This window comes from Empedobacter sedimenti, assembly GCF_030005555.1.
GTDB classification, from domain to species: Bacteria; Bacteroidota; Bacteroidia; order Flavobacteriales; family Weeksellaceae; genus Empedobacter; species Empedobacter sedimenti.
In genome coordinates this window covers 1-57,671 of sequence record NZ_JASCQG010000016.1, presented here as the reverse complement: position 1 = coordinate 57,671, position 57,671 = coordinate 1, and the positions used below count along the sequence as shown (strand labels likewise).

The following is a 57,671-nucleotide window of genomic DNA, read 5'->3' as shown; positions in this document are numbered from 1 at the left end:
CGTTAACCGTTCATTAACCAAGTAAAATTGAAACTTGGAAGAGATTTGTTAAAAATCTGAACGATGAAAATAGTAATGACATTTTTTCTATTACTTCCAAATCTAATTATCGCACAAATTATTTCTGGAAAAATTATAGATGAACAAAATCAACCCATCAAAAACAGTTCTATTGAAGTTGAAATTCCTTCACACGATCCAATTATAACTGAATCGAATGTAAATGGCGAATTTAATTTTGAGCTTCATCAAGCCCAATCATTTACACTTTATATTAAAGAATTTGGTTACCAAGAATTTGAAAAGACATATCAAGCTAATTCAGAGAATTCTTTGATTATCACACTTCAAAAAGATGAAACAATTAACTTAAAAGATGTTGTTGTTTCTAGTCAAAAACCTTTGTTGAAGCGAAAAATTGATCGAATAGAATTTAATGTTGAAAATACGCCTTTGCAAAATTTGAGTGCTTGGGATATCGTGAAAAACACGCCAAATGTTCTTCTAAAAAATGAACAGTTAAGTGTGAGAGGAAATACGCAGATTTTGGTCACAATTAATGATAAAAAAACATTAATGTCTCAAGATGATTTAAAACAATTGTTGGAAAACACAGATGGTGCCACAGTTTCTTCGGTTGAAGTCATTACCAATCCGCCTGCAAAATATGAAGCTTCTGGAAGCGCAATTATTAACATTAAAATGAAAAAAAATGTACTTTCTGGTTACAAAGGGCAAATTGCGACACGCTATCATCAATCGATTTATAGCAAAGGAATGATAGGAACTTCGCAATCTTACAACACAGAAAAATGGCAATTGACAGGAAGTTATTATTTTGTGAATGGAAAATATGTTCGCAAGAATTTTGATGTAACAACTTATGAAAAAGATCAAACACGCTGGGAAAGTGATATGATTCGTCGAACTGTTGCGAAACAACAACACATTTACAATTTTGCTTATCAGTATTCAATTGATAGTTTGCAAAATTTTCAGTTTGGAATAAATGGATCGAGAAATCCTGCGTCAATTGGAAATTATAACGTTCCAACAAATATTTACAATACAACGAATAATCAACTTGAATCATTTTACAAAACACAAAATCATCGTCGCGAGGCTTCAAATAATTTTAATACATATTTGGTTTATGACAAAAAATTTGGGAAAAATAATTTGACATGGAGCAATAATTTTAGTCATCGATATTACAAAGAAAACCAAGATGTTTTGACGAAATTGAATTTCAAAGATAAACCTTATGAAGAAAATCGTTTTTTGAGTGCAGCACTTCAAAAATTGAATCTATTTTCTACTCAAATTGATTATAGTTTGACCGAAGAAAATTTTGGTTTGGAAGCGGGAGCGAAATATAGTTTTGTGAAAAATAATAATGATTTAGATTTCTTTGAATCGATCCAAAATCAAATCGAATATCAACCCGAAAAAAGTAATATTTTTGATTACAAAGAACAGATTTTTGCTTTATATATTTCTGGAAATTACAAATGGAAAAAATGGGAAGCAAAAGCTGGTTTGAGATCTGAAACTGCTCTTATAAACACGATTTCTGATAATCCAATTAGCCAAAATAAACGAACAAACACCGATCTTTTTCCAACTTTATACGTCATGTATAATTTTGAAAATGCTGGACAAATTGGGTTGAATTATGGAAAAAGAATTGATCGACCTAACTATAATTTCTTGAATCCTTCAAAATCATATTATAATCTGTTTTCTTATTTTCAGGGTGATGCCAATGCGATTTCTACGATTATTCACAACTTGAGTTTATCGTACACTTTAAAAGATTGGAATTTCGAAGCCTATTATCGTTACGAAAAAAATCCAGCGATGGAAATTTCTATTCAAAATCCTGAAACTTTTGAAACGGTTTATCATTTTACTAACATCAAAAATGGAGAAGCTTTTGGAGCAAATCTTTCGAAAAATTTCAATCTAAAATCGTGGTGGAAACTGAATTTATTTGCGATGGGAGAATATAATCAAAACTATTATTTTGGTCCAGATAATCTGCAATACAAAAACGATGTCTTTTTTTATCACCTTTCATTGAGCACGCAATTGGATTTAGACAAAGCAAAAACATTTAATATTTCGGCTGGATATCAATACAATTCAAAGGCAATTCAAGGTTCGTTCAATATTAGTTCTTCTCAAAATACATATTTGATTTTAAACAAAAAAATATGGGATAAACGTTTCGAAATTGGATTGACTTTCAATGATATTTTTAAAACCGATCGCAATACGATTTCTACGAAATATGCAAATCAAAATCAATATTTCAAAGATTATCGCGATACGCAATATTTTATGTTGAATTTGAAATACAACTTCGGAAATCAGAAAGTAAAAGACGCAAAGCAAGCGAAAAAAACCGATGAACAAAATAGAATTTAGTGTTCCAAAAATATAAGTTTTATTAAATTTGAGGAAAAGCAATAAAATGAATTCAGTAAAAATCATCAGAACCGATTCATCTAACAAAGATTTTCAAGAATTGGTATCAGAATTAGATAAAGATTTAGCGATAAGAGATGGAGAATTTCATTCTTTCTTTTCACAATTCAATAAAATAGATAAAATAAATCACGTTGTTATTGCCTATTTAAACGAAACTCCTGTTGGTTGTGGCGCTATAAAACATTATTCTGATACAACAATGGAAGTGAAAAGAATGTATGTAAATCCTGATTTTAGAGGAAATAGAATTGCAGCTAAAGTGTTGAATGAGTTAGAAAATTGGGCAATCGAGCTAGGTTATAAACGATGTATTTTGGAAACTGGATTGAAACAACCCGAAGCTATTGCTTTGTATGAACGATGTGATTACACACGAATCGAAAATTATGATCAATACAAAGATGTAGAAGAAAGTGTTTGTTATGAGAAAATATTGAAATAAAAAGCCTCTAAAATAGAGGCTTTCAAATAAATATATTTTAATAAATTATCCTTTATAAATAACCGTTCCTCCAGCTTGCGCTTTCGGGAAGATTGTAAGATCGGCAATTTGCACATGTTCTGGTTGTTGCAACAAATACTCTATTGCATTTGCAATATCCTCACCTACCAATGGCTCGAAACCTTTATAAACATTATCCGAAAGTTCTTGATTTCCTTTGAAACGAACCAAAGAGAATTCTGTTTCTACCGCTCCTGGCGCAATATTGGAAACTTTAATTCCGTAAGGTAACAAATCATAACGCATTCCTTTGCTCAAAGACTCTACCGCCGCTTTCGACGCACAATATGTTCCTCCATTTGGATAAACTTCTTTTCCCGCAATCGAAGAAAGGTTGATGATATGCGCATTTGATGATTGTTTAAGAATTGGAATAATTGCTTTCGAAACGTAAATTAATCCTTTTACATTGATATCAATCATCGCTTCCAAATCTTCCAAATCAGCTGTATCAAAAGGTGCTAATCCGTGTGCATTTCCTGCATTATTGATTAAAACATCAATATTTTTCCACTCATTTTCTAAACTTTCTACTGCATTAAAAACAGCTTCCTTGTCTCTTACATCAAATTGAATGGTTTTAACTTCCGTAATTTGACTCAATTCTGCCTGAATTTCATCTAATCGATCTTGACGACGTCCACACAAAATTAAACGATAATTTGGTGCTAATTTCTTTGCTGTCGCCATTCCTATGCCAGATGTTGCTCCGGTTATGAAGACTGTTCTTTTCATTTTCTTAAATAATTAAAAGTGCTTTTTTAAGACCGTCCAAGATACAAGCTAAAAAGAAATTAAAAAATGATTTATCCTGTTTTCGTTCGATATTTTCTACTTTCTCTTCTTTCATTTTTCCGCGAGAATCATTCTTTACCGCCGCATTTCCAACCGCTGATAATAATTTTCGTTTTGAACCATCGTCACGCAAAACATTCACTTTTAGATCTTGATAATCTATTCCAAAATTTCCTCCAGCAACTTTATCATTTCCATCAAAATTGAATTTTATTTGATTGAAAAATCCATCAACAGAAACCTTAAGATATGGTTTTACAAAAGGATCAAGATTTTTTGCAGGAAGTTTTGAAATTGAACCATTAATATTAAATTTTTCTGAACGATTCATTGGATTAAATGTCCAATTTGCACGCAAATCTCCATTCATAAATTCTGAACGCCAATCAACTTTGACATCTGGTAATGATTTTTTGCGATAACCCGAATTAATGTTTTTAACTGTTGCATTTATAGACGAAAAAGTCAATTTTCCTGTCCCAATACTTTTCTCGGTTTCTTCTTCATATTCTAATTTAGAGTTAACCAATTGTAATTGTTTCACACCCAAATCAAATTTCATTTCGCGTAATTTTTGCGAAAATAATGTTTTACGTTTTGTATCTTCTGGTGGCAACAAACTTCTATAAATATTAGCATAAAGCTGATTGAGTTTCATGTTATTCGCTTTCAAAAAGAAATCTTTGGAAGGTGATATTCCCCACTGAATTCCATTTCCTTGTAATTGATTAACAGAAACAGTGTACAAATCGGCTTGTTTTTTAAGCGAAGCTGTATATGCTTTTCGCGAAAGTTTTGGTGTTAATTTTAATTGATTCAACGTCAAATTTCCATTCTGAAATTGCAAAGCTCCAGTATTCATTTTATACGTTTTCCCTAAATCGAAATCAATTCCTGAGGATTTTAACAACACAGATTTATACGAAAAAGGAATCGCTTCTTGAATTGTTTTTGGATCAACATTAATATGATTAAATGCTAACTGAATTTGCTTCAATGTTAAATTCGGCGTTTTTTGTTGATAAGGAATCACATCCAAATGTCCATTTACCAACGAAATTTTATCAACTTTTATTATATCATTGAATTCTTTAGAGGTTTTTCCTTCACGTTGTGCAACTCGTCTTGGTTGACCAAAAATTGTAAATTTTGGATTCTTCAAAATCACATCATTTATGTGTAATTGTTTTCCGTAAACATTAACCAAACCAAGAACAGTTAAATTAACATTATTGAAATCAAATTTTTGTGATGCAATAAAACGTGAATGTTTGATTTGAATAGTATCTATCCCAAGGTTAAAATCTATCAAAAACTTTTTAGCAGCTTTATCTACTCGTTTTGCTATAACTTTTTTATTCTTTTGATCAATAATTTTCACATTTACTTCATCTAATTTGATTGAATTGGTATGAAAATAGAACTGATTATCTTTTAATCCCCAACTATTGTTATTCAACGTTAAAATAGGCGCTTCGACATCAAGTAACATGTTTGACTTCGTGAAATTTTGATTAAATTGATCCTTTGAAATTAATGGTTTCATTTTAAAATCTTTCAGAATCAATTTCTTTTCTGTTAAATCAAAATTAGCTGCAGTTAACGTGTGCATTTCGTTTAAACGATAATACATTGAATCTAACTTAATACGAAAAGTTTTGTAATCAATCGGAATGTCATTTGTACGCGTCAAATCGTTCATTTTAATTCCTTCGATATTCAGCACAACATTATTTATTGCATATTTTACTGTTGTTGCATTGGAGAAAAGAGAACGAATTTTACCATTTTCTATTTGTAACTTTTTGATATTAATTAACTCCGCTGCATCCGTTTTGATCGTTACTTTCTTCGCTAATTGTTTATCAACTTTGTTCTCTGGTTTTGCTGCAATTATGGTAATTTTTGGTTTTTTAAATCGAATTAAATCCGTTTTGAAATACAATTTATCTTCCGACGTAAATCCCCAATCCATCTTAGAAAGTGAAAGTAATGGAGTTTCTATATCTAACAAATCACTTTCAGAATCGTTAGGAACATACAATTTACCATTCATCTTAAGTGGTTTCATCGAGAAATTATCCAACTCAAAATCAGTTTCATTAAAACGAACTTTTCTTGCTCTAATAATTTGTTTGTCTTTTACTACAAAAAACATCGAATCTAATTTGATGTCAAAAGCAGAATATTTAAACGGAATCTTTTTATCCGCAGTTCGCTCATTGAAACGAACGCCATCAAAATCAATCGAAAAATTAGACACATTTGCGATATGTCTTTTCCCAGATTGAGAGTATAAATTAAACTCGCCGTTGTTGATATTTACGTTAGAAACATCAATATTTTGCCCAACTTTTGATTGCGCTGTATCTTTTTTGACAGAGTCCTTTTTCTCTTTTAGATAATAATTTACAGAAGGATTGTTAATGTTAATAGAAAGTGCCGCAACTTCTTTTTTGGTAATCAATTTGAAAAAATTAATTCCTACAACATCTATTTCTTTGACTGTTCCTGTTGCGTCAATAGAGTCTTTTATCATCAAAGAATCTTTAGGTGAAACTTCGACGTTTTTTAATGAAAGTGATGAATTAAAAATGGAAAAACTTAAGTCTTCGTAAGTAAAATTATAAGCCGTATCGTTTTTTTCTGCAATAATTTTTGGAAGTCGATTATTCAGAAAGTAAGTAATATAAAAACTTAAAACAAAAAGTATCGCAATAATAGTTATTAGTGCGATACTTACTCTTTTTATCCAACGATTCTTAAACATTGATATAGTTTGGTTAACAGAGTTTGAACAATTATTATACCAAACTTAATAAAATGTTAAAATTACTCGTTTATATCATAAATTTCTTTGATGTTTTCTAAGATATTATCAAAGTTTAAATTCAAATCTATCAGTTTTCCTGTAAACAAATCAAATACCCAACCATGTACTTCTAGCCCATTTTTCATAGCACGCTGCACGAAAGGATTTTTCACAACATTTACACATTGCTCTTGCACATTTAGCTCTACCAAACGGTTGTAGCGCATTCCCTCGTTTTCGATTGCATTTAATTCTTCAGAATGTAAACGATAAACATCGCGAATACTGCGTAACCAAGGATTCATGATTCCTAAATCTTTTGGAATCATTGCAGATTTAATACCACCACAATTATAATGTCCACAAACCACAATATGTTTCACTTTTAAGTGCTCCACCGCGTAATCTAAAACAGAAGTGGTATTCATATCCAAACTAATAACCATATTAGCAATGTTGCGATGCACAAAAACCTCTCCCGGCTCAGCTCCCAACAATTCTTCTGCTGTAACACGACTGTCTGAACAGCCAATGTAAAGAACTTCCGGATTTTGTCCAGCAGAAAGCTTATCAAAATATTGTTCGTCTTGTCCTAAACGTTTATTTACCCACTCTTGGTTGTGTTCAAAAACTTTTTCTAAATTCATAATTTTCTAAATTACATCTTGTACTTCTGGATGTTTACCAACATAAACACTTACATAGCTACAAAATGGTCTAATTTTTAATTGATTTTTTCTTGCGTAATCTACAGCTTCTAACACTAATTTTTCTGCCAAACCTTGCCCTCTCAATTCTGGATTAACACCTGTATGATTAATCAACATTTGTTCATCCTTCAACATAAAAGTTAATTCGCCAACTTCTTTATTATTATCGTCAAGAAGCATAAAAACGCCATTTTTTTCATCTAAATTCAATTCAATTTTCATAGAATATTATTTTAAATTCAAATTAATCTTTTTGGATGAGATTTGGTCAAAAAGAATTGTTAAAAGTCTCGATATACGAGACAAATTTACGAGTCAAAAATTTCTTAGTCAAAGAAAATTTAATCAAATAATAACAAAACATCTATATCAGCTTTCTAACTGATTATCAACAACAAGGCTTTCTGTATAATAATTAATGTATAGGTATGAGTTTTTTACTTGATTATTTATTACATTTGTTAGATATTTTAAGGAAATTACTCTTCATATGAAATTTATTGTATCGAGCAACACGTTATTAAAAAATGTTAACTTAATAGGTGGAGTTATTAACTCTAATAACACTTTACCAATCCTTGATAATTTTTTATTCGAATTAGATGGAAGTCAATTAAGAATTACAGGTTCTGATTTAGAAACTACAATTTCAACAACTTTAGAGGTTGAGTCTAACGACAGTGGAAAAATTGCAATTCCATCAAAAATCTTAACAGATACGTTGAAAACTTTCCCAGCACAGCCACTTACTTTTATTCAAAAAGAAGGAAATACGTTGGAAATTGTTTCAGAACAAGGAAATTATCAGTTAGCATTCGAAGACGCAAATGAATATCCTCAAACGCCAGATATCGAAGACGCAAGTTCTACAACATTAGGTGCTAGTATTTTATCAGAGGCAATTATCAAAACTATTTTTGCTACAGGAAACGACGAATTACGTCCTATTATGACGGGAGTTTTCTTTCAAGCAAATGCAGATATTTTCCGTTTTGTTGCAACAGATGCACACCGTTTGGTAAAATATACACGCAACGGTTTAGACAATTTACAAGCTGCTGAGTATATCATGCCTAAAAAACCACTTAACTTATTGAAAAATATTTTAGGAGGAAATAATGACGATGTAACAATCGAATATAACAATACAAATACGCGTTTTTCTTTCCAAAACATCGTGTTAACTTGTCGCTTAATTGATGGTAAATATCCTAATTATGAAGCGGTAATTCCAAAAGAAAATCCAAACGTATTAACGATTAACAGAAACTTATTCTTAACATCTTTGAAACGTGTGGCAATTTTCTCTAACAAAACAACAAACCAAGTTAGATTGAAGTTAGTTGGAAATTCTTTAACAATTTCTGCAGAAGATATCGATTTTGCAAATAAAGCAGAAGAAAGACTTCCTTGTGATTACAATGGAACAGACTTACAAATCGGTTTCAATTCTCGTTTCTTAATCGAAATGTTGAACAATTTACAATCAGAAGAAATAACATTAGAAATGTCTGAACCAAATCGTGCAGGAATCATCAAACCAGTTGATGGACTAGAAGATGGTGAAGAAATCTTAATGTTAGTAATGCCAGTTATGCTAAACGCATAATTAAAAAGAATACATAAAATTCATTTATACAATACAATGAAAATTTCATACAATTGGCTAAAAACCTACATTGATACAGATATCACACTTGATGAAGTGTCTGCTACACTTACAAGTACAGGTCTTGAAGTAGAAGGTGTAGAGCAAGTAGGTGGAGCTAAAAATTATTTGGAAACCGTATTAGTTGGTAAAGTTTTATCAGCTGTGCCTCATCCAAATGCAGATAAATTAAAAGTTACTAAAATAGATTTAGGAGACGGAAAAGAAACGCAAATTGTTTGTGGTGCTCCTAATGTTGCGGAAGGTCAAAATGTACCTGTGGCAACTGTCGGAACGGTTTTACCTTCTCCTGATGGTGAATTTAAAATCAAAAAGGCAAAAATTCGTGGTGAAGAATCTTTCGGAATGATTTGTTCTGAAGTAGAATTAGGAATCGGAACAGATCATTCTGGTATTTTAGTTTTACCAGAAGATTTAAAACCTGGAGCTTCTACATTTGATCTTTTCGGAAAAAATGATGAAGTTGATCACGAAATCGAAATTGGTTTAACGCCAAATCGTGCAGATGCAATGTCACATTTTGGTGTAGCGCGTGATTTACACGCTGCGCTTAAAACTCGTGATATCGCCTCAACTTTCAAAACATATGATGTATCAAATTATCCTACGACAGATTTCGGAAAAAGTCCTATTTCTATTGAGGTTAAAGATACAGAAGCAGCGCCTCGTTATGCAGGTGTTTACTTGAAAAATGTAAAAGTTGCTGAGTCGCCAAATTGGTTAAAAAATCGTTTGAAAGTTATCGGATTATCGCCAATTAATAATGTGGTTGATATTACTAATTATATTTTACACGATTTAGGTCAGCCTTTACATGCTTTTGACGCTGACAAAATCGAAGGAAATAAAGTTATCGTTCAGAAATTAGCAGAAGGAACAAAATTCACAACTTTAGATGGCGTTGAGCGTACATTAAAAGGACATGAATTGATGATTTGCAACGAGAATAATCCAATGTGTATTGCAGGAGTTTTCGGAGGAAAAGATTCTGGAGTTTCAGACGCGACAACAAACATTTTCTTAGAATCAGCCTATTTTGAGCCTGTAACAATTCGTAAAGGTGCAAAAGCACATGCGTTAAATACGGATGCTTCTTTCCGTTTTGAGCGTGGAATTGATCCTAACACAACAATCGATGCGTTGAAAAAAGCAGTGATAATGTTAGTTGAAATTACTGGAGCTGAAATTGCATCTAATATTGATGATATTTACCCAAATCCTATCAAAGATTTTAACGTAAAATTACGTTTACATAAAGTGGTTGAATTATTAGGAGTTGAAATTCCTGAAGATAAAATCAAATCGATTTTAGAGAATTTAGAAATTAAAATTTTGTCAGAAAATGATGGAATTTTAGATTTAGAAGTTCCTGCTTATCGTGTAGATGTACAACGTGATGTGGATTTGATCGAAGATATTTTGAGAATTTATGGATACGATAATATCGAAATTCCTTCAAAATTCTCGTTTTCTTATGTTCCAAATCAAAAAGTTAGTCCAGATAAAATCGAAGATTTTATTGCGCGTCAATTGATTTCTTTCGGATTCAATGAAGCGATGAATAACTCGTTAACAAAAAGAGAATACGAAGAAGTTTTCTTTTATCCAGAAGGAGAAAGTGTTGCCATGTTAAATCCGCTTTCGGCTGATTTAGCTGTAATGCGTCGTACTTTATTGAATGGTTTATTAGAAAATGTTGCATTTAATATCAACCGTCGTAATTCGGATGTTAAATTATTCGAATTTGGGAAAGTTTACCGCAAAATTGATGGTATTTACGAAGAAAATAAATGTTTAGGAATCGTTCTTTCAGGAAACTTTAATAGCGAATCTTGGACAGGAAATTTACGTAAAGCTTCGTTTGCTGATTTGAAAGGTTTGGTTAAACAAATTTTTGTTCGATTAGATATTCAAATTACAGATGAATTACCAGCGAAAGATGATAATTTCTTAGATGGTATTGAATTTGTTGCTGGTCAAAAATCATTAGGAAAACTTGGAATTATCAACAAAAAATTAGCGAAAAAATTAGGCGTTAATCAAGATGTTTTCTTTGCTCAATTAAATTGGGATGCAATGGTTACTTTGGCAAACAAACACGATTTGAAATACAAAGAAATCTCTAAATTCCCAGGTTCTCGCAGAGATTTAGCTTTGTTACTTGATTCTTCTGTGAAGTATGAAGAATTGTACAAAGCTACTACTGAAGTGAAAACGAATTTATTGAAAGCCGTTAATTTATTCGATGTTTACGAAGGAGATAAATTACCTGCTGGTAAAAAATCGTATGCTTTAAGTTTTATGATTCAAGATGAAAATAAAACATTAAGCGATCAAGAAATTGATGGTTTAATGAATAAATTAATCAAATTGTATCAAGAAAAATTTAGTGCTGAATTAAGATAAAATAATCCGAAAAATTATGAAGATATCAACTATTTTTTGTGCAACACTTATCGCAATGTTTATTGCAACTTCTTGTTCTACTACGACATCTGCTGTTAAACTAAAACCAAAGTCAGAAGTATCTATTTCTAATCAAAATTGGTTTTTAGTAAATGACAATGATGTTGTAAAAGGATTGTATGATAAGGATGTAAATTTAAAAATAGACGAAGCTAATTCTACTGTAACTGGTTTTTCTGGTTGTAATAATTTTACTGCTACTTTTACTAAAGTAAGTGGGGTTGTAAGTTTTGTCAACTTTTCTGAGACTAAAATGGCTTGTCCTAATATTGGTAAAGAAAAAGCCTTTTTATCAATGTTGAAGAATGTTAATCGTTACGAAGTTTCAGGAAAAGAATTACATCTTTATAAGGGAAATATTTTATTAATGACATTTAAAACGACTTAAGTTTTACAATAAATCAATAAAAAAGCGCTCAAATGAGCGCTTTTTCTATTTTATGATTCAACAGAAACTTGTGGTTTTTCTTCAGAAGCTTCTTCCGTTTGTTTAAACCCAATTTTAGTTACCGGAATTTCTTTTGTTTTCAAATAAAATTCTAAATCTCCATTAATTTCTATCAAACGAGCAGGAAAATCTTGTCCAACATTTTGCTTAGCTTCTGTTAAGAATATTGCTAAATGCTTCAAATAATCAGGTGTCAGCTTTGCTTTTGCTTCTTGGAATGCTGAAAATAATATCTTATCTGTCAATACGATATTCTTCGTTTCATCTTTGCGATACAATGCATACAAACGTTTCTTTAGAGACTGAGTAAAATCAATCAACATCGTATTCGAGAACAGTTTCATTTCCGCAGCATAAGGCGTCCAGAAATCTTTACTTAAAGCATTTTGATTCTTCAAAATGGTTAATAAAGGAGAATCTTGAGAAAGATTATTTGTAAGATGATGTAAAATTAATTGCTTTCTTTCATCCAAAGTTGGAGGAAAAATTGGAATGTGTAAATCAAATCTGCCAGGCGCAACAATTTCGTCATTTAGATTATTTAAAGATTCTGCCGAACCAACAATTAATAATTCTTGACGATCATCTTTCTGGATATGACGTAAAACAGAGTAAATTAACTCTATTGTTTCTGGATAAAAACTATTTTCGGTATTTGTTGTTAGTAAATCATCAAAAGAATCAATAAACAATAATGTTTTGGGTTGATTCATTTTTTTTGTCAAAAAATCAGAAAAAGCATTCTTCTTATTTTTATAGTTGCCCAATAAATAATCGTTGTAGACATGGACAAATTCGTAACCAATCATATCAGCTATTTTCTTTGCCCAATAAATTTTACCACTTCCTGGCGCTCCGTACAAAATCATTCCAGCTGGTTTAGAAATTCCCCAACTTTCTAATTGATTACTACTAATAAACGGATCTAACATATCTGTCAAGTAAAAATATAAATCTGTATATCCTACCAAACTTTTTGTCGCATAATCGTCGCATTTCGGGAAAGCTTCTTCAATAAAAGGATAGTTTCCACCGATGTAAGTATGTATTAAATAACTCGAAACGGAAGTTTTCATCTGTTTGGCAACTTCTGGAGGAACACCACTTGAAATAAAAAACTTAAGTACATCATCATTCGTTACTCCAATTGTTTTTGCTATTTCTTCTAATGTTTTTTCTTTAGAATAATCGTCTGCATATTTTTTTAAGAAGTCAACATTTTTCTCTGAAAACTCTTGAAACTGTGGTGTTACATTAAAATTTTCGTCAATACAAAAACTTAAATCAATATTAAAGTCGTTGATAAAATTTTGTAAACTACCAAGTGATATATTAAGATGATTTGATAAATCTTTTAACTGCATTTTATTGGGTTTTAGCTTTAAAATTAACGAATAATTTATTGATAGCTAAATCTATATTTATAAAATTCCGTTAAATAAAAAAGCAACTTTAATTAGTCGCTTTCTTAATTTCTATAAAGTAGCTTCTCCTTCCTTTAAATTATCTGACTCCTCTTTTAACACTCGTTGAGCTACTTTACCAACCGAAAGACCTTGCACAACGATAGAGAACAATACGACTATATATGTAATCTCTAATAACAAATCTTTCCATTCCGAGTTTGGCATCGAAAGAACTAATGCAATTGAAACCCCTCCACGAATTCCTCCCCAAACTAAGACAATTAACGAACCTCTTGAAAATGTATTTTTTCTTAGAAGTGTACGCGCGGGGATTACAATAGATAATGTGCGAGATAATAAAACAATAAAAATAGTTGCAATACCTAACAAAATTTGATCCATTAAATCTTCGATTAATAACAATTCAAAACCTATAAATAGAAACAAAATTGCATTCATAATCTCATCAATCAGCTCCCAAAATTTTGCTAAATAATCTCTTGTTGTACTACTCATTGCTACTTTTTTACCATAATTGCCAATGATTAAACCTGCAATTACCATGGCTAATGGACTTGAAATATGCAATTCTTTAGCGATTAAAAACCCTCCCATTACAATGGATAAGGTAATTAAAGCAGAAACTTTATAATCGTCTATCTTTTTCATTGCGTTAGAAGCTGTAAATCCTAAAAGAATTCCTAATAAAATTCCACCCCCTGCTTCTAATAAAAATAATTTCGAAACACTTATAAAATCTGCATCAAAGCTAGGATTTGTAGCTATCTGTAAAACAACGGCAAACATTACAACGGCAACACCATCGTTAAATAGAGACTCTCCTGTAATCTTAGTCTCGATCATTTTAGGAACTTTTGCTTGTTTCAAAATTCCTAAAACTACGATTGGATCGGTTGGAGAAATCAATGTTCCGAACAATAGACAATAAATATATGGGATTTGAATACCAAAGTATGGTGCCAAATAATATAAAATACCCGAAATAATGAATGCTGAAAGTACGACAGAAATTGTAGCGTATGTGGCTATTGTCCACCTCAAATTTTTTAGATCAGAGATATTTACATGCATTGCGCCTGCAAAAAGCAGAAAATTTAGCATGGCTCCCATCAAAATTTCATTGAAATCAAGGTTATTAAAAAGTTGAAATAAATCTTTTGTTGCATCAGGAAAATAATTATCTCCCAAAAGACGAATCGCTACCGAAACAAGCATCGCAATAATCATGATTCCGATTGTTCCAGGTAATTTCAAAAAACGAAGGTTAACATAAGAAAACAACGCCGCAAGAACTATTAAAACTGAAAAAGAATAGTAAAGTTCCATTTTGTATATAAATTTTAAAAAAAGTTACAAAAAAAGAGCCACTCTAAAGTGGCTCTTTCTATAATAATTTAATTTATTTATCAAATTAGTTTTTTGGAGCTTGCCCAATTAAATCCATAAATTGATCTAATTTAGGTAAGATGATAATTTGCGTACGACGGTTTTTAGATTTTCCATCAGCAGTTGCATTTGTAGTTAATGGGTTGTATTCTCCACGACCACCAGCAGTTAAACGTTTTCCATCAACACCATATTGGTTTTGTAATGCTTGTACAACAGAAGATGCACGTAAAGCTGATAAATCCCAGTTATTACGGATATTTGGTTTAGAAATTGGCACATTATCTGTGTTACCTTCAATTAATACATCGTAATCTCTGTAATCGTTAATGATTTTTGCAATCTTGCTTAAAGTTTCTCCTGCAGCAGGCGAAATTTCGTAGCTACCAGATTTGTATAACATATTATCCGCTAACGAAATATATACAACACCTTTTAATACTTTAACATCTACATCTTTTGCTTCGTTACTAGATAAAGAACGCGTTAAGTTGTTTGTTAAAACCATATTCAAACTATCTGATTTGCTTTTCGCATCAATCAAGTGTTTGATGTATTTATTTGATTCGTTGATTTCTTTTACTAACTCAGAAACGTTTTTAGAACCACCATTAATACAATTCTTTAATTGCTCTTGTAATTGTTTAATTTGATTTCTTTCGCTTTGTACTGTGTTCTCAAATTGTCCTTGGTTACTTTCGAAATTAGCTAATTTAGCTTTCGCTACAGCTAATTCAGTTTGACAACCTTGGTTTTCAGAATAAGCTGAATTGAATTTGTTTTGTAATTCATCATACTTCTTCTGACTAACACAACTAAATAAAGTTGAAGCAGCGATTACCGCTACTGGCAAAATTGAAACTTTCATAATTATTTTGTATTTCAGTTATACGAATATATGTTATTATTTTTTTATTGAAACTACTAATCCTCAAAAACCGTGCTTAAAAATAAAAAAACTCCTAATTAGCAAGCTAAGTAGGAGTTTTAACGTTAAAACTCCTAATTAGCAAGCTAAGTAGGAGTTTTAACGTTAAATATGATTTTATATTATCTTAATTCTGTGGAATATATAAAACTTGACCTGGATAAATTTTATCCTCGTGTTTTAACATTGGTTTGTTTGCTTCGAAAATTTTTGGATACTGCATTGGATCTCCATAAACTTCTTTTGCAATTTTAGATAAAGAATCTCCACTTTTTACAGTGTACATTGTTTTAGAAATGTCTGGGATTTCAATAGTTAATGGAGTTTTCAACGTTAATTGATCTTCCACTACCTCTACTCCATCTACGTTACCAGCCGTAGCTAAGATTTTTTGTTTTTCGTCGATGTTTAAAGCTTGACCAGAAATAACGATTTTTTCGCCGTCAGCAGAAAACGTAACGCTTGATAAATCGAATCCTTGTTTCGCAACATGCTCTTTAACTTTTGCTGCTTTTTCTTCTGGAGTATCTGCTCCACCGAATAATTTCTCTCCGGCATTTTTAATAAATGAAAATAATCCCATAGTGAGTTGATTTTAAAATATAATTTTTGTTGTTATTGTAAATATAATGATTCTAATATCAATTATCGTGCAATTGATGAATATTTCTTCTTTAAATTTTCAGTTGTTGTTCTTTGTTGTTGAATTTGAGAAGTTAACTGACTAATTTTTGCGTCTAACCCTTTATCGTTTTCTTCTGCAGCTTCAATTTTTGCGTTTAATTTCACGACTTGATCTTCGATAGCTCGCAGCGAATTCTCCGCTTTTATTTTCTTACTTGTCAAACTAGTAATAGTCTTATCAGCCGAAGCTTGCTCTAATTGATTGGTTACTAAATCTAACTTTTCGCCTAAAAGTTGCTTTTTATTTTCTAATTTCAATAAGGTATTATTATCTTTTAAATATGATTTGATTGAATTTCCTTTTTTCATCTGTGCTGCAGCATTTTCGGTTGTCAGCTTAATCATATTTTCGTTCCCAAGTCGCAAATCATTTCGTAAACAAGCCTGTTTAGTATGTACGCCCAAATCTTGTAATCGTCCAAAAATTTTATCAAACTCAGGCGAGCTAGACGAAAACTGCATCCCATTTTGGTCTGTCAATGTATTAATTACAGTTGTTTTTCCGTTTTCTTCTTCAACTAAATTGATGGTTGATTTATACACATCTTGCGAATTTTTGAATGTGATATTATTTGCTTCATGTTTCTTCAAGAATCCAGATGAACCGCCTTTATTTGAAACCCAATTTTCCCACGATTTTGAAATTATACTTGCCGAACAATTTTCTGTTGTAAACGCAAACGATTTTAATTGTTGACCATTTAATTCATATTCTACTTCAAATAAACCCTCGTCGTTCTGCGCATTTACAAGACCAGAAGTTGTAATTAGAATGGCTAAAAGAATGTTTTTCATTTGTTAAGATTTTAAATTAATTTGGACAATAAGATGTAACAAGTTAATAAAAAAATGAGTGTAATAAAGCTCTTGTACATATTTTTTTTAATGCATAATTTTAGCCTAAATTTTAATTGACCGCAATGCAAACAAAAATATTATTAATTTACACTGGAGGAACTATCGGAATGGCTAAAGATTATGGCGATCAGTCATTGAAACCATTCAACTTTGATAATTTATTAAAACAAATTCCTGAATTAGGATTGTTAGATTGTTCGTTCGATTATTATAGTTTCAATACACCTATTGATTCTTCTGATATGAAACCTGAATATTGGGTAAATATTGCTGAAACAATCAAAACTAACTATGTAAATTATGATGGTTTTGTTGTTCTGCATGGAACTGATACTATGGCTTATACAGCTTCAGCTATAAGTTTTATGATTGATAATTTAGAGAAGCCTGTCATTTTTACTGGTTCGCAATTACCAATCGGCGATTTGCGTACAGATGCAAAAGAAAACTTGATCACTTCTATACAATTGGCTTCGCTTCGAAAAAAAGACAAACCAATTATTCAAGAAGTTTGCATCTATTTTGAGTATAAATTATTCCGTGCAAATCGTGCTACAAAAATTAATGCCGAAAACTTTGATGCTTTTGAATCGCCGAACTATCCAATAATGGCAGTTTCTGGTGTACATTTAGAAGTTAAAGAAGATTTGTTATGGAAAAAAGAAATAAAAGGACCATTATCAATCAATAAAAATCTGAATGCTGATGTAGGAGTTTTAAAGATTTTTCCTGGAATGAATAGAGCTTTTATAGAAAGTGTTCTGAACGCTCCAAACACAAAAGCATTTATTATCGAAGCTTTTGGTACAGGAAATGTTTTTACTGATGATTGGTTTATTGATTTATTAAAAGAAGTAACAAACAAAGGAATTCATCTTATCATCAATACGCAATGTGCGGGCGGAATGGTAGAGCTTGGACGTTATGCAACAAGTGATGCGTTGCTAAATATGGGTGCAATTTCTAGCTATGACTTGACAATGGAAGCTGCAATTACCAAAGCAATTTATTTATTAGGTCAAAATTTATCAAAAGAAGAGTTTAAAACACAATATGAAGCCAATCTGAAAGGCGAACTTCGTCATCATTTTTACAATGATTAATTGAAACAATATAAAACGAAAAAATCTCTACTTGGTAGAGATTTTTTTATGATGTATTATTTCTTCCCTGACATCGAAGCGCCATCTGATTCTTTTAATTGAAAAAAGATGTAAGTAGATAAGATTGTTAAAACTCCTAAAGCTAAAAACGAATATCGAAAAGCTTGAACTTCTACTCCACCTACAAAACCTGCTTGTCTAAAGATTCCTAAAATCAACGCAGCTGTAGAAATTCCGAATGTTAAGGATAATTGTTGTGTTACAGCAAGTAAGCTATTTCCTTCGCTAGATGTATTTTCGTTTAAATCTGCTAAAGACAAAGTATTCATCGCTGTGAACTGAATTGAGCTAAAAAATCCATTCAAAATCATCAATGGAATGATATAATAAATCGGTGATTCAGATTGTAAGAAAAAGAATAAACAGATAATTAAACCTAATATTATTGTATTTGATATTAGCGTATTTCTGTAACCAAATTTGTTTACAATTGGTACTACGAAAGATTTTGCTATGATATTACTTGCAGCAGATGGAATCATCATCAAACCAGCTACTGTTGCGGTATATCCATAACCTATTTGCAATAACAAAGGAATAAGAAAAGGCATACCTCCAATTCCTAATCGTGTGATTAAATTACTTACAAGTCCTATTCTTAATGTTCTAATCTTAAATAAATTAAGATCAATTAAAGGATGTTGTTTATGTTTTGCATGATAGACATAAAGACCGACTAAAAAAGCTGAAATTAAACTCAAAGCAATGATCATATTCAATCCTATTACGCGTGACGAAGTTAATTCCATTACCAATGTTAATACAGTAATTCCTCCACTAAAAAGAATTAATCCTCTAATATCAAACTTAAAAACAGGATGTTTAAAATCTGGAATAGCAAATGTTGTCATCCATAAAGCAATTATTCCAAACGGAATATTAACTAGAAATATCCAATGCCACGAAAGTGTTTCAACTAAAACACCGCCTAAACTAGGACCTAACAATGGACCAATTAATCCCGGAATTGTAATAAAATTAATTACTTTCAGTAGCTCTTGTTTCGGATAAGCATATATTATTGCTAATCGAACAACTGGAACCATCATCGATCCCCCGATTGCTTGAACAATCCGCGAAATAACTAAAAAAGGTAAATTTGTTGCAAAAGCACACAGTGTTGATCCTAATGTAAAAATAAAGATAGCTAACTGAAATATTTTTTTTGTTCCGTATTTATCCGAAAGCCAACCACTAAGCGGAATTAACAAAGCAACTGTCAATGTATAAGAAACAATAATCGACTGTATTTCTAAAGGCGATTTTCCTAATTCTTTGGCAATTGTAGGTAGAGAAGTATTCAGAATTGTACCATCCAAAGCTTGCATAAAAATTGCCATAGCACCTAGCCATGGCAAAAATTTGAGCATTTTTGGATTTATATTGTTTGTTTCAATCATTATATTTCGTGAATCATACGAGTAGAAACTGCTATTCTATTCCATGTGTTTATTACGCCAATTTGCATAATAATTTGTGCAATTTCATTATCATCAAAAATAGTTTTAGCTAAATCATAGGTTTCAGTTGTTAATCCTTTTTCAGAGATTAAAGTTACTTCTTCTGTCATTTTTAGAACAACTTGTTCTTTTTCATTAAACAAAGGAGATTCCCACCAAGCACTAACAGCAAAAATTCTACGTGCATCCTCGCCATGTTTCATCGCTTCTTGCGTATGCATATCAATGCAATAAGCGCAACCATTAATTTGTGAAGCTCTAATTTTAATCAACTCTAATAATGTTTTACTCAATTTTGAAGTTGATAAATATTTCTCTAAACCAAACATTGCTTCGTAAGCTTTTGGTTCTAATTTTTGAATATTAATTCTTTCTGACATTTTATGATTTTTAATTCAATATCACCCTCAAAATTCGTTCCCTTTTACAGCTTTCAAAAATGAATAAAATGAATTATTTTTGAACTATGTTTCTCAACGCACATACACATCATTTATCTCATCAATCGGATGTTTTGGATTTGTACAATCAATTTCCGGAAGCAATAAATGATGAAGCACAATTATTTTCGGTTGGGATACACCCAGCTTATATCAAAACCTCATCAATAGAAGAAGAGTTAGAAATTATTCTTCAAAATTTGAGTAATAAAAATTGTTTAGCTATTGGCGAAATTGGTTTAGATAAATTATGCGAAACTAATTTTGAGTTACAAATTGATGTTTTTGAACGCCAGTTGCAACTCGCTTCAGAATATCATTTTCCGGTAATAATACATTCTGTAAGAGCTTATCAAGAGATTTTGCACATTCGTAAAAAGTTAAAACTTACGATTCCTTTTATTTTTCACGGTTTCAATAAAAACGAACAAATCCTCAATCAGATTGTTGCGCAAAATTGTTATGCATCTTTTGGTAAAAATCTTCTTTATAACAAAAACTTACAAATTATATTTGCAAAACTTTCGGCAAATCATTTTTTTTTAGAGAATGATGCCAGCGAGATTTCTATCAAAGAAATTTATACAATTGCAGCCGAAATAAGAAATAGTACAATAGAAGAATTACAACTTCAGCAAGCCGAAAATTGGAAATCAGTTTTTGGATATGAAGTTTCATATTAAAAAATTTATAAATGGCAGTTTGGCAAGAAAGAGCTGAATTATTATTCAAAGAAGAAGGTTTAGAAAAACTTAAAAATTCAAATGTATTAATTGTTGGTTTAGGTGGTGTTGGCTCTTTTGCCGCAGAATTTATTGCACGCGCAGGAGTCGGAAAAATGACTATTGTAGATGGTGACACTGTTGACATTACCAATATTAATCGTCAATTACCAGCTTTACATTCTACAGTAGGTCAAAACAAAGTTGATCTTGTTGGTGATCGTTTGATGGATATTAATCCTGAATTACAATTAACACGTATCAACGAATTTTTGAGTCCAGAGCGCACCCACGAAATCGTTACAACAGATTTTGATTATGTATTAGATTGCATCGATTCTGTAACACCAAAAGTCAATTTGATTATTGCTGCAAAACGTAAAAAAGTAAAAGTAATCAGTAATATGGGTGCTGGTGGTAAATTTTTGGCTAGTAAGGTACAAGTAAAAGATATTAGCAAGACAGATGTTTGTCCGTTAGCTAAAAATATCCGCAAACGCCTAAAGCAAGAAAAAATATCGAAAGGTGTAAAAGCAGTTTTCTCTACCGAAGCTCCCGACGAAACCTCAGTAAAATTAACTGATGGCAAAAATTATAAAAAATCCTTTTACGGAACAAATTCGTGGATGCCTGCTTTGTTTGGATTACACTCAGCAGAAACAGTGATTCAATATTTATTAAAAAAAGAAAATAATTAATCACATTGTTAAAGTTTTAATTAATTTAGTTGAAAATTAACCCATAGTAGGAAAAATGAAAGTCAATTACGATTATATCACATACGAAGATGTTATGAGAGCTCGTCAATTTATGTACGAGCAGGCGCTGGAGCAAAATGCAACAAATTCTATTCTTAGTACAGCAAGAGAATTGTTTGGAAATAGCAACTTTGAAATGTGTATTAAAATTTGCGAAGGTTTGTTAGATGCTAAAGATCCAAAACAATTATATGATGCAAAAAAATTAATTGCTTTGTCATATTATAGCTTACAAGATTATGAAAATGCAGATAAGGCTTTTTTTGAATTGGCTCAGAATTCGGATAATTCGGATGACTGGTTCAATGTAGTGATTACTTCTGCTATGAATAAAAATTTAGAGCGTAGTCAAGAATCTTTTGGTATTGCATTAGAAAAATATACAAAATTTGGACACCAACGTAATATGCCTTCGGTACAGTTGATGTTACATTATATGATAACATTAGAAACGATTGAAGAATACGCTTTGGCAATGGAACAATTTACGATGTTAGCTCAGGTTTATGCTAAATTGAAAAAGACAGACGAAAAATTCTTAAACTCACGTGGTTTAGAACAAATCGAAAACTTTTTAGAAACTGCAAAACCAGTTTTGAAAAAAGCAAAAAAGAAAGAATTAAACGATATCAAAAAAGAATTATTAGATTCTCTTGACGCAAATGGCGTTGAAAAAGTAGAAGCTTTTTTTGCTGAGTTTTAAGAAAACTATTTTTACAAAAAATAATAAAATCCACTTCGGCTGAAGTGGATTTTTTGTTAATTATATATTAGTGATTATCTACTATGTTGTTTAATATATGCTAGATTTTTTTTATAACTCTTTTCTCCTAAATCATTTTTGAAATTAACCGACATTCTATCTCTTTCATTTAATTTCTCATATAATTCAACTCGATGCTTTGAAGCTTCTAATTCATTTTCTTGATAGGGAAATTTCACATTATATTCTTTTATTAATCGCTGCTTGAATTCTACTAAATCATTTGACACTTTATTATTTTCAGAAAACTTTTTCTCTTTATACTCAACATAAGTTGCCAAAGGACACAACGAAGTTCCGCTAATTATAGGCTTTCCTCCTTTATCTAAAAAATAATTAGCCAACTCAAAACTATCATGTGTTGCAGCATCCATAATATTTTTCCCATAAAAAGATTCATGGTTGATATCAGCACCATTATTCAATAAAAAATCAATCATTTTTCGCTCTGTTTTCTCGTCTCCAAGAAACATTGCTTTTACCAAAGGAGCAACACCAACCGAAGGATTAATATTTGCTTTGTACTTTAATAATAAATTGATCATATCATAATTATTAATCGATACAGCATGATTTAAGGTTGTTTCAAAATCTACATCATTACAAACTAAATTTGGATCAGCTCCATTCTTTAAAAGAAACTCCATCCCATTTAAATCCTCTATTATTGTAGCATACATTAAAAGTGAATAAGCCTTCTTATCATTCAAATGATTAAGTTTAATTTTATCAGAATCAATATAAGTTTTCAATTCTTCATACTTTCCATCAAATAATAATTGTGCAGCTTCTAAATCTTTACCATCAAACATTTTTTCTGGCGGATATTGTGTTCTATTCTGAGATTCGCGAGAACGTAATGTTTTGTCTATACAAGATGTAATGCTCATTGTGATCAGTATTAAGATTAATAATTTTTTCATGTTTAACTATTGTTAGCAATTACAGTCGTGTTCATTGTTTCCATCATTGCATTTATCGCATCATCATAAGCGCTATGACCTGCTCCGAACATTTTCAAACTCATTCCTTCATTGTTTTCTCCATAGCCATACATTTCATTTTGTTCACCAATTACTCGAGGTACAGCTCCTGTAAGACTTCCTCCAATACCTACTAAATTCAACAATTTACCTAATCCTCTAGTTGGTAAGGTTGCAATTGTTGCGAGTAAACCCTCACGATTATTTTGTAAAGCATTCAAAATATCATTACTTGTGCTGTAATTTATAAGATTCCTTTAAGATATTTATTAATTTTGGTAACTCTTCATTCAATTTTAATCGTATTAATTGAAAATTTCGTGAACTATAATTTTTTGAAATAATGGAGTTAATTTTGGTTTGAACAAGTTCTTGATATGTTTCTATCTCTTTAATTAATATTTTAATAGATTCTTCATTATTAAAACATTCACTATTCAAAATTTCTAAATCCAATTCATCATTGTGGATTAAAGTTTTTAATTTATCTTGAAGATATTCTTTTAATTCACAAAGTTTCTCATCATATTTATTTAATTGTAAAGGTTCTTTATCAAAAAGATGCTGTTCAACATTAAATAAATCTCTCATAAAACGACTTTTACCAGTATTTTTTGGCCCAATGAAAATGTTGATTCTAGAAAGATTATTCAAACTATTATCTTCCTCACCAGTAGTATATTGTTTTGCAACTTCCGTTTTAAGCTGTAAAGATTTAAACATAAAATTTTCCTATAGATTTTTACTAAAATACAATATTCTGTAAAATTAAAACAAAAGCTTTAACTAATGTGATCCTGAAACGAGTTCAGGATGACTTAACACATCGTCAAGCAGAATTCATTTCAGCTTCGCATTAAATTTAGACATCACAAAAAACTTAGAAAGACAAAAAAGCTAACTTTCTTAATCTATATTTAATCAAATATTTCTTCGTGGTTATTTCAAAATAAATAATCTTTTTATAGATTTATCATCACTAAGAATTAACACATGAGTCACGGAAAACCAAGAGAAGATCATAATTGCCAAAATTGTGGACATTACGTAGAAGAACATTATTGCACACATTGCGGACAAGAAAATGTAGAAACACGTCAACCGTTTCACTTTTTATTTACTCACTTTATCGAAGATTTTGTTCATTATGATGGAAGTTTTTGGCAAACGATTAAAAAACTATTTTTGAAACCAGGAGTTTTAACCAAAGAGTATTTAAGTGGTAAGAGAAATAGCTCTGTTAATCCTGTTAAAATGTACATTTTTGTCAGTTTTGTTACGTTTTTTCTTATTTCCGTATTTCCTTCAAAAAATCAATTCGTTAAAGAGAAAGTTGAAACTACCGAAACAACTATATCTAACAAAAAAATTGAAAATGCTGTAAATGCAATCACTGATACATTACAAAACAAAGGTATTACTACTGTTGAACAAGGTGCGAAAATAAAATCTGAATTTGAAAAGAATAAGGAAATCAATTCTTTAGATGATTTGAATACAGAAACTATTTCTGAGATTGAACAAGGAGTAAAAAAACAAGCTCCAATTCTTCATCCAATTATAAGTAAATATAAAGAGATCAAGCAGAACAAGATCTCAAACGAGGAATTAAATGAAGTTATTACTGAAAAATCCTTGCATCTTATTCCAAAAGTTTTATTTGTGTACATGCCTTTGTTTGCTTTCTTCTTATGGATTTTTTACAACAAAAAGAAATGGTGGTATTTTGATCACGGAATTTTTACACTGCATTATTTTACAGTAATTCTTTTATCAATTTTGGTAATTTTTCTTTTGAATAAACTTTCAGATTATATTGATAATAATGCTTTATCAGCCATAATAGCTTTAATTAATACATTGATTGTTTTATATCTAATTGTTTATTTTTTCCTTGCGTTAAAAAAACTTTATAACCAAGGATTTATCATTACAACAATTAAAGGTGCTATACTTTTAGGAATTAATACGTTTATTTTTTCAATAATTGTTCTTGGAATTATTTTGTATTCATTTCTTCATGTTTAATAAAGATTTCTCGATACTACGGAATGACAAATTCAAAAAACAACAACATAAAAAAGCCTCGCAAATGCGAGGCTTTCTAACTTCTAATATCTAGATTCTAATTTCTATTTATTACGGTATTCGTTCCAAGTTTTGATTTTTAAATCATCCATTGATAATGTTGTAAATGCATTGATGAAAGCCGAAGCTAAACGTGCATTTGTCACCAACGGAATATTGAAATCTACTGCTGTACGACGAATTTGATAATCGTTGTCTAATTCCGCTTTTGTTAAGTTTTTCGGAATATTAATTACCATATCAATTTTCTTGTCATGTAAATAAGACATTACATTTGGCTCTTTTTTATCAGAAGGCCAGTAAACAAGCGTAGAATACACATCATTTTCTGTAAAGAATTTGTGCGTTCCTTCTGTTGCATAAATTTTGTAACCTTTTGCGATTAATTGTTTCGCAGGCTCTAATAAAGCAACTTTAGAAGCAATTGGTCCACCAGAAATTAAAACTGTTTTCTCAGGAATTTCGTATCCAACAGATAACATTGATTTTAATAAAGCTTCTTCTGCTGTATCACCAATACATCCAACTTCTCCTGTAGAAGACATGTCTACTGATAAAACTGGATCTGCTCCTGCTAAACGTGTAAATGAGAACTGAGAAGCTTTCACTCCAACATAATCTAAATCGTAAACGATTTCTGAGTGTCCTTTTTCTACTTCTAATCCTAATAAAACTTTTGTCGCTTTTTCGATCATATTATTTCCAGCAACTTTCGATACGAATGGGAACGAACGAGAAGCACGAATATTAGTTTCGATCACGCGAACTGTATTATTTTTTGACAAGAACTGAATGTTCATTGGTCCAGAAATTTCGAAACGCTTTGCGATTTTCGCTGCAACTTTACGCATTTGGCGAATTGTTTCGATGTACACTTTTTGTGGTGGATAATACATTGTTGCATCTCCTGAGTGAACTCCCGCAAATTCTACGTGTTCAGAAACTGCATAATCTACAATTTCTCCGTTTTGACAAACTGCATCCAACTCAATTTCTTTTGCACCTTGCACGAATTCAGAAACTACAACTGGATAGTCAGGAGAAACTTCTTTCGCTAATTTCAAGAAAGCATCTAATTCTTCTGTATTCGAAACGACATTCATTGCAGCTCCTGATAAAACATAAGAAGGACGAATTAACACTGGGAAATTAACTTCTTCCACAAATTTATGAATCGCTTCTAAAGAAGAAAGCTCTTTCCAACGTGGTTGATCGATTCCTAATTCATCTAATATTTCTGAGAATTTATGACGATTTTCTGCATCATCAATTCTTAAAGGAGAAGTTCCTAAAATATTGATTGATTGATCGTACAATTTCATCGCTAAGTTATTAGGAATTTGACCTCCTGTTGAAATAATTGTTCCTTCAGGTTGTTCAAAATCTAAAATATCCATTACACGTTCAAAAGATAATTCTTCGAAGTATAAACGATCTGACTCATCATAATCTGTCGAAACCGTTTCTGGATTATAGTTGATGATAATTGTTTTATAACCATTTTTAGACGCTGTGTGCGCTGCATTTACAGAACACCAGTCGAACTCTACAGACGAACCGATACGGTAAACTCCAGATCCTAAAATACAAACTGCTTTTTCTGTTTCTGGTGTCAAATCATTTTCAGTTCCGTGGTAGGTTACATATAAATAATTTGTTTGCGCAGGGAATTCTGCTGCTAACGTATCAATTTGTTTTACAACAGGTTTAATTCCGAAGTTTTTACGTAATTCACGAACCGTTAATTCGTTTCTGTGTACGTTTTGATCTCCTTTTACTAAAACTGCAATTTGTTGATCCGAAAATCCTAACAATTTTGCACGTTTTACTAAATCAGCTTCAACTTGTTCAAATCTTTCTAATGCTTCAAATTCTTTTGATACATTAAAAATTCTTTCTAAACGTTGTAAAAACCATAAATCAATTTTCGTTAAATCATGAATTTTTTCAATCGAATATCCCGCTTTGAAAGCTTCTGTAATCGCATATAAACGCTCATCATTTGGTTCAGCTAACCATGTATCCAACGATTCACCTTCTGGAATTTTGAATCCATTTGCTACGAAACCTCTGTGTCCGATGTCTAACATACGAACTCCTTTCTGAATTGCTTCTTCGAAAGAACGTCCAACTGCCATTACTTCTCCAACAGATTTCATTGCAGAACCAATGTTACGACGAACTCCGTAGAATTTATTTAAATCCCAACGAGGCAATTTCACTACACAGTAATCTAACGCAGGCTCAAACATCGCAGATGTCGTTTGCGTTACACTATTTTTCAACTCATCTAAAGAATAACCTAAAGCCAATTTAGCAGCCACGAAAGCTAAAGGATAACCTGTTGCTTTTGACGCCAAAGCTGACGAACGAGATAAACGAGCGTTCACCTCAATTACACGATATTCCTCAGAAACTGTATCGAAAGCATACTGAATGTTACACTCTCCAACTACGCCAAGGTGACGAATCGTACGGATTGCAACTTCACGTAATTTATGATATTCTGAATTTGATAAAGTTTGAGAAGGTGCAATAACGATTGACTCTCCAGTATGAACTCCAATTGGATCAAAGTTCTCCATGTTACAAACTGTGATACAGTTATCGTAAGCATCACGCACTACTTCGTACTCGATCTCTTTCCAACCTTTTAATGATTCTTCCACTAAAACTTGAGTAGAATAATTGAACGCTTTTTCAACTAAATCTAATAATTCTTCTTCGTTATTTGCGAAACCAGAACCTAAACCTCCTAAAGCGTATGCTGCACGGATGATTAATGGGAAACCGATGCGTTTACCAGCTTCCATTGCATCAGCAACAGTTTCTACCGCTTCTGAACGAGCTGTTAAAACTCCAATTTGGTTTAATTTTTCGATAAAAATATCACGGTCTTCTGTTGCTTCGATTACTGGAATTTGAGTTCCTAAAACCTCAACACCATATTTCTCGAAAATATTTTCTTTGTTCAACTCAACCGCACAGTTTAATGCAGTTTGTCCACCAAAAGCAACCAAAACTCCGTCTGGTTTTTCTTTTTGAATTACTTTTTCTACAAAGTAAGGAGTTACAGGTAAGAAGTAAACTTCGTCTGCAATACCTTCAGAAGTTTGAACAGTTGCAATATTTGGATTAATTAAAACTGTTTTAATTCCTTCTTCTTTTAACGCTTTTAACGCTTGCGAACCAGAATAATCAAACTCACCAGCTTGACCAATTTTTAATGCTCCTGATCCTAATACTAATACTTTTTTAATATCTTTTTTTAACATCGTGATTCTGATTATGCGTTTGCGTTTTTATATTTTTTTACTTCTTCGATGAATTCATCAAATAAATATTCTGTATCAACTGGTCCTCCCATCGCTTCTGGGTGGAATTGAACTGTAAAGATTGGTTTTGATTCGTGACGAATTCCTTCACACGTTCCATCATTTAAGTTCGTGAAGAATGTTTTGAATCCTTCTGGTAATTTTGAATCATCTACTGCGAAACCGTGGTTTTGAGATGTAATGAAACATCTTTTTGTTCCAACTAATTGTACAGGTTGATTGTGCGAACGGTGTCCGTATTTTAATTTGAAAGTTGATGCACCAGCTGCTAAACTTACCAATTGATTTCCTAAACAAATTCCGAAAATTGGTTTATCCTCCTTCAAAGATTCTTTGATATTATTAATTGTAGGAACACATAAAGCTGGATCACCAGGTCCATTCGAGATAAATAATCCATCATATTCTAATGTTGAATAATCATAATCCCAAGGAACTCGAATTACCTCTACATCACGATTTACAAAACAACGGATGATGTTATTTTTCACTCCACAATCAATCAAAACAATTTTGATATCAGCACCTTCGTTGTAACGAATCACTTCTTTACAAGAAACTTGATCTACTAAATTATCTTCGTTTGGATCGTAATATGCAACATCTGTATCAGCAACAATTTTCCCTAAAGTAGAACCTTGCTCACGTAATTTTTTTGTAATCATACGTGTATCAACGCCATAAATACCAGGAATATTTTGACTTTCTAACCAAGCTCCTAATTTTTGAATAGCGTTCCAATGTGAATAATCATCAGCATAATAAGAAACAACCAATCCAGTTACTTGAATTTGGTTTGATTCCATCCAAGCTTCAATTTCATTAATCATTGCTTTATCATCAGGAACACCGTAGTTACCGATCATTGGAGCTGTCATCACCATAATCTGCCCTTTGTAAGAAGGGTCAGTCAAACTTTCATTATATCCAACCAAAGCTGTGTTGAATACTACTTCTCCTGCGGCAGAAGTATACGCACCGAAAGATTTTCCTTCGATTTCTAATCCGTCTTGGAATACTAATTTTACTGTCTTATCCATTGATGATAATGTTAATTTCAGTTTCTAAAGCTGATATGAATTTATCTATGTATTGTTTTGTTACTGTTAAAGGGGGCAATAAACGAATAACGTTTGTACCAGCGTAGCCTACAAAAATATTGTGTTTTGTAACTAAGTTGTTTTTTAATTCGCCAATTGGGAAATCAAATTCGATTCCAATCATAGAACCACGTCCACGAACTTCTTTAATTTTCGGGAATTTATTTAATTGGATTCCAACATATTCTCCAATTTCTTTTGCATTTTCGATTAAGTTTTCTTGCTCAATCACATCTAAAACGGCTACTGCAGCAGCACAAGCTAAATGATTTCCTCCGAAAGTAGTTCCTAATAATCCGTAAGAAGCTTTAAATTCTGGAGAGATTAAAACTCCACCAATTGGAAATCCGTTCCCCATTCCTTTTGCCATTGTTATCAAATCTGCTTTGATACCAGAATGTTGATGCGCAAAGAATTTCCCAGAGCGTCCATAACCACATTGAATTTCATCTGCAATTAAAACCACTCCATTTTCTGTACATACTTTTCTTAATTCTTGTACAAATTCGTCAGAAGGTAAAACGATTCCCCCAACTCCTTGAATTGGTTCGTAAATAACCGCTGCAACATCTCCTCCAGCAATTACTTCTTTTACTTGATCAATATCAAATTCTACGAAAGATACTTTGTGATGCGCATTGAAAGGCGCTACAATTTTTGGATTATCTGTAAGTGCTACTGTTCCAGAAGTGCGTCCATGAAATGCATCTTTGAAAGCAATTACACGATCTTTTCCTGTATGAAAAGACGCTAATTTCACTGCATTTTCGTTAGCTTCTGCTCCAGAATTAATCAAGAATAAAGTATAATCTTCATAACCTGATGCTTTACCTAATTTTTCTGCCAATTCTTGCTGAATCGGAATATTTACCGAGTTCGAATAAAACCCGATAGTATTAATTTGTTCTGTTAATTTCTCAACATAATATGGATGCGAGTGACCGATAGAAATCACTGCGTGACCTCCATAAAGGTCCAAATATTCTTTTCCGTTTTCGTCCCAAAGAATACAATCTTTAGCTTTAACCGGAGTTACATTCATTAATGGATATACGTCGAATAGTTTCATTTAATAAGTTTTAAGTGATGAGTTTTGAGTAATGAGTTAAGCGCTTGTTCTAATTTTATTTATTAATCCAATTAGCATTGCTTTAATTTCATTACACTCATCTGTTAATTTTGAATATTCTTCAATATTTATATAATTCAAATCTTTAGCTAGCAAAATAAAGTATGTTACTTCATTCAAAGAGCCTAAAGAAATATTTAAAATGAGCAAAGTCTTTATTTGAGTTTCTTCCACAACCTTCTGCAATATTTGCAGGTATAGAAGATGATGCTCTTTTGATTTGAGAAATTAATCCAAATTGTTCTTCTTTTGGAAATTGATTTACAATTTTATATAAATCTAAAACCAAGAGATGTGAACGATTCCAAACTTGTAATTTTCTATAATCTTGCATACTCAAAACTTATAACTCAATACTCACAACTCTTAAAAAGCAATTGTCTTTAAGTTCAAACCAAGATTCTCTTCCCAACCAAACATCAAGTTCATGTTTTCTACTGCTTGTCCAGAAGCTCCTTTTGTCAAATTATCGATGATAGAAGTGATTAACAATACATCATCTTGTTTCTGTACGTGTAAAAAACATTTGTTGGTATTTACAACTTGTTTCAGTGCTATTGGAGCATCAGAAACATGTGTAAAAGGTTCGTTTTTGTAATATTCGTTGAAGATATTTTTTGCTTCTTCTTCTGATAAATCAGACTTTAAATAAACACCTGCTAAAATTCCGCGCGCAAAATCTCCTCGCATTGGTAAAAAATATACTTTGTTATTGAAATCTTTTTCTAATTGATTCAATGTTTGGTAAATTTCTCCTTCGTGTTGATGCGTAAATTCTTTATAGAAAGAAACGTTATTATTTCGCCAACTAAAGTGCGTAGAAGCAGATAAACTTTGTCCAGCACCTGTAGAACCCGTTACAGCATTGATATGAATATCATTTTTGATTTCATTCTTAGCTGCCAATGGTAACAATGCTAACTGAATAGCTGTTGCAAAACAACCTGGATTTGCAATATTTTGAGCTGTTTTGATTACTTCTCGGTCTAATTCTGGTAAACCGTAAACAAACGTTCTATCTTCGAAAATGTGGTTCGCATTTAATCGAAAATCGTTGCTCAAATCAATAATTTTTGTGTTGGCTGAGTATGTATTGTTTTGTAAAAACTCTGCCGATTTTCCGTGACCAAGGCATAAAAAAACGACATCAGCATTTTCGTCTATTTTATCCGAAAATACGATGTCAGTTTCTCCAAACAAATCGTCGTGCACTTTGGTAACGGGGTTGCCTGCATTTGATGTACTGTACACAGACGAAATATTAACCATCGGATGATGTATCAATATTCTTAGCAGTTCGCCTGCTGTGTAGCCAGCACCTCCTACAATGCTTACGTTAATTTTGTTTGTCATTTGTTATGTTTTGCGCGTGTTTTTTTAAGGTAAAATACCTATACTATATTTCTAAAATAAAGTGGACTCGTTGGAATCCACTTTAAAGAATCAATTAATCGAAACTATGAACAATCTTTAATTGATTACCGAATATTTTGATGAAACCTCTTGCATCTCTACTGTCCCAAGCTTCGTTTTCTTCTCCATAAGTAGCGACTTTAGATTGCATCATATCATAAGGCGATTCGATTCCAATCATTGAGAAATGATAAGGATTTAATTGTACTTTCACTTTTCCTGTTACATGATTTTGAGAAGATTCTAAGAATGCTTCGATATCACGCATTACTGGATCCAAATATTGTGCTTCATGCAATAAAGTTCCGTACCAGTTTGATAACGAATCTTTGTGCAATAATTGCCATCTTGTAAGTGTATGTTTTTCTAATAAGTGGTGAGCTTTGATTAATAAATAAGCTGCTGGCGCTTCGAAACCTACACGTCCTTTGATACCTAAAATTGTATCTCCTACGTGAATGTCGCGACCAATTGCATATTCACCACCGATTTCGTTTAATTTCTGAATTAAGGCCACTGGAGATAATTTTTCTCCATCTAAACCTACTGGAATACCTTTTTCAAACTCAATTTCAATAATAGATGGTTCAGTTCTAGATAATTGAGTTGGATAAGCATCTTCTGGCAATGCTTGGTTAGATGTTAATGTTTCAACTCCTCCAACAGATGTTCCCCAAATACCTCTGTTAATAGAGTATTTCGCTTTTTCCCAACTATAGTTTACACCATTTGCTTGTAAATATTCAACCTCTTGTTGACGAGATAATTTTTCGTCGCGAATTGGTGTAATGATTTTAGAATTTGGTGAAATTACTGCAAAAGCAACATCAAAACGAATTTGATCGTTTCCAGCTCCTGTAGATCCGTGTACAATATATTCTGCATCTACATCTTTTGCATACTGAGCAATTGCAATTGACTGAAACATACGTTCTGCACTTACAGATAAAGGGTAAGTATTATTTTTTAAAATGTTTCCGTAAATTAAATAACGAACACAATCATTATAGTATTTTTCTGTGATATCTATTGTTACGTGTTTAGATGATCCTAACTCATAAGCACGTGCTTCGATATCTTTTAATTCTTCTGTAGAAAATCCACCAGTATTTACAATTACTGTGTGTACTTCCATTCCTTGATCTTTTGTTAAGTTAACTAAACAGTACGATGTATCTAAACCTCCACTGTAAGCTAAAACTGCTTTGTTGCTCATTGTTTGTTTATTTGTTTATATTGGGAATAATTCTTCTTAATTCGTTTGTAACCTCTTCCCGGCTACTTTCTTCTTTCATGATAATCAATAATGTATCGTCTCCAGCAATTGTACCTAATATTGAATTAAAATATGTATTATCAATCTCAAAAGCAATTCTATTTGCATAACCTGGCTTGGTTTTTATAACTCCAATGTTATTAGAAAAAACCAAACTCATATTCTCGTTATGTGTTACAGTTGCTGTTGGTAAAGCACTTTCTGTTAAACGATAAATGTATTGTCCCGAACTATTTGGTACTTTTGAAACTTTCAATTCGCGTAAATCTCTAGATAAAGTTGCTTGAGTAACAATTATTTCTAAATCAATTAATTTTTTTAATAATTCGTCTTGATTACTAATTTCTTGATCTGTTATTAAATCTCTTATGATTTGGAATCTGTATTTTTTATTACTCATTTTGAATATTTATTCGAAATTTTATGCAAATATACTCATTTTAGGCAAAAAAAAACCTTAGCTCGTATATTTATTCACTATCTTTTTTTGACTGATTTTCTAATGCACGCTTAGCATATTCGTCATCCAAGTTATCATAAACTAAACCTGTACAAATACATCTTTCGCGATCATTATCCATCAAAATGTGATAGTTCTTACAACTTTTACATCCATTCCAGAACTCATCCGATTGTGTTAACTCAGAAAAAGTAACGGGTTTGTAACCTAATTTTGTATTCATTCGCATAACTGCTAACGAAGTTGTAATACTAAAAACTTTTGATTTTGGGAATTTTGTTCTAGATAATTCAAAAACGGCATGCTTTATTTCGCGCCCAATTCCTGAACTTCTTAAATCCAGCCGAACAATAAGACCAGAATTTACTACAAATTTTTCTTCTTCGTAGGTTTCAATATAGCTAAAACCTGCAACTTGATCATCATCATCAAATGCAATCACTGCATTACCATTACGCATTTTGCGTTCTAAATAAACAGGATTTCTTTTAGCAATACCCGTTTTTCTCATACGGGCGGATTCTTCATACCATTCGCACAGCAACTCAGCGTACTTGGCATCATCTGCATTTGCTATTCTAACATACATAATTTAAGGGGAAGTTGATTAATAAAGGGAAAACGGGAAAAGACGGAGAATTTCCATCACACTTAAAAAGATTATGAGAAAGGATTTTCTTGCTTTCCGATTGAAAGCTACTCTCATAATTGAGAAGAACAATTTCAGTAATTTCTTCCATTAATCAACAAGATATTCAGTTATTATACTGAGATGCAAAGTTAAATATTATATTTTTGTAACACCAAAAAAAAGCAAACAAAATTTACATATTTATTAAGATGTTGAAAATTATTAAAATCGGAGGCGGAATTATAGACGATAACCAAGAGTTAGAGCAGTTTCTAAAAACTTTCGCGGCAATTGATGGTCCAAAAATATTGGTACATGGAGGAGGAAAAGGAGCTTCAAAGATGTTAAACCAATTGGGTATTGAACCAAAAATGATCGATGGTCGTCGTATTACAGATCAACCAACACTAGATGTTGTGACTGGTTTGTATGCAGGAAATATTAATAAAACAATTGTAGCTAAATTACAACAATTCGGTTGTAATGCTTTAGGTTTATCAGGTGCTGATGGAAATGCAATCAAAGGCTCTAAACGTCCTGTAAAAACAATTGATTATGGTTTTGTAGGTGATTTGAATGATGAAAGCATCAACAAAGAATTGTTTCAATTATTAGTTGATAATAACATTACACCTATTGTTTGCGCTATAACTCACGACGGTAATGGGCAATTACTAAATACCAATGCAGATACCGTGGCATCTACAATTGCTGTTGCAATGTCTCAACAAAATGATGTGGAACTAAATTTTGTCTTTGATAAAATTGGTGTGCTTCGTGATGTAAATGATGACGCAACATTGATTCCTAAAATTAACGAAACTTTATATTTGCAATTAAAAGAAGAAGGTGTAATTTTCGAAGGAATGATTCCGAAATTAGACAATTCATTCAATGTAATCAAAGCGGGTGTAAAAAATGTATGTTTAGTGCACGCGCGAAACATTAACTCAGAGATTAAAACAATTTTATGTTAGAATTAGCTATTCTAAAAAAGAAAGCTGTCGATTTATTGTGTCAATTAATCGAAACCCAATCTTTTTCTAGCGAAGAAGATAAAACGGCCGATATTATTTTCAAGTTTTTAACTGATCATGGTGCAACTGCTCATCGTCAGGATAACAATGTTTGGAGTATTCATCCAAATTTTGATGAAAACAAAAAAACAATTTTATTAAACTCTCATCACGATACCGTAAAGTTTGGTGCTTCATGGACATATGATCCATTAAAAGCGACGATAGATGGTGATAAATTAATTGGTTTAGGAAGTAATGATGCAGGTGCTTCTGCAGTAAGTCTATTGGCTACTTATATCAATTTTTTAGATGAAGATTTACCTTTTAACTTAATTGTTGCAATAACTGCTGAAGAAGAAAGTTCGGGACAATTAAATGTAGGAAGTATTTTACCTAATTTACCAAAAATAGATTTAGGAATTGTAGGAGAACCTACGCAAATGGATATGGCAATTGCTGAGCGTGGTTTGGTTGTGATGGATGTAATTGTAAAAGGTAAAACCGGACACGCTGCTCGTAACGAAGGTGTAAATGCTATTTACGAAGCAATTGATACAATGAATTGGTTCAGAACTTATCAATTCGAAAGAGTTTCGGATATGTTAGGACCAGTAAAAATGACTGTTACACAAATTGAAGCAGGAAAACAACACAATGTTGTTCCAGATGAATGTCGTTTGGTTGTAGATTGTCGTGTAAACGAATTATATTCTAATCAAGAAGTGGTTGATATTATTGCGAGTTGTTTACCAAAGGCAGAAGTAAAAGCACGTTCGCTACGATTAAATTCTTCTCGCATTTCAGAAAATCATCCAATTGTACAAAAAGGTATCGAATTAGGTTGTACAACTTATGGTTCACCAACAATGTCAGATCAAGCAATGATGAATTTCGAAACTGTAAAAATGGGACCTGGAGATTCAGCTCGTTCACATACACCAGACGAATATATTTATTTATCAGAGATAGAACACGGAATTGAACGATACACAAGCTTATTAAAAGATTTCACTTTCTAAATAAAACAAAATAATAGCCTCAAAATATTGAGGCTATTATTTTATAAGTTTTTCTACAAAAAAAGAGGCTATAAAACTAGCCTCTTTTATATTTTAAGAATGATATTCTTATTGGATATCCATTTTTACTGGAATACTAAAGTTCAACTTAGCAGGACGACCATCTTCTGTTTCAGCAGGTTTAATCGTTTTACCACGCTTTTGTTGTCTTTGCGTAATACGCTCTAATGCTTTTCTAGCTTCTGGTCCTAATTTAGCATCACCTTGTGGTGTAATACTAACAATACGACCTTGAGTATCAATTTGGAAACTTAATTTAGCAACAACAGCTCCAGACAATCCTTGTCCTGCAGCATCATTAGCAAAATCTTGTAACTCATCACCGATATCTGCACCTAGTTTTTTAGATAAACAGTCTGTTGCAGCTTGTTTACCTTTAGCAGCATCTTTCTCACAACCAGGATAAACAGCCATAACTGCAGCAGTACGTGCTGTTACTGTTGCTGGAGGTGCTGATTCAGTACCTTTTCCTGGGTTAGGAGTCGCTGGTGTATCCTTTGGTGCTTCTTTCTTTGTATTAACTTCATTAGCACCACCTGTTTGCGTTGTTGATTTAGGACCTTCTCTATCTACTAAACCTAAGTCTTTGTCAGCCATTTCCTTTACTTCAGGAACTGTTTCTTCTTTTTTAGGTTGAGCTTTAGGTTCTGGCATTACAACTTTTACCTGAGCAGTTTCTTCTTGATATCTCTGTTCTGGTTCTGGCTTTGGAGGTTCTGGTTCTACCACTTCTTCCTCTTTTGGAGGTTCAGGGATATTTAAATCTTCAAGCTGAACATCTACGACTACGTCTTCTGTCTTTTTGCTATCGAACATTCCTGTTGCAGAAGCAATAAGTGCAAAAGCTAATATCGCAATTACTATAAATCCACGAATAAAGGCTTTTAACAACGTACTCTTCTCTGTCATTCTCATGTCATAAGCCCCGTACGCCTTATTTCTACCTTCAAATACTATTTCGTCTAAGGATTTTAGTTTGTTGTTATTTTCTGACATTTTAATTCTTTTAAATTTAACAAATAAACTATTTACCTACTTTCTCGTCGTACACTTTTTGTTCAAAAGGTGCAACTGGTACGATACCGTATCGTGTAGATTTCGTAATCTCCATTTCATCCAAGATAGTTACTAAATTATCATACGTAGCATCATCCATCGGTTTGATAATTACAGTAAACTTATCCTTATCTGCTCTAGCTTGTGCTGTTGTAATAACTTCACGAACTTTTGAGTAGTCAGTTTCATTAAGAGTTCCTCCATTTAATCCAGCCTCATCTTGTTGGTGCCAAAATAACTTGTTATCCTTTGAAATTAATATAGTCAAAGAGTTTGCTAATTTAATTTCTGGAATATCAGTTGGTTTTGGAACATCAATTTTTGGAGGCATATTCAAGTTCATTACGTTTGGTTTGATCGATGTCGCCGCAAACATAAAGAAAGTAATTAATAAGAAACCTAAATCAACCAAAGGAGCCATATCGACTTTCGTCGAATTCTTTTTGGAACGGACTTTCTTTCCGCCACCGTCATCGTGACTTTCTATTTGTGCCATTTTTTAATTTCTTAATAATTATTCTTGAGATGTAATTAACTGGAACTTATTCATATTTTTCATTTGCAATTGTTGAATCAAATTCTTGAATTCTTTGTATTCAGATTTTTGATCCCCTTTAATTGCTAAGAAAATATCTGGGTTCACTTCTTTTGCTTCAAATACCCAATCAATCATTTCTTGATTTTTATCAGGTATTGTATCTAATGGAATACCAGGATGATATTTTTGTTGTCTATCAGCAGGCTGATTCAAATAATTTCTCATCTCTTTCATTGGTACACCAAATTCTACTATGCTTTTGAATGCATTCTTTTCAGCATCTGTAAACTTCACTCCGTACTTGTCACCCATTCTCTCTAATGTAGGAATACGATCTTTTTCTTCTAATCCGAATAAGAACTTCCCTTTATCATCGATTTTAATAACCATCATGTTTTCTTCTGCCATTTTTTGGTTAGAAACAGATGTAGGTGTTACGACAGGAACAACTTCAGGTTCTCTAAAGTTAGATGTCAAAATAAAGAAAGTTAACAAAAGCCAAGCCATGTCAGACATAGCTGTTAAGTCCATCGAAGGACCTCTTCTTTTTGGTTTTACTCTTGCCATTTTCTCTGTATTATATTAATATTCTTAATTATTTGTTGTTTGATTTTTTCCTTATACTATTCTTCTAAGGCGTCGTCAATTGAATATTAATTGTGAGCAGAGAAAGATTGTTGGATACTCATTCCTACTTCATCAATTTTGAATGTTAAATCATCAATTTTTGAAGTTAAGTAAGCATAAGCAATAATAGCGAATGCAGAAGCACCAATACCCATACCTGTATTAATTAAGGCTTCGGCAATACCTACTGATAATTGTGCAGCATCTGGAGATCCACCACCTTCACCTAATGCGAAGAATGCTTTAATCATCCCGATTACAGTACCCATTAAGGCAATTAATGTACCTACTGAGGCAATCGTAGAGATAATTGTCATGTTTTTCTCTAAAGTTGGCATTTCTAATGTAGTTGCTTCTTCTAACGTTTTACCTAATTGAGCTAATTTTTGCTCTTTGTTTAAAGTTGTATCGTTTTCTAAAGCTTTGTAAGTTGTTAAACCTTCTTTAACTACGTTACCTACAGCTCCTTTTTGTTTGTCACATAATTCGATTGCTTTGTTAACTTCGTTTTTGTTTAATAAAGCACGGATATCGTTTACAAACTTCTCAGCAGATCCAGTACCTTTAGCTTTGTTTAAAGCAATAATACGGTCAATTGAGAAAACGATTACCATAAAGAAGAAAGACATTAAGAATGGAATAATCACCCCTCCTTTAAAAATAATCCCAAGTGGATTTAAAGGTTGCCCTTTAGCTGTATCCCCTCCCTCAAAGTTACCTGGTTGTCCAAAAACACCATAGAAGATCCCCATTGCTACTGCAATTAAAATGATCATAGTAATCACAGGGTTAAGACCTCCCTTTCTAGTTTTAGCTGGTACTGTTACATTCTTTTCCATTTACTAATTCTTTTAAATATTATGATTTTTATTAATGTGGGTGTAAATTAAGTGAAAATTTTTTAATTCTTCTAAATTTTTTACGTTGTTATCACGTTAAATTTATAATTTATTTAAAATCAGTATGATTTTTTACCAATTTGACAATAATATTTATTCAAAAAAGTAAACTCAACCTTAAACAACCTATAGATTTACGATTATTTTCGTTTTCACAAAATTTTAACCTATCGCAAATTTATTCAATAATTATACATATTTATATTTTTTTTTAAGAATTAAATTATTATTTTGACTTTTGCACTTCAATAATTATAAATGCTATGAAAGTTTGTATTGCCGAAAAACCAAGTGTTGCTAAAGATATCGCCAAAGTAATTGGCGCAAATCAAAAGCACGATGGATACTATGAAGGAAATGGATTTCAGGTCACTTGGACTTTCGGACACTTATGTACATTAAAAGAACCACAAGATTATACACCTGAGTGGAAAAGCTGGGACCTTAATTATTTACCAATGATTCCACAAAGTTTCGGAATCAAATTAATTGCAGATAAAGGTGTCTCGAAGCAATTTCATATCATCGAAAAATTAGTAACTAATGATCAGGTTGACGAGATTATAAACTGTGGCGATGCTGGACAAGAAGGAGAATTGATACAACGTTGGGTTTTACTTAAAGCGCGTGCAAAAGCACCAATGAAGCGTTTGTGGATTTCTTCGTTGACAGAAGAGGCGATTAAAGAAGGGTTTGATAATCTGAAAGATGGTGAAAAATATTTCAATCTTTTCTCTGCTGGTCAAGCACGTGCGATTGGCGATTGGTTATTAGGAATGAATGCTACTCGTTTGTTTACAAAAAAATTTGCACCGCCAAAAACAGTTCTTTCAATAGGTCGTGTACAAACACCTACTTTGGCGATGATTGTTCAACGTCAAAAAGAAATCAATGCTTTTATTGTAGAGGAATATTGGGAATTGAAAACGATTTTCAAAGAAGTTGAATTTAATGCAACAATTCCACGTTTAAAGTCTGAAGAAAAAGCCAAACAAGGTTTAGATTTTATTAAAGATAGAGAATTTGAAATCATTGACTTTGAAGTAAAAGAAGGTCGTGAGAAAAATCCTCGCCTATTCGATTTGACAGCCTTACAAGTAGAAGCGAATAAAAAATATGCATTTTCAGCGGAGAATACCTTAAAATTTGTACAAAGTCTGTACGAGAAAAAATTTGTGACTTATCCTCGTGTTGATACTACATATTTATCAGAAGATATTTATCCAAAAGTTCCTGGAATATTAAATAAATTAACTGCTTATCAAAATTTGATTGCGCCTTTGATGACGCAGCCAATTCCGATGTCGAAAGCTGTTTTTGATAACACAAAAGTAACAGATCATCACGCTATTATTCCGACCGAAATCTTTCCACAAGGATTATCTAACGAGGAAAAACGTATTTATGATTTGATTGCACGTCGTTTTATTGCTGTTTTCTACCCAGAATGTAAGGTTGCTAATACAACTGTTGAGGGAAAAGTAGAAAACACAGGTAAAGATGGCATTCTTTCTTCCATTAATTTTAAAGCAACAGGTAAACAAATTCTCGAAATGGGTTGGCGCGAAGTCTATGCAAAAGATAAAAAAGAAGAAGAAAAAGATGAGGAAAAAATAATGCCGATTTTTGAAATTGGTGAAAAAGGTCCTCACGAACCATTGATTCATAAAGGAAAAACAACTCCACCAAAACATTATACAGAAGCGACTTTGTTACGCGGAATGGAAACTGCTGGACGACAAGTGGATGATGAAGAAATGCGCGAATTGATGAAAGAAAACGGAATTGGTCGACCTTCTACTCGTGCAAATATTATTGAAACATTGTTTCGTAGAAAATACATTGAGAAACGTAAACGAAACATTGTAGCGACACAAACGGGTATAGATTTGATTGATACGATTCAAGATGAATTGTTGAAATCTCCAGAATTGACTGGTGTTTGGGAACGAAAGCTTCGTTTGATTGAAAAAGGCGAATACGAATTAGAACAATTTAAACAAGAATTGATTGAAATGGTTTCGAAATTGACATTTGATGTAAAGAATAGTTATTTTAGACCAATTGCTTCTCATCAAAATTCAACTCAAACAGAGGAAAAACCGAAGAAAGAACGCAAACCAAAAGAAGAAATTAATTTAGAAGATGCAACTTGTCCAAAATGTAAAACACATAAATTGGTAAAAGGAAAAGCCGCTTATGGTTGTGCAAACTTTAAAGAATGTGGATTCAAAATTCCGTTCGAATTTATGGGTAAAAAATTGACCGATAAACAAATATTGGATATAGTAACGAAACAAAAAACTGGAAAAATGGCTGGTTTAATTAATCCTGAAAATGGAGAAAAAGTTAGTGGTAAAGCTATTTTGGGAATGAATTTCGATTTGGAATTTGAAGAAATGTAAAAACTCAAGCGAGTTTCTAATTTTAAAATCTAAATTATTTAATGGAATAGTTGAATTTATCTAAAACTATTATTTCAAATATGAAGGAAACTTTGTAAGATTCTTCATTTCACTAACGTTTCATTCAGAATGACAAATAATAAAATGTCATTCTGAGCTTGTCGAAGAATCTTTTCTATTATTTATGAATACTTTTCCAACGTTTCTTTCAGTATAGTTTTTACTTTTTCTTTCAGTTTTTTTGGTTCAATAACTCTAACAGAACGACTCATCGAAAGAATTTCACTTATAAAATCGTCTGTCAAAAATAATTCAAGACCAATTAAAACTTCATTGTTTTTTGTCTCTAAAATTTGCTGAGATTCGTGTAAAGGCAGAGATTCTAAATATTCGGCTTGTTTTTTAGTCACACTCAATACAATTTTTTCAGGTTTTTCATCTGTCGGAACTATTATTCCGAAAGCAAACTTGTACTTATCATCATAACTAAATTGGATATCATTATCTATTTTATCAGATAAAATTTTCACTTTATTCATTCGTTCCAAACCAAAATTCTTTACTACTCCTTTGTCATCAGCAATCAAATACCAACGATTATTGTGCTCTCTAATTGCTATTGGCGATACTTTACGAATTGTTTCCTTTTCTTCACCAAATTTTTGATAATGAAACTCTATCTTCTTTTTAGATTGAATCGCTTGTACAATATCAGGCAAAAATTCAGAACGTTTTGGTTTTCGTTTTTCCAAATACACAATAGATTCGAGTGAATTGGTCAATTTAAGAGCTGAAAAACTATTGATTTCTTCTAAGGTTTTCAAAAATAAGTCATCACTATAATTATCTTGAATAATATAATACCCGCGCTGACTGCGACTATACATAATATCAACACCCAAAATATTTCTAATCTCTCGAATATCACGTTGCAGCGTTCGTTTTGAGAAATTAAATTCTAATGTATCATCTTGAATTTGTAACATTTCGAATTGACGTTCCAAAAAACGTTCAAGATCTTCGAATGAACAATACTTTTGTTGGGATAATTTTCGAACAATATTGAAATAACGTGCGATATAACCTTGTTTTGACATTGTGTTGTAAGTATTTGAACAAACTTAAGCCATCTACAACTAAAAACAAAAAAAAGTAACATTCATTAAAATGTTACTTTTTTCTTCATTACTTAATAATGAAAGATTCGAAAAAACGGTTATTTTTTCTGTTTTTTAACTTTCGTTTTTACATCTTTCGCAGCTTGCTTCACATCTTGTGCAGCCTCTTCTGCAACTGCAACTGCTGAATCTGCAACTGCGCTAGCTGTATCTACTGTTGCAGTAACTGTTTCTGCTGCTGCATCTACTGGTGTTCCTCCATCAATTTGAGCTGTTTCAATAAAACTAGAAAGTTTATTTACAATTTCAGCATTAGATGTTGGTTCATTTTTAACCTTAACACTTAAAAAGATTGAAGGAGCTGCGTTATCTTGAATATAATTTGATTCATTTTGATATACTCCATCATTTTTAACAACTGTAGAATTTAAATTCTCTGTTAATTCCTTAGCTACTTTTGCAGTTTCATTAAAAGCAACATTTTGTTTGAAAACAACTGCAGCTACTTTATTTGTATTATCATCAGTTTTCTCAAAATTTAATGTCATAATCAACTCTGGCTTCAAACTATCGATGATTGATCTTTTTTCTTCATCTTTTAAACCTTTCGTTAAGTCTTTCCATAAAAGAACTTGTACATTTTCTTTATTTAAAGACTCTAACTTCGTTTTAAATTCTGTTGCGATGTTAGTTCCAGAAGCTGCTGCAATATTGTCAACAATATCTAAAATAACAACTTTTGGTGCATCTTCAACAACTTTGTGTGATGATGTTTGTGCTGTTACAACTGGAACTTCATTTATGGTAGTAAAAGAGAAAGAAACTAACCCTATTGCTACGACTCCTAATACTTGCGTCAATTTTTTCATAATAAATGTGTTTTGTTTTAAAAAATGATACTTTTTTAATAGTTAGTACACTTAGCATTTTGCAGACATTGTTCCGTAAAATCTTAATAAATGATAATAAATGTTATAGTTTTCTTAAAGCAAAAAAGTTTTCGCAATCAATCCCTGATGAATAGAGGGATAGAATTAGAAATAAAAAAAGCTCAATTTTTTCAATTGAGCTTATATTTTATTTACATGCAGAAATTATCTGCACAAAATCGTCATATTTTAGAGATGCTCCTCCTACAAGACCACCATCAATATCTGGTTGAGCAAATATTTCGTTAGCATTCTGTGCATTTATACTACCACCATACAAAATACTTGTTTTGTTCGCAACCTCTACACCAAATTCATCATTTAATACTTTTCTTATAAATGCATGAATTTCTTGCGCTTGCTCTGGCGATGCAGTTTTACCAGTTCCTATTGCCCAAACTGGTTCATAAGCAATAATCAAACGAGAAAGATCTTCTGTTTTTTGAGAAACTAAAGCTTCCATAATTTGAGTTTTAACAACATCAAAATGTTTTTCAACTTCACGTTCTTCTAATTTTTCTCCAACACAAAGAATTGGATTAATTTGATATTTAAATGCTTGCTTTAGTTTTTGAGCAATCATAATATCTGTTTCTCCTTGGTATTCTCTACGTTCAGAATGTCCTATAATCGCAAAATCTAACCCAATACTATCTAATTGTTCTGCAGAAACATCTCCTGTATAAGCTCCTTTATCATGAGCAGAGATATCTTGTGATGATATTTTGATATATTGTTCATCAACACCTTCTAACAATGTTTGCAAATAAAGTGAAGATGGAGCTATGACTACTTGAGCGATTGGATGATTGTCTGCCACCCACGCATTAAGATTAGTTGCTAAATGAATTGCTTCTTCAAAATTTAAATTCATTTTCCAGTTTCCTGCAACAATTTTATCTCGCATAAATGTGTATTTTGATTGATTTGGTTATTAATATTACTTGCAATATAATTATTTCTGATGATATAAAAACTGATTTATTTTATGCGAACACGTGGATCTAAAATTCCGTAAAGAATATCGACCAAAATATTAATCACAATAAACATCACAGCAATTACTAAAACAGCTCCCATAACAATTGGTAAATCTAATGTATTTAGTGCATTTACGATTTCTTTTCCTAAACCATTCCAGCCAAAAACAAATTCTACAAAAACAGAACCTGCCAACATCGAAGCGAACCAACCCGAAATTGCTGTCACAACTGGATTAAGTGCATTTCTTAACGCATGTTTTGTTATAACCGTTTTTCTTGAAAGTCCTTTTGCAAAAGCTGTTCGGATATAATCTTGGTTCAAAACCTCTAACAACGAATTACGCGTTAATTGTGTAAAAACCGCTAACGGACGAGATCCTAATGTAATTGCTGGAAGAATAAGATTTTTCAACATCAAATGTTTTCCTTCTCCCAAATCATCCACTTCATACAGACTTCCAATCATATTCAGTCCTGTGATATCGTGCATCAAAAATGCAAAAATATAGGCAATGATAATCGCAGAAAAGAAAGACGGAATACTCATCCCAAAACTCGTAACAACCAGTAAAACTCTGTCAACCCACGTATCTTTCATCAGAGCAGAAACAATTCCTAACGCAACCCCAATTATCGTTGCAATAATAATAGCCGCAATTGCTAAAACCATTGTATTTGGTAACGTTTCGCCAATAATTGTACTGACACTTTTGCCTTGTTTTTGAAAAGATTCGCGTAAATAAGGCGTTTTCAAAACCATTTCATTTGTTCCGAAATCCATTAATTTTGTGTAATTGTATTTATCAGAACTTAATGAAGTATACGTCGTATTGTTTTCGTCAATATTATGAAATGAAATCGGCGATAAATCATTTATATAAAAAGCATATTGTTTCCATAAAGGTTGATCTAAACCTAAGTTTTTTCTAATTTGAGCCAATTGTTCAGGATCTTCTTTTTGATCGAGCATCATACGCGCAGGATCTCCAGGAAGTACCGAAAATAATAGAAAAACTACAGTCACAACACCAAAAAGCGTTAGAAATCCGTAGAAAATTTTATTTAAAATATAATTAATCACTTTTAAAACAATTCTTCTAATTGATTAATTGATGGAAAATCATTGTTATGATATTTCGCTTTTACTGTTCCTTTTTCTAAAATCATCACTCCTGGATTTGAACGAATAATTGTTTTCATTGTTGTTTGATCCATGAAACAGTTCTCCAATTCTAAACCTTTAATTGGATTATTCGAAACTGCTGTCACAACAAAACCTTTTGCCTTCGCTTCTTTTCCTAAAGTATTCAATTTTGCAATTTGTTCCTCATTTACCTTTTCAACAAAAGGAATGACAAAAACAAACACTTTTTGCGCATTTAAAATTTCAGAAGTTTTATCAACACCATTGCAATCAAAATTAAAATCGTGAATTGGTGGTTCGTAACCTTTTTTCTCTACAATTGTACGCGTTTTATCCGCTTCAATCACCCAAGGTGTTCCATGTTTGTACCACTTGTCATCCGCAATATATTGCGCATCGTCAATTTCAACAACCTTTCCATCTACACTATTTTTCATGGTGTAAATCGTTTTATACGTTGTTGGTTTCAAACCTAATTCTTGCGGAGATTTCATTCCTTCGACCAAATTTTTCCCAACTGCATAAGGTCTAAAATCGATAATTGGCAAATGATTAATTCCGATATAAGCAATAATTGCAGAACCTAAAATTGTTATAAAATTGATTGCGTAATTCGCTTTTTCAACAAATAAAGGTTTAATATATTTTTGACCAATTACTAAAATAATTATCAACACTAATAACACAACATCTTTGTAAAATGATGTCCAAGGTTCTAATTTTAGCGCATCACCAAAACATCCACAATCCGTTACTTTATTGAAATAAGCTGAATAAAATGTCAAGAATGTGAAGAAAATAATCGTTAACAATAAAGCTATTGTTGTAAATCTTTTCCAAACGCCAAGTAATAATAAAACACCTAAAATTATTTCAAAAATGGAGAAAAATGTTGCCAAAGGCAAACTCAAACTTTCTAAAAATGGAATATTAAGAACTGTTGGCGAAAAATATTCTTCTAATTTGAAACTTAATCCAATTGGATCAACGTTTTTTACAAATCCAGAAATTATAAAAATGACACCAACTATAATTCGGGCAAATTGAACTAAATATTTCATGAAGTTTTCTTTTCGTTAATTAAAATCATTGCGAAAATCGAATAATTAATCATATCCAAATAATTTGCATCCAAACCTTCAGACACAATTGTTTTTCCTTTATTATCTTCGATACTTTTTGTGCGCAAAACTTTCTGATAAATTAAATCTGTGATCGAACTAACACGCATATCTCGCCAAGCTTCACCATAATCATGATTTTTTCTCATCATCAAATCATGCGCGATTGTTGCGTATTTATCATAAAAATCGATCGCTTGTTCATCTGTCAAATCTGGCTGATCTGCGAAACCAAGTTCTAGCTGTATCAATGCCATAATCGAATAATTAACGATCGCCACAAATTCTCCTTCTTCGTCTTCATCAACCAAACGCTCCGTAGCTTCTTGCAACGTACGAATGCGATTTACTTTGATAAAAATTTGATCTGTCAACGATGGTAAACGCAGTACACGCCAAGCCGGACCGTAATCTTGTAATTTTTTTGTATATAAATCTCGACAAACAGAGATGATTTCTTTAAATTGAATTGAGGTATTTTTCATAATTTCGTTTCGATTTCAAAAATAATTGAAATTGCTTAAAGAACTTCTAAGATATGACAATTAATTGTAATGGTCGTTTGATTGATTTGAACGAGCCTAAAATTATGGGAATTTTGAATACAACGCCAAACTCTTTTTATGATGGTGGTAGTAATCAATCTATGAATTTGATTTTAGAAAAAGTTGAAAAACATTTGTCCGAAGGTGCCGATATGATTGATATTGGTGGTTATTCGACAAAACCTGGAGCTGAAAATATTTCGGAGCAAGAAGAAATTGATAGAACTGCACCAATTATCGAAAAAATTATTGAAGAATATCCAGAATTGATTATTTCGATTGATACTTTTCGAGGAAATGTGGCACGCGAAGCTGTTAAAGCTGGCGCTTCTATTATAAATGATGTTTCGGGTTGGGAATTGGACGAAAACATGTTTGATGCAATCAAAGAACTTAGAGTTCCATACATTTTGATGCACATGAAAGGAACACCGAAAACAATGCAAAATAATCCTGAATATGCAGATATTACGCTGGAAGTAAACGAATATTTTTCGCAAAAAATTGCTCAATTAAAAGCTGCAAAAGTAAATGATATTATTTTGGATCCTGGTTTTGGTTTTGCCAAAACATTGGATCATAATTACGAATTATTCAGTAAAATGGAAACTTTAGGTTTTTGTGAGTTTCCATTATTAGTTGGAGTTTCAAGAAAATCGATGATTTATAATTTATTCGAAACAACTCCGCAAGAAGCTTTAAACGGAACTTCTGTTCTGAATATGGTTGCGTTACAAAAAGGTGCAAAAATTTTGCGTGTGCACGATGTAAAAGAAGCAAAAGAAACGTTACAAATCTTCAAGAAATTGAATCAAAAATAAAGAAGAAAGCCACTAAAAAGTGGCTTTTATTTTTAATCAATGATTTTACTATTTGGAAAGAAAACTTTGAACGTATCTACAATGTTGATATCCGAAGTCAAAATTTGCCAATGTGAATCTTTTACGAATTCAAACACGACTTCATTGTCATATAAATTTTCGTCCTCAATATTTACATGCAAATTATTTTCTTTTCTATCTCCAATAATCAGCGCTTCCGTTACATGTTCCATTTTATAACATAAACTTTCTAACTGATCATATTCCACAAAAATTCCGTCTTGTTGATCAATCACTTCTTGCAATTCGAAAACCGAATATTCGTCTGTTTCACTTTCACCATCAATCCAAAGTAATTTCCAAAAATAATCTTGAATATCTTTTATAGGAGCAATCACCTCTTCCATTCGTTGAATTTGGTTTTCATCTTCTCCGTAAATTTCTATTTTATAAGTTTCCATATCTTGTGCAAAATTAAAAAAGTAACTTCAATTAGAAGTTACTTTTTCATTATTTATGCTTTTTCAAATTCGTGTTTGACTCGTTTTTCAGATTTAATATCCATAATCTGAATCGATTCTTTACTAAAAATCTTGAACGAATGTTCATGTTTTTCTAAGAGAAAATCATAAGGTCCTTTTGGCGCAATTAATTTCACTAAAACTGGTGCAGTTTCTAACGAGATAAACACAAGAGCTATAAAAATAGCTGCAGTTCCTAAAATTGGATTATTAACTGACAATTCGTCTAAAGCCTGCATACGTGCTGCAAAACCATTGTAATTCTCTTCCGTTGGTTTCGCCGCATCAATTTCTTTCTCTTTTGCAACATTCAATCGATCCAATTCTTTGTTAATTTCAGCCAAACGAGGCGCAGATTGTTGAATATAGGTTTCGATTTCGGCTGCTTTTTGCTTTTTCAATTCTGCTTTTCTTTTCGCATTTGGTCCATAACCTTCGCGTCCAGTAGTTGTTTCGGTTTGAGTCCCTACAACTTCTTTTTCCAATTCGGTAGAAGCAGAATTATATTCAGCTCTTAATTTATCAATCTCTGCATAAATTTCTTTTCGTTCATTCGAAAAAGGCGTTCCTAATTCTACATAACGCGCATCAATTCCTTTTTGTAATTCGGCTTTATTACGATTGACAATAATATTTAATTGCTTGTTAATTTCTTTCTCGAAAATTTTTAATTCTAACGGTTTCGAAATCACAATACCTAATAAAACAGCAACCAAAATACGTGGTAAAGCAATAAAAAACTGACGAAAAAATCCACCTGATTTTTTCATTGATGTGACAATATATCGGTCAAGATTAAAAATCATCAATCCCCACAACAAACCAAAACCAGTTGCTGCATATATATTATCAAAAACAGTATTCAGTGCATATCCAGCAGACAAAGCCGCCAAAATTCCTGTAAATAATATGACACCTCCAATACCTACGTGTTTGTTGATATCTGTTGGTGTTTTTTTCAAGAGTTCAAGACTACTCCCTGAACAGATGATTAAAAATTTCTGTAGTCCATTCATTTTGCAAATATAGTACTTTGTATAACATATTATTAAATATCGTGCCAAAAAAAGCTGACAATCAAATTGTCAGCTAAATATTATAAAACTTACTTAAAATTAAGCTTGTTCTTCAATTTTAATTCTCCATCCGTAAGGATCTTCTGCTAATCCGTATTGGATGTCTTTTAATTTTGCTTTCAATTGTAATGCGAAAGAATCTTCTTCAGCTAAAGCAGGTAATTGAGCACGCTCTTCACCAAAACCTACTGCATCATATTGTGTAATTACAACTGCTGTTCCACAACCAAAAACTTCTTTTAATTCTCCAGCTTTGTAAGCTTCATACATTTCTTGTACTTCTACAGGACGTACTTCTACTTCGTAACCATTGTCTTTAGCTAAAGTTAAAACAGAATCACGCGTAACTCCATTCAAAATACGCTCAGAAGTTGGCGCAGTTAAAATTTTGTTTCCGATTCGAACCATTACGTTCATTGTACCAGCTTCTTCGATAAATTTATGTTCGATAGAATCTGTCCAAATCACTTGATCATAACCATCTTTTTGCGCTTCAGAAGTTGGAAAAAATGATCCAGCATAGTTTCCTCCACATTTTGCAAAACCAACACCACCTTGTGCAGAACGGCTATAGTAATCAGCAATTTTAACTGACAAAGGTTTGTCATAATAATTTGGAGCGTAAGCTAATAAAATAGCAAAAATAAACTCGTTAGATGCTCTTGCAGAAACAGCTTCTTCTGTTGCGAACATTACTGGACGAATATATAATGACGTCCCGTAATCTTTTGGTACCCATTGACGATCGATATCAATAATAGCTTCTAAACCATCAATAAAAATTTCTTTCGGTATTTGAGGCATATTAAGACGTGCCGCAGATAAATTAAAACGCTCGAAGTTTTTCTCTGGACGGAAAATAAATACTTCTTCGTTATCATTTTTGTAGGCTTTCATCCCTTCAAAAATTGTTTGACCATAATGGAAAGACATCGCTGCTGGTGTCATTGTAATTGGTCCATAAGGAACAATTTTAGGCTCATCCCATTTACCATCTTTGTAATGCGCGATTAACATATGGTCTGTAAACTCTTTACCAAAAACAGTAGAGTCGAATACTGAATCGTTAAATTTTGATTCAGCAATTTTTTCTATAATCATTTTACGATATATTTTGTTTGTGCTTACCAAAGGTACATTTTATTTGCACTTTTTCATAATAAATATCATAACTTTCGACAATGAAAAGGATAATTCGAGAAACGGAAGATGGTTCAAAAACTATCTATATTGAAGATTGGGACGAAACTTATCATTCAATACATGGTGCTGTACAAGAGGCTTTACATGTATTTATACAAAATGGTTTTCACCACTTTATAGAAAACAAACTTCCTATTAAAATTATTGAAATTGGTTTAGGTACCGGACTTAATTCTTTTATCACTTTAATGGAAGCTGAGAAACATAAAATTCCTGTGCAATATGTTGGAATTGAAAAATTCCCGGTTTCTGATGAAGAATTCGAATTGGTGAATTATTTCGAAAATGTTTTCAAACTTTATCCGGAATTTAAACATCGAAAAGAAGAATTTTCAGCTTATTATCAACAATTATTTCATTCGAGTTGGGAAAATTGGCATAAAATTTCACCTTATTTTGAGTTTAAAAAAGTAGAAGAAGATTTTTTCAATCTGAAAAATATCAACGAAAATAATTTTGATTTGGTTTATTTTGATGCGTTTGGTTCTCGTGTACAGCCAGAATTATGGGAAAAAGAATTGTTAGAAATTGTTGATTCTTTAACTAAAAATACTGCCATTTTTACGACTTATGCAGCGAAAGGAACCATAAAAAGAGGATTGAAAGATTTGGGTTATATTGTACAAAAACGTCCTGGACCTCCAGGAAAACGTGAAATGATGGTTGGTCTAAAAGAGTTTCCATTTGATAAATAATCTGCTTTATCATTAATTATAAAAATCGTAAATTTGCACCGGAAAAATAATTTTAGTTTTCCAAATTTTTTTATGACAAATTATATCGAATATAAATTTAAAGTTGCGGAAGTAGAGCCTTTTAATGAAATAATTATTGCAATGATTTCTGAATTACCTTTTGAAAGTTTTGTTGAAAACGAAGAAGGTTTTGATGCTTACATGCCAAAAACTGACGAAAATATTGACCAAGTAAAAGAAGTGATTGACTCTATCGAGGGAATTGATTTTTCTTACACACGTCAAGAAATTGAACAACAGAACTGGAATGCAACTTGGGAAGAAAATTTTACTCCAATTTTAGTGAACGACCAATGTTTGATTCGTGCAGAATTTCATGAAACAATCGAAAATATTCCGTACGAAATTATCATTCAACCAAAAATGTCTTTTGGAACTGGACACCACTCTACAACACACTTGATGGTAGAATATATCTTGGAAACTGAATTTGCTGGTAAAGATATTTTGGACATGGGTTGTGGAACGTCAATTCTTGCAATTTTAGGAATGAAACGTCATGCAAACTATGCCGAATGTATTGATATTGACGAATGGGCTGTGGAGAATTCTATCGAGAATGGAAAACGAAATGGTGTTAGTTTGGATGCGAAAATGGGTGATAATTCACTTTTGGGAAGCAAACAATTTGACATTATTTTAGCAAATATCAACAAAAATATTTTGATCAGTCAAATTCCTTCTTATATAAACGTTTTGAATGAAAATGGAGATTTATTTTTAAGCGGTTTGATGGAACAAGATTTTGATGATATCTTAGCTTTTTGTACAGAAAATGGTTTAAAATTTGTATCTAAAAAACAACGAAATGAGTGGATTGCTCTTCATTTCAAAAAATAAAAATCTTATGATAAAATACGCAACACAACCCATGTGGGAAACGGAAAAAGATTCGGCTGTTGATGTATTAGAACAGGAATCGCACAAATATCAAATTATTGTTTACAATGACGATGTGAATACTTTTGATTGGGTAATCGAGTCGTTGATTGATGTTTGTGAACATACGCCAGAGCAAGCGGAACAATGTTCTATTTTGATTCACTACAAAGGTAAATGTGAAGTTTTGACTGGTGAGTTAGAAGATTTAAAACCTCGATGCACAGAGTTATTGAACCGAGGTTTGAGTGCAGAAATTATTTAGAATTTCTTAATAATCATATAAAGCATAATCAGAATCGTCTAATGTTACATTGGACGATTTTTTGTTTTGATCGACTGCTATGTACGAATCATAAATCTTTTCGTAAACTTGATTTTCGACTAAATCTGCCGCTTTTTCTTCTCTAATATTCATCACAAAAGGAATTGCAACTAAAGCAATCAAAATTATACATGCTGCAGCCCACCAAATATTAAAATCGATTAATTTAGATTTTTTTGCTGGAATATTTTGAGCTAATATATCTTGCTCCAAATCATCAAAATAATTGTGTGGAGTAATAAAACTTGTTTTATTTGTTATGGTATGTAGAAAAATCTGATCATCTAAATTCTCAAAATAATTATCAGGAATTTTAAATGAATTTTTCTGTACTTTATTTTTCATATTATCTATTAGACAAAATATTATATAAAAGGTTTAATCTTCAGCTTCTAAAAATTCTTTAATTTTAGTTACTGCATGATGATATGATGCTTTAAGCGCACCTACTGAAGTTCCTAGTATTTCAGAAATCTGTTCATATTTCATCTCATCATAATATTTCATCAAAAAAACAGTTCGTTGTTTTTCGGGTAAACTTGCAATTGCTTGTTGTAACTTATGATCAATTTTATCTCCATCATAATATTCATCAGAGGTTAAATTATCTGATATTGAAATGGAGTATTCTTCAAAAGAAACATTTTTTTCCTTTGCATTTTTATTGATAAAATTGATTGTTTCATTATATGTGATTCTAAAAATCCAAGTAGAAAGCTTAGATTCACTTTTAAATGTACCGAGATTCTGAAAAATCTTTATAAAAACATTTTGTGTTACATCATCTGCATCTTCGTGTATCAAAACCATTCGTCTAATTTGCCAATAAACTTTTTGTTTATATTCTTTTACAATTAACTTAAAAGCTTCCTCAAACTTGTTTGATTCTATATATTTTATGATTTCTAAATCCAATTGAGAAAATTAAGACACTAAAGTATTAATTTTAATCATCAAATGCACTAAAAAAAACAGAATTAGAATTTATAAATACTTATTACTTGTTTATTTTTTTAACAAACGTATAACGTATTTATTTTAAATATTTTAAAAACTGAATAAAATGTTTTTTTTACTAATATTAATTCTATATTTGGTGTAACCAAACCAAACTAATATTACTATTACCTATGAACAACACACTTCATATTGTAGATTAATTATCTAAAATTAATTCACATTTCCTATTTAAAATTTTAAGCTGTATTTATAATATCAGCTAAATTTATACTAAACCAAATTTTTTAACCATTTAAAAACTATTTAATTATGAAAAAGTCAATCAAAGATTTTCAAGTAGAAAAATTAGAAAACAGAAAAGAGTTTATTTTTTACTGCTTACCAAAGTATGTATGTGAACCTAAACCAACACCTCCATGTAATCCAGACGATAATAATGGTGGAGGACCAAGAATCAATATTGGTATTGGTGGAAAATAATAAAAAAGCTCAGTTTTTACTGAGCTTTTTTTAGCTATTTCATATAATTAAGCAATTTAAAATCAATGAATAATATTAATCAACTTTTTTTTAAAGACATTGTAGATTACTTAACTGAGGGTTACGAAATTAACACAGAAAAATTAACCAGCTTAGATTTAATTTCTAAAACATACTATAGTTATATCGTTACTCTAGATAATTTACTTGATCAAGATATTAAAATAGATGATGAACTATTAAAACATAATCCATTAAGTAATCTTACTGAACATCATGAAATTTGTATAAAGAATCTTATCAAATTGTACGGAGAAGATTCGCCTATTTTTAAAAGTAAAAAAAAATACTCTGATCTGTATTTTAATGAGTTAATTAAAGAAAAATTATTCAATTTTGACACAATTCTATCAAAAAAACAATTTGAAGAATTAGCAATTAATAAGCATATTCCAGTTTTCTTTATTGTTGATGGAATACAATTATTAAAAGATAATTATCCATCAGAACGTGTGAAAGAAATGCTGAAGCATATTTTTTCAGCAATCCAAATGTATGATGATATTACTGATATTGGTGAAGATTTAGTTAATAATCAAATTACGTATATCATATCAAAAACAATTCAAAATTTGAAATTGGATCATGATTATTACCCTGACAATAAAACGTATACACACAAGGCTTTTTTTGCAGTCGAAGAATTAAGCAACCCAGAATTTGACTATATTAATAATCAATTTACATCTGCAATAACCATTGCAAAAGAGATCAAATTGTTGAAACTTGTAGATTGGATTTCTATTATTAATGCACAAATAAATGATTGGAAATTACAAATAGAAGAAATACGTAATGCATAATACTATTTTAGATAAAAATATAACATTCACTAAAAAGAAAGATAATTGGATACTTGAGCACTCCGAAAAATACTTTGTGGTTAGTGATGAAATAAAATTATTAATTGAAATATTAAAGAAAAACAATTCTGATATTAATGAAGCTTACAATGATTTTATTGAACAATTTGAACATGTTTCGAAAGAAGAGTTCAACCAAATTATTGAACAAAATTTAATTAATCTAGAATTAGATCGCGAACATATTGAAAATAATAAAAAAGAAAAATCATTTATATTATTTGAAACTAAAATTTTATCAAATGAAAGTTCTGCTAAATTATCAAAATTAATACAACCACTCTATCACCCAACTTTTTTTTGGATTTCATTTACAATATTGATTTCTCTTTCTATTTATAATATTTTTTCGACAAAGCAAATTCATCTCGAAAAAAAATATATCTTTCTTCTATTCTTCACATACATTATAACAGCACTAATACACGAAATAGGTCACATTGCAGCATGTAATAGATTTACTAAAAAAAATGGTGAAATAGGTATTGGAGTATATTTTATATTCCCTGTATTTTATTCAAACATAACATCAATTTGGACTGCTACAAAACAGCAACGAATAATTACAAATTTAGCAGGTGTATATATCCAACTTTATATAATAGCTTTTTTCTATTTGTATTCTCTTTTAACAGGAAATTTACAAATACAAGCCATAGTTGTTATTAGTAGCATTATTATACTTTACCAACTTATTCCTTTTATAAGAACAGATGGTTATTGGATATTATCAGATATAACAAATTCACCAAATCTATTAGCAAATAGTAGTAAACAACTATATAGCTTTATTAAAAATCCATTGAAATATAAATTAGCAAATAAGAAAACATTATTAGAACTTACATATGGATTGTTAAATCAACTATTCATGTTATACATTGTGATTAATATTTTGATTAACTATAATACAAAACTTATAAAGTTTCCAATTGAACTTATAAAAACTATAATAAATCAACCAAATCAAATATTTGAATATGTAAATAATAATTTTCAATTAATACTAATTACAATCATATTTTATATGATTGTATTCAATCAAATAAAAAGAATAATTCCTAATAAGGATAAAACAGAACAAAATCATTAGAGTTTATTATTAAAAATAATATCTAAAATTTATTATTTTAAGTTAAACTTAAAAACTGTCATTCAGAACGTACAAAAGTGAAGTGAAAATCTTATGATTTTTGCACCCTGGCGGAGTCGAAGGGTAAACAATAGCCCTTTGGATTATAGGAGTATTATTTAAGAGTAATACTTCGTACATTTTTCTTAATACATTCTACTTTGTACACTTTACAAAAAAGTATAACCACAAAAAAGCCTCAAGAACTAAATCTTGAGGCTTTCAATAAAAACT

General features: G+C 31.3%; 56 protein-coding genes and 1 pseudogene. 20 read left to right on the top strand and 37 right to left on the bottom strand.

Annotated features, from left to right (window positions below; all coding sequences use genetic code 11):
- Nucleotides 1-63 precede the first annotated feature (63 nt).
- Together QHG34_RS14140 and QHG34_RS14135 are read left to right on the top strand one after the other, a co-directional pair.
- The gene (locus QHG34_RS14140) at nt 64-2,430 is read left to right on the top strand and encodes an outer membrane beta-barrel family protein (RefSeq protein WP_282630881.1); all 2,367 of its coding nucleotides are present in this window, start codon (nt 64-66) and stop codon (nt 2,428-2,430) included.
- Nucleotides 2,431-2,476: 46 nt separating this feature from the next.
- Nucleotides 2,477-2,935, top strand: a complete 459-nt coding sequence (locus QHG34_RS14135) for a GNAT family N-acetyltransferase (RefSeq protein ID WP_282630880.1) — start codon at nt 2,477-2,479, stop codon at nt 2,933-2,935.
- Nucleotides 2,936-2,980: 45 nt separating this feature from the next.
- Here the strand turns inward: QHG34_RS14135 and QHG34_RS14130 are convergent, their stop codons facing one another.
- From QHG34_RS14130 to QHG34_RS14115, 4 genes are all read right to left on the bottom strand, one after another.
- Nucleotides 2,981-3,730: an SDR family NAD(P)-dependent oxidoreductase gene (locus QHG34_RS14130; RefSeq protein WP_282630879.1), complete on the bottom strand. Its 750-nt coding sequence runs from the start codon at nt 3,728-3,730 to the stop codon at nt 2,981-2,983.
- 4 nt (nt 3,731-3,734) lie between these two features.
- A complete protein-coding gene (locus QHG34_RS14125; RefSeq protein WP_282630878.1) occupies nt 3,735-6,560 on the bottom strand; it encodes a hypothetical protein in 2,826 nt (941 codons plus the stop codon).
- Between the two features lie 62 nt (nt 6,561-6,622).
- The gene (locus tag QHG34_RS14120) at nt 6,623-7,249 is read right to left on the bottom strand and encodes a carbonic anhydrase (RefSeq protein ID WP_282630877.1); all 627 of its coding nucleotides are present in this window, start codon (nt 7,247-7,249) and stop codon (nt 6,623-6,625) included.
- A 6-nt stretch (nt 7,250-7,255) separates the two neighbouring features.
- The gene (locus QHG34_RS14115) at nt 7,256-7,534 is read right to left on the bottom strand and encodes a GNAT family N-acetyltransferase (protein ID WP_282630876.1); all 279 of its coding nucleotides are present in this window, start codon (nt 7,532-7,534) and stop codon (nt 7,256-7,258) included.
- A 268-nt stretch (nt 7,535-7,802) separates the two neighbouring features.
- On the opposite strand from QHG34_RS14115, the gene dnaN reads away from it, so the two are divergent.
- Genes dnaN through QHG34_RS14100 form a run of 3 tightly spaced genes read left to right on the top strand, consistent with a single transcriptional unit; the run spans nt 7,803 to nt 11,835 of the window.
- Nucleotides 7,803-8,921, top strand: a complete 1,119-nt coding sequence (dnaN, locus tag QHG34_RS14110; RefSeq protein ID WP_282630874.1) for a DNA polymerase III subunit beta — start codon at nt 7,803-7,805, stop codon at nt 8,919-8,921.
- A gap of 36 nt (nt 8,922-8,957) precedes the next feature.
- A complete protein-coding gene (pheT, locus tag QHG34_RS14105; RefSeq protein ID WP_282630873.1) occupies nt 8,958-11,387 on the top strand; it encodes a phenylalanine--tRNA ligase subunit beta in 2,430 nt (809 codons plus the stop codon).
- A 16-nt stretch (nt 11,388-11,403) separates the two neighbouring features.
- Nucleotides 11,404-11,835: an META domain-containing protein gene (locus tag QHG34_RS14100; RefSeq protein ID WP_282630872.1), complete on the top strand. Its 432-nt coding sequence runs from the start codon at nt 11,404-11,406 to the stop codon at nt 11,833-11,835.
- Between the two features lie 50 nt (nt 11,836-11,885).
- Here QHG34_RS14100 and QHG34_RS14095 read toward each other — a convergent pair whose 3' ends face one another.
- From QHG34_RS14095 to QHG34_RS14075, 5 genes are all read right to left on the bottom strand, one after another.
- Entirely contained in the window at nt 11,886-13,259 is a 1,374-nt protein-coding gene (locus tag QHG34_RS14095; protein WP_282630871.1) for an AAA family ATPase, read from the bottom strand.
- A 111-nt stretch (nt 13,260-13,370) separates the two neighbouring features.
- Nucleotides 13,371-14,648, bottom strand: a complete 1,278-nt coding sequence (locus QHG34_RS14090) for a cation:proton antiporter (protein WP_282630870.1) — start codon at nt 14,646-14,648, stop codon at nt 13,371-13,373.
- A gap of 85 nt (nt 14,649-14,733) precedes the next feature.
- Nucleotides 14,734-15,576: a flagellar motor protein MotB gene (locus QHG34_RS14085; protein ID WP_282630869.1), complete on the bottom strand. Its 843-nt coding sequence runs from the start codon at nt 15,574-15,576 to the stop codon at nt 14,734-14,736.
- A gap of 187 nt (nt 15,577-15,763) precedes the next feature.
- The gene (gene lysM, locus QHG34_RS14080) at nt 15,764-16,219 is read right to left on the bottom strand and encodes a peptidoglycan-binding protein LysM (protein WP_282630868.1); all 456 of its coding nucleotides are present in this window, start codon (nt 16,217-16,219) and stop codon (nt 15,764-15,766) included.
- A gap of 62 nt (nt 16,220-16,281) precedes the next feature.
- A complete protein-coding gene (locus QHG34_RS14075; protein WP_282630867.1) occupies nt 16,282-17,115 on the bottom strand; it encodes a coiled-coil domain-containing protein in 834 nt (277 codons plus the stop codon).
- 125 nt (nt 17,116-17,240) lie between these two features.
- Between QHG34_RS14075 and QHG34_RS14070 the strand changes: the two genes are divergently transcribed.
- A complete protein-coding gene (locus QHG34_RS14070; protein ID WP_282630866.1) occupies nt 17,241-18,281 on the top strand; it encodes an asparaginase in 1,041 nt (346 codons plus the stop codon).
- 56 nt (nt 18,282-18,337) lie between these two features.
- Here the strand turns inward: QHG34_RS14070 and QHG34_RS14065 are convergent, their stop codons facing one another.
- Together QHG34_RS14065 and QHG34_RS14060 are read right to left on the bottom strand one after the other, a co-directional pair.
- On the bottom strand, nt 18,338-19,711 hold the full coding sequence (locus tag QHG34_RS14065) for a DHA2 family efflux MFS transporter permease subunit (protein WP_320416885.1): 1,374 nt from the start codon (nt 19,709-19,711) through the stop codon (nt 18,338-18,340).
- Between the two features lie 29 nt (nt 19,712-19,740).
- Nucleotides 19,741-20,181, bottom strand: coding sequence for a carboxymuconolactone decarboxylase family protein (locus QHG34_RS14060; RefSeq protein WP_282630863.1), 441 nt, complete (start codon nt 20,179-20,181; stop codon nt 19,741-19,743).
- Nucleotides 20,182-20,267: 86 nt separating this feature from the next.
- Here QHG34_RS14060 and QHG34_RS14055 point away from each other — a divergent pair, with 86 nt between their 5' ends.
- The 3 genes from QHG34_RS14055 to QHG34_RS14045 are packed head-to-tail and all read left to right on the top strand — an operon-like array spanning nt 20,268 to nt 22,424.
- The gene (locus QHG34_RS14055) at nt 20,268-20,924 is read left to right on the top strand and encodes a TatD family hydrolase (protein ID WP_282630862.1); all 657 of its coding nucleotides are present in this window, start codon (nt 20,268-20,270) and stop codon (nt 20,922-20,924) included.
- Nucleotides 20,925-20,935: 11 nt separating this feature from the next.
- Entirely contained in the window at nt 20,936-21,661 is a 726-nt protein-coding gene (locus QHG34_RS14050; protein WP_282630861.1) for a tRNA threonylcarbamoyladenosine dehydratase, read from the top strand.
- Nucleotides 21,662-21,716: 55 nt separating this feature from the next.
- Nucleotides 21,717-22,424: a hypothetical protein gene (locus tag QHG34_RS14045; protein ID WP_282630860.1), complete on the top strand. Its 708-nt coding sequence runs from the start codon at nt 21,717-21,719 to the stop codon at nt 22,422-22,424.
- Between the two features lie 74 nt (nt 22,425-22,498).
- Here QHG34_RS14045 and QHG34_RS14040 read toward each other — a convergent pair whose 3' ends face one another.
- From QHG34_RS14040 to QHG34_RS14030, 3 genes are read right to left on the bottom strand one after another with little or no spacing between them, the layout of a single operon-like run.
- Nucleotides 22,499-23,407 (bottom strand): ankyrin repeat domain-containing protein, encoded by a 909-nt coding sequence (locus tag QHG34_RS14040; protein ID WP_282630859.1) that lies wholly within the window; start codon nt 23,405-23,407, stop codon nt 22,499-22,501.
- A gap of 2 nt (nt 23,408-23,409) precedes the next feature.
- On the bottom strand, nt 23,410-23,688 hold the full coding sequence (locus QHG34_RS14035) for a hypothetical protein (protein WP_282630858.1): 279 nt from the start codon (nt 23,686-23,688) through the stop codon (nt 23,410-23,412).
- Nucleotides 23,689-23,695: 7 nt separating this feature from the next.
- A complete protein-coding gene (locus tag QHG34_RS14030) occupies nt 23,696-24,190 on the bottom strand; it encodes a hypothetical protein (RefSeq protein ID WP_282630857.1) in 495 nt (164 codons plus the stop codon).
- 270 nt (nt 24,191-24,460) lie between these two features.
- On the opposite strand from QHG34_RS14030, the gene QHG34_RS14025 reads away from it, so the two are divergent.
- Nucleotides 24,461-25,495: a DUF3667 domain-containing protein gene (locus tag QHG34_RS14025; protein ID WP_282630856.1), complete on the top strand. Its 1,035-nt coding sequence runs from the start codon at nt 24,461-24,463 to the stop codon at nt 25,493-25,495.
- 104 nt (nt 25,496-25,599) lie between these two features.
- Here QHG34_RS14025 and carB read toward each other — a convergent pair whose 3' ends face one another.
- From carB to QHG34_RS13985, 8 genes and pseudogenes are all read right to left on the bottom strand, one after another.
- Complete coding sequence (carB, locus tag QHG34_RS14020) at nt 25,600-28,830, bottom strand: carbamoyl-phosphate synthase (glutamine-hydrolyzing) large subunit (RefSeq protein WP_282630855.1); 3,231 nt, start codon at nt 28,828-28,830, stop codon at nt 25,600-25,602.
- A gap of 11 nt (nt 28,831-28,841) precedes the next feature.
- Nucleotides 28,842-29,930: a glutamine-hydrolyzing carbamoyl-phosphate synthase small subunit gene (gene carA, locus QHG34_RS14015; protein ID WP_282630854.1), complete on the bottom strand. Its 1,089-nt coding sequence runs from the start codon at nt 29,928-29,930 to the stop codon at nt 28,842-28,844.
- Complete coding sequence (locus tag QHG34_RS14010; RefSeq protein ID WP_282630853.1) at nt 29,923-31,059, bottom strand: aspartate aminotransferase family protein; 1,137 nt, start codon at nt 31,057-31,059, stop codon at nt 29,923-29,925. Before QHG34_RS14010 ends, carA begins: the two co-directional genes overlap by 8 nt.
- Before the next feature lie 36 nt (nt 31,060-31,095).
- Nucleotides 31,096-31,453: pseudogene (locus QHG34_RS14005) on the bottom strand (four helix bundle protein).
- A 32-nt stretch (nt 31,454-31,485) separates the two neighbouring features.
- Nucleotides 31,486-32,472, bottom strand: coding sequence for an N-acetyl-gamma-glutamyl-phosphate reductase (gene argC, locus QHG34_RS14000; protein ID WP_282630852.1), 987 nt, complete (start codon nt 32,470-32,472; stop codon nt 31,486-31,488).
- Nucleotides 32,473-32,566: 94 nt separating this feature from the next.
- Nucleotides 32,567-33,748: an argininosuccinate synthase gene (gene argG / locus QHG34_RS13995; RefSeq protein ID WP_282630851.1), complete on the bottom strand. Its 1,182-nt coding sequence runs from the start codon at nt 33,746-33,748 to the stop codon at nt 32,567-32,569.
- Between the two features lie 7 nt (nt 33,749-33,755).
- Entirely contained in the window at nt 33,756-34,208 is a 453-nt protein-coding gene (locus QHG34_RS13990; protein WP_282630850.1) for an arginine repressor, read from the bottom strand.
- Nucleotides 34,209-34,278: 70 nt separating this feature from the next.
- Entirely contained in the window at nt 34,279-34,857 is a 579-nt protein-coding gene (locus QHG34_RS13985; protein ID WP_282630849.1) for a GNAT family N-acetyltransferase, read from the bottom strand.
- 251 nt (nt 34,858-35,108) lie between these two features.
- On the opposite strand from QHG34_RS13985, the gene argB reads away from it, so the two are divergent.
- Both argB and QHG34_RS13975 read left to right on the top strand, forming a co-directional pair.
- Nucleotides 35,109-35,876 (top strand): acetylglutamate kinase, encoded by a 768-nt coding sequence (gene argB / locus QHG34_RS13980; RefSeq protein WP_282630848.1) that lies wholly within the window; start codon nt 35,109-35,111, stop codon nt 35,874-35,876.
- A complete protein-coding gene (locus QHG34_RS13975) occupies nt 35,870-36,937 on the top strand; it encodes a M20 family metallo-hydrolase (protein ID WP_282630847.1) in 1,068 nt (355 codons plus the stop codon). Before argB ends, QHG34_RS13975 begins: the two co-directional genes overlap by 7 nt.
- A gap of 108 nt (nt 36,938-37,045) precedes the next feature.
- Here QHG34_RS13975 and QHG34_RS13970 read toward each other — a convergent pair whose 3' ends face one another.
- From QHG34_RS13970 to QHG34_RS13955, 4 genes are all read right to left on the bottom strand, one after another.
- A complete protein-coding gene (locus QHG34_RS13970) occupies nt 37,046-37,993 on the bottom strand; it encodes a hypothetical protein (RefSeq protein ID WP_282630846.1) in 948 nt (315 codons plus the stop codon).
- A 28-nt stretch (nt 37,994-38,021) separates the two neighbouring features.
- Entirely contained in the window at nt 38,022-38,549 is a 528-nt protein-coding gene (locus tag QHG34_RS13965; RefSeq protein WP_282630845.1) for an ExbD/TolR family protein, read from the bottom strand.
- An 18-nt stretch (nt 38,550-38,567) separates the two neighbouring features.
- Complete coding sequence (locus tag QHG34_RS13960) at nt 38,568-39,158, bottom strand: biopolymer transporter ExbD (protein ID WP_282630844.1); 591 nt, start codon at nt 39,156-39,158, stop codon at nt 38,568-38,570.
- 86 nt (nt 39,159-39,244) lie between these two features.
- On the bottom strand, nt 39,245-40,057 hold the full coding sequence (locus QHG34_RS13955; RefSeq protein WP_282630843.1) for a MotA/TolQ/ExbB proton channel family protein: 813 nt from the start codon (nt 40,055-40,057) through the stop codon (nt 39,245-39,247).
- Nucleotides 40,058-40,380: 323 nt separating this feature from the next.
- Here QHG34_RS13955 and QHG34_RS13950 point away from each other — a divergent pair, with 323 nt between their 5' ends.
- Nucleotides 40,381-42,522 carry a type IA DNA topoisomerase gene (locus tag QHG34_RS13950; protein ID WP_282630842.1) on the top strand — a complete coding sequence of 714 codons (2,142 nt, stop codon included), beginning with the start codon at nt 40,381-40,383 and terminating at the stop codon, nt 42,520-42,522.
- A gap of 182 nt (nt 42,523-42,704) precedes the next feature.
- Here the strand turns inward: QHG34_RS13950 and QHG34_RS13945 are convergent, their stop codons facing one another.
- The 6 genes from QHG34_RS13945 to QHG34_RS13920 form a co-directional block, all read right to left on the bottom strand.
- Nucleotides 42,705-43,619: a helix-turn-helix transcriptional regulator gene (locus QHG34_RS13945; protein ID WP_282630841.1), complete on the bottom strand. Its 915-nt coding sequence runs from the start codon at nt 43,617-43,619 to the stop codon at nt 42,705-42,707.
- 119 nt (nt 43,620-43,738) lie between these two features.
- Entirely contained in the window at nt 43,739-44,509 is a 771-nt protein-coding gene (locus QHG34_RS13940) for a hypothetical protein (RefSeq protein WP_282630840.1), read from the bottom strand.
- A gap of 208 nt (nt 44,510-44,717) precedes the next feature.
- On the bottom strand, nt 44,718-45,476 hold the full coding sequence (gene tpiA / locus QHG34_RS13935; RefSeq protein WP_282630839.1) for a triose-phosphate isomerase: 759 nt from the start codon (nt 45,474-45,476) through the stop codon (nt 44,718-44,720).
- Nucleotides 45,477-45,550: 74 nt separating this feature from the next.
- A complete protein-coding gene (locus tag QHG34_RS13930) occupies nt 45,551-46,633 on the bottom strand; it encodes an ABC transporter permease (RefSeq protein ID WP_282630838.1) in 1,083 nt (360 codons plus the stop codon).
- Between the two features lie 2 nt (nt 46,634-46,635).
- On the bottom strand, nt 46,636-47,757 hold the full coding sequence (locus QHG34_RS13925; RefSeq protein ID WP_282630837.1) for a BT_3928 family protein: 1,122 nt from the start codon (nt 47,755-47,757) through the stop codon (nt 46,636-46,638).
- Entirely contained in the window at nt 47,754-48,302 is a 549-nt protein-coding gene (locus QHG34_RS13920) for a DUF1599 domain-containing protein (protein WP_282630836.1), read from the bottom strand. Before QHG34_RS13920 ends, QHG34_RS13925 begins: the two co-directional genes overlap by 4 nt.
- Before the next feature lie 53 nt (nt 48,303-48,355).
- Between QHG34_RS13920 and folP the strand changes: the two genes are divergently transcribed.
- Nucleotides 48,356-49,183 carry a dihydropteroate synthase gene (gene folP, locus QHG34_RS13915; RefSeq protein ID WP_282630835.1) on the top strand — a complete coding sequence of 276 codons (828 nt, stop codon included), beginning with the start codon at nt 48,356-48,358 and terminating at the stop codon, nt 49,181-49,183.
- A 32-nt stretch (nt 49,184-49,215) separates the two neighbouring features.
- Here folP and QHG34_RS13910 read toward each other — a convergent pair whose 3' ends face one another.
- The 3 genes from QHG34_RS13910 to QHG34_RS13900 all read right to left on the bottom strand — a co-directional run bounded on the left by QHG34_RS13910 (nt 49,216) and on the right by QHG34_RS13900 (nt 51,881).
- Entirely contained in the window at nt 49,216-49,644 is a 429-nt protein-coding gene (locus QHG34_RS13910; protein WP_282630834.1) for a hypothetical protein, read from the bottom strand.
- A gap of 53 nt (nt 49,645-49,697) precedes the next feature.
- Complete coding sequence (locus tag QHG34_RS13905) at nt 49,698-50,720, bottom strand: DUF4407 domain-containing protein (RefSeq protein WP_282630833.1); 1,023 nt, start codon at nt 50,718-50,720, stop codon at nt 49,698-49,700.
- Between the two features lie 99 nt (nt 50,721-50,819).
- Nucleotides 50,820-51,881, bottom strand: a complete 1,062-nt coding sequence (locus QHG34_RS13900) for a branched-chain amino acid aminotransferase (RefSeq protein WP_282630832.1) — start codon at nt 51,879-51,881, stop codon at nt 50,820-50,822.
- A gap of 80 nt (nt 51,882-51,961) precedes the next feature.
- Here QHG34_RS13900 and mnmD point away from each other — a divergent pair, with 80 nt between their 5' ends.
- From mnmD to QHG34_RS13885, 3 genes are all read left to right on the top strand, one after another.
- Nucleotides 51,962-52,678: a tRNA (5-methylaminomethyl-2-thiouridine)(34)-methyltransferase MnmD gene (gene mnmD / locus QHG34_RS13895; protein WP_282630831.1), complete on the top strand. Its 717-nt coding sequence runs from the start codon at nt 51,962-51,964 to the stop codon at nt 52,676-52,678.
- A gap of 72 nt (nt 52,679-52,750) precedes the next feature.
- Nucleotides 52,751-53,578, top strand: a complete 828-nt coding sequence (gene prmA, locus QHG34_RS13890) for a 50S ribosomal protein L11 methyltransferase (RefSeq protein WP_282630830.1) — start codon at nt 52,751-52,753, stop codon at nt 53,576-53,578.
- Between the two features lie 7 nt (nt 53,579-53,585).
- Nucleotides 53,586-53,882, top strand: coding sequence for an ATP-dependent Clp protease adaptor ClpS (locus QHG34_RS13885; RefSeq protein ID WP_185145654.1), 297 nt, complete (start codon nt 53,586-53,588; stop codon nt 53,880-53,882).
- Nucleotides 53,883-53,888: 6 nt separating this feature from the next.
- Here the strand turns inward: QHG34_RS13885 and QHG34_RS13880 are convergent, their stop codons facing one another.
- A complete protein-coding gene (locus QHG34_RS13880; protein ID WP_282630829.1) occupies nt 53,889-54,287 on the bottom strand; it encodes a hypothetical protein in 399 nt (132 codons plus the stop codon).
- A gap of 33 nt (nt 54,288-54,320) precedes the next feature.
- Nucleotides 54,321-54,857 carry an RNA polymerase sigma factor gene (locus tag QHG34_RS13875; protein ID WP_282630828.1) on the bottom strand — a complete coding sequence of 179 codons (537 nt, stop codon included), beginning with the start codon at nt 54,855-54,857 and terminating at the stop codon, nt 54,321-54,323.
- 354 nt (nt 54,858-55,211) lie between these two features.
- Between QHG34_RS13875 and QHG34_RS13870 the strand changes: the two genes are divergently transcribed.
- The 3 genes from QHG34_RS13870 to QHG34_RS13860 all read left to right on the top strand — a co-directional run bounded on the left by QHG34_RS13870 (nt 55,212) and on the right by QHG34_RS13860 (nt 57,398).
- Nucleotides 55,212-55,382, top strand: a complete 171-nt coding sequence (locus QHG34_RS13870) for a hypothetical protein (protein WP_282630827.1) — start codon at nt 55,212-55,214, stop codon at nt 55,380-55,382.
- A 65-nt stretch (nt 55,383-55,447) separates the two neighbouring features.
- Entirely contained in the window at nt 55,448-56,245 is a 798-nt protein-coding gene (locus tag QHG34_RS13865; RefSeq protein ID WP_282630826.1) for a hypothetical protein, read from the top strand.
- Complete coding sequence (locus tag QHG34_RS13860) at nt 56,238-57,398, top strand: hypothetical protein (protein WP_282630825.1); 1,161 nt, start codon at nt 56,238-56,240, stop codon at nt 57,396-57,398. Before QHG34_RS13865 ends, QHG34_RS13860 begins: the two co-directional genes overlap by 8 nt.
- Nucleotides 57,399-57,671 lie beyond the last annotated feature (273 nt).

Excerpts from the sequence above, each read along its gene's own strand:
- QHG34_RS14140 (WP_282630881.1), top strand. The coding sequence starts at position 64 with ATGAAAATAGTAATGACATTTTTTCTATTACTTCCAAATCTAATTATC.
- QHG34_RS14135 (WP_282630880.1), top strand. The coding sequence starts at position 2,477 with ATGAATTCAGTAAAAATCATCAGAACCGATTCATCTAACAAAGATTTT.
- QHG34_RS14130 (WP_282630879.1), bottom strand. The coding sequence starts at position 3,730 with ATGAAAAGAACAGTCTTCATAACCGGAGCAACATCTGGCATAGGAATG.
- QHG34_RS14125 (WP_282630878.1), bottom strand. The coding sequence starts at position 6,560 with ATGTTTAAGAATCGTTGGATAAAAAGAGTAAGTATCGCACTAATAACT.
- QHG34_RS14120 (WP_282630877.1), bottom strand. The coding sequence starts at position 7,249 with ATGAATTTAGAAAAAGTTTTTGAACACAACCAAGAGTGGGTAAATAAA.
- QHG34_RS14115 (WP_282630876.1), bottom strand. The coding sequence starts at position 7,534 with ATGAAAATTGAATTGAATTTAGATGAAAAAAATGGCGTTTTTATGCTT.
- dnaN (WP_282630874.1), top strand. The coding sequence starts at position 7,803 with ATGAAATTTATTGTATCGAGCAACACGTTATTAAAAAATGTTAACTTA.
- pheT (WP_282630873.1), top strand. The coding sequence starts at position 8,958 with ATGAAAATTTCATACAATTGGCTAAAAACCTACATTGATACAGATATC.
- QHG34_RS14100 (WP_282630872.1), top strand. The coding sequence starts at position 11,404 with ATGAAGATATCAACTATTTTTTGTGCAACACTTATCGCAATGTTTATT.
- QHG34_RS14095 (WP_282630871.1), bottom strand. The coding sequence starts at position 13,259 with ATGCAGTTAAAAGATTTATCAAATCATCTTAATATATCACTTGGTAGT.
- QHG34_RS14090 (WP_282630870.1), bottom strand. The coding sequence starts at position 14,648 with ATGGAACTTTACTATTCTTTTTCAGTTTTAATAGTTCTTGCGGCGTTG.
- QHG34_RS14085 (WP_282630869.1), bottom strand. The coding sequence starts at position 15,576 with ATGAAAGTTTCAATTTTGCCAGTAGCGGTAATCGCTGCTTCAACTTTA.
- lysM (WP_282630868.1), bottom strand. The coding sequence starts at position 16,219 with ATGGGATTATTTTCATTTATTAAAAATGCCGGAGAGAAATTATTCGGT.
- QHG34_RS14075 (WP_282630867.1), bottom strand. The coding sequence starts at position 17,115 with ATGAAAAACATTCTTTTAGCCATTCTAATTACAACTTCTGGTCTTGTA.
- QHG34_RS14070 (WP_282630866.1), top strand. The coding sequence starts at position 17,241 with ATGCAAACAAAAATATTATTAATTTACACTGGAGGAACTATCGGAATG.
- QHG34_RS14065 (WP_320416885.1), bottom strand. The coding sequence starts at position 19,711 with ATGCTCAAATTTTTGCCATGGCTAGGTGCTATGGCAATTTTTATGCAA.
- QHG34_RS14060 (WP_282630863.1), bottom strand. The coding sequence starts at position 20,181 with ATGTCAGAAAGAATTAATATTCAAAAATTAGAACCAAAAGCTTACGAA.
- QHG34_RS14055 (WP_282630862.1), top strand. The coding sequence starts at position 20,268 with ATGTTTCTCAACGCACATACACATCATTTATCTCATCAATCGGATGTT.
- QHG34_RS14050 (WP_282630861.1), top strand. The coding sequence starts at position 20,936 with ATGGCAGTTTGGCAAGAAAGAGCTGAATTATTATTCAAAGAAGAAGGT.
- QHG34_RS14045 (WP_282630860.1), top strand. The coding sequence starts at position 21,717 with ATGAAAGTCAATTACGATTATATCACATACGAAGATGTTATGAGAGCT.
- QHG34_RS14040 (WP_282630859.1), bottom strand. The coding sequence starts at position 23,407 with ATGAAAAAATTATTAATCTTAATACTGATCACAATGAGCATTACATCT.
- QHG34_RS14030 (WP_282630857.1), bottom strand. The coding sequence starts at position 24,190 with ATGTTTAAATCTTTACAGCTTAAAACGGAAGTTGCAAAACAATATACT.
- QHG34_RS14025 (WP_282630856.1), top strand. The coding sequence starts at position 24,461 with ATGAGTCACGGAAAACCAAGAGAAGATCATAATTGCCAAAATTGTGGA.
- carB (WP_282630855.1), bottom strand. The coding sequence starts at position 28,830 with ATGTTAAAAAAAGATATTAAAAAAGTATTAGTATTAGGATCAGGAGCA.
- carA (WP_282630854.1), bottom strand. The coding sequence starts at position 29,930 with ATGGATAAGACAGTAAAATTAGTATTCCAAGACGGATTAGAAATCGAA.
- QHG34_RS14010 (WP_282630853.1), bottom strand. The coding sequence starts at position 31,059 with ATGAAACTATTCGACGTATATCCATTAATGAATGTAACTCCGGTTAAA.
- argC (WP_282630852.1), bottom strand. The coding sequence starts at position 32,472 with ATGACAAACAAAATTAACGTAAGCATTGTAGGAGGTGCTGGCTACACA.
- argG (WP_282630851.1), bottom strand. The coding sequence starts at position 33,748 with ATGAGCAACAAAGCAGTTTTAGCTTACAGTGGAGGTTTAGATACATCG.
- QHG34_RS13990 (WP_282630850.1), bottom strand. The coding sequence starts at position 34,208 with ATGAGTAATAAAAAATACAGATTCCAAATCATAAGAGATTTAATAACA.
- QHG34_RS13985 (WP_282630849.1), bottom strand. The coding sequence starts at position 34,857 with ATGTATGTTAGAATAGCAAATGCAGATGATGCCAAGTACGCTGAGTTG.
- argB (WP_282630848.1), top strand. The coding sequence starts at position 35,109 with ATGTTGAAAATTATTAAAATCGGAGGCGGAATTATAGACGATAACCAA.
- QHG34_RS13975 (WP_282630847.1), top strand. The coding sequence starts at position 35,870 with ATGTTAGAATTAGCTATTCTAAAAAAGAAAGCTGTCGATTTATTGTGT.
- QHG34_RS13970 (WP_282630846.1), bottom strand. The coding sequence starts at position 37,993 with ATGTCAGAAAATAACAACAAACTAAAATCCTTAGACGAAATAGTATTT.
- QHG34_RS13965 (WP_282630845.1), bottom strand. The coding sequence starts at position 38,549 with ATGGCACAAATAGAAAGTCACGATGACGGTGGCGGAAAGAAAGTCCGT.
- QHG34_RS13960 (WP_282630844.1), bottom strand. The coding sequence starts at position 39,158 with ATGGCAAGAGTAAAACCAAAAAGAAGAGGTCCTTCGATGGACTTAACA.
- QHG34_RS13955 (WP_282630843.1), bottom strand. The coding sequence starts at position 40,057 with ATGGAAAAGAATGTAACAGTACCAGCTAAAACTAGAAAGGGAGGTCTT.
- QHG34_RS13950 (WP_282630842.1), top strand. The coding sequence starts at position 40,381 with ATGAAAGTTTGTATTGCCGAAAAACCAAGTGTTGCTAAAGATATCGCC.
- QHG34_RS13945 (WP_282630841.1), bottom strand. The coding sequence starts at position 43,619 with ATGTCAAAACAAGGTTATATCGCACGTTATTTCAATATTGTTCGAAAA.
- QHG34_RS13940 (WP_282630840.1), bottom strand. The coding sequence starts at position 44,509 with ATGAAAAAATTGACGCAAGTATTAGGAGTCGTAGCAATAGGGTTAGTT.
- tpiA (WP_282630839.1), bottom strand. The coding sequence starts at position 45,476 with ATGCGAGATAAAATTGTTGCAGGAAACTGGAAAATGAATTTAAATTTT.
- QHG34_RS13925 (WP_282630837.1), bottom strand. The coding sequence starts at position 47,757 with ATGAAATATTTAGTTCAATTTGCCCGAATTATAGTTGGTGTCATTTTT.
- QHG34_RS13920 (WP_282630836.1), bottom strand. The coding sequence starts at position 48,302 with ATGAAAAATACCTCAATTCAATTTAAAGAAATCATCTCTGTTTGTCGA.
- folP (WP_282630835.1), top strand. The coding sequence starts at position 48,356 with ATGACAATTAATTGTAATGGTCGTTTGATTGATTTGAACGAGCCTAAA.
- QHG34_RS13910 (WP_282630834.1), bottom strand. The coding sequence starts at position 49,644 with ATGGAAACTTATAAAATAGAAATTTACGGAGAAGATGAAAACCAAATT.
- QHG34_RS13905 (WP_282630833.1), bottom strand. The coding sequence starts at position 50,720 with ATGAATGGACTACAGAAATTTTTAATCATCTGTTCAGGGAGTAGTCTT.
- QHG34_RS13900 (WP_282630832.1), bottom strand. The coding sequence starts at position 51,881 with ATGATTATAGAAAAAATTGCTGAATCAAAATTTAACGATTCAGTATTC.
- mnmD (WP_282630831.1), top strand. The coding sequence starts at position 51,962 with ATGAAAAGGATAATTCGAGAAACGGAAGATGGTTCAAAAACTATCTAT.
- prmA (WP_282630830.1), top strand. The coding sequence starts at position 52,751 with ATGACAAATTATATCGAATATAAATTTAAAGTTGCGGAAGTAGAGCCT.
- QHG34_RS13885 (WP_185145654.1), top strand. The coding sequence starts at position 53,586 with ATGATAAAATACGCAACACAACCCATGTGGGAAACGGAAAAAGATTCG.
- QHG34_RS13880 (WP_282630829.1), bottom strand. The coding sequence starts at position 54,287 with ATGAAAAATAAAGTACAGAAAAATTCATTTAAAATTCCTGATAATTAT.
- QHG34_RS13870 (WP_282630827.1), top strand. The coding sequence starts at position 55,212 with ATGAAAAAGTCAATCAAAGATTTTCAAGTAGAAAAATTAGAAAACAGA.
- QHG34_RS13865 (WP_282630826.1), top strand. The coding sequence starts at position 55,448 with ATGAATAATATTAATCAACTTTTTTTTAAAGACATTGTAGATTACTTA.
- QHG34_RS13860 (WP_282630825.1), top strand. The coding sequence starts at position 56,238 with ATGCATAATACTATTTTAGATAAAAATATAACATTCACTAAAAAGAAA.